This is a genomic window from Ralstonia sp. TCR112, assembly GCF_007997035.1.
In the GTDB taxonomy this organism is placed as follows: Bacteria; Pseudomonadota; Gammaproteobacteria; order Burkholderiales; family Burkholderiaceae; genus Ralstonia; species Ralstonia edaphi.
This window is the reverse complement of record NZ_VOSS01000006.1, coordinates 1-56867: the sequence shown is the minus strand read 5'-3', so window position 1 is coordinate 56867 and position 56867 is coordinate 1. Positions and strand designations below refer to the sequence as shown.

52 protein-coding genes and 4 pseudogenes (1 of these 56 running past the window's edge) are annotated in these 56867 nt (G+C 64.5%); 26 read left to right on the top strand and 30 right to left on the bottom strand.

All coding sequences use genetic code 11. The features are described from left to right. Positions 1 to 392: the end of a LysR substrate-binding domain-containing protein gene (locus FUT88_RS02920; protein WP_147213737.1), read on the top strand. Its footprint begins 529 nt before the window's first position; the window shows 392 of its 921 coding nt (coding positions 530–921); its start codon lies off the left edge, out of view; the stop codon is at positions 390 to 392. Between the two features lie 147 nt (positions 393 to 539). Here the strand turns inward: FUT88_RS02920 and FUT88_RS02915 are convergent, their stop codons facing one another. From FUT88_RS02915 to FUT88_RS02905, 3 genes are all read right to left on the bottom strand, one after another. Continuing rightward, complete coding sequence (locus FUT88_RS02915) at positions 540 to 3245, bottom strand: diguanylate cyclase domain-containing protein (protein ID WP_261796920.1); 2706 nt, start codon at positions 3243 to 3245, stop codon at positions 540 to 542. 481 nt (positions 3246 to 3726) lie between these two features. Beyond that, complete coding sequence (locus FUT88_RS02910) at positions 3727 to 4245, bottom strand: SRPBCC domain-containing protein (RefSeq protein WP_147213736.1); 519 nt, start codon at positions 4243 to 4245, stop codon at positions 3727 to 3729. Next, positions 4235 to 4579 carry an ArsR/SmtB family transcription factor gene (locus FUT88_RS02905; protein ID WP_147213735.1) on the bottom strand — a complete coding sequence of 115 codons (345 nt, stop codon included), beginning with the start codon at positions 4577 to 4579 and terminating at the stop codon, positions 4235 to 4237. The genes FUT88_RS02910 and FUT88_RS02905 overlap by 11 nt, the downstream gene beginning before the upstream one ends. A 321-nt stretch (positions 4580 to 4900) precedes the next feature. Here FUT88_RS02905 and FUT88_RS02900 point away from each other — a divergent pair, with 321 nt between their 5' ends. Continuing rightward, entirely contained in the window at positions 4901 to 6460 is a 1560-nt protein-coding gene (locus FUT88_RS02900; protein ID WP_147213734.1) for a methyl-accepting chemotaxis protein, read from the top strand. Between the two features lie 141 nt (positions 6461 to 6601). On the opposite strand, the gene FUT88_RS02895 is transcribed toward FUT88_RS02900, so the two are convergent. After that, complete coding sequence (locus tag FUT88_RS02895; protein WP_147213733.1) at positions 6602 to 7240, bottom strand: LysE family translocator; 639 nt, start codon at positions 7238 to 7240, stop codon at positions 6602 to 6604. A 332-nt stretch (positions 7241 to 7572) separates the two neighbouring features. Here FUT88_RS02895 and FUT88_RS02890 point away from each other — a divergent pair, with 332 nt between their 5' ends. Beyond that, complete coding sequence (locus tag FUT88_RS02890) at positions 7573 to 8109, top strand: PadR family transcriptional regulator (protein WP_147213732.1); 537 nt, start codon at positions 7573 to 7575, stop codon at positions 8107 to 8109. Between the two features lie 3 nt (positions 8110 to 8112). On the opposite strand, the gene FUT88_RS02885 is transcribed toward FUT88_RS02890, so the two are convergent. From FUT88_RS02885 to FUT88_RS02855, 7 genes are all read right to left on the bottom strand, one after another. Continuing rightward, on the bottom strand, positions 8113 to 9117 hold the full coding sequence (locus tag FUT88_RS02885) for an NAD(P)H-dependent flavin oxidoreductase (RefSeq protein WP_147213731.1): 1005 nt from the start codon (positions 9115 to 9117) through the stop codon (positions 8113 to 8115). A 51-nt stretch (positions 9118 to 9168) separates the two neighbouring features. Continuing rightward, positions 9169 to 9612 (bottom strand): nuclear transport factor 2 family protein, encoded by a 444-nt coding sequence (locus FUT88_RS02880; RefSeq protein WP_147213730.1) that lies wholly within the window; start codon positions 9610 to 9612, stop codon positions 9169 to 9171. A gap of 115 nt (positions 9613 to 9727) precedes the next feature. Next, on the bottom strand, positions 9728 to 10195 hold the full coding sequence (locus FUT88_RS02875; protein ID WP_147213729.1) for a universal stress protein: 468 nt from the start codon (positions 10193 to 10195) through the stop codon (positions 9728 to 9730). Positions 10196 to 10285: 90 nt separating this feature from the next. Then, positions 10286 to 11185, bottom strand: coding sequence for a LysR family transcriptional regulator (locus tag FUT88_RS02870; protein ID WP_147213728.1), 900 nt, complete (start codon positions 11183 to 11185; stop codon positions 10286 to 10288). Positions 11186 to 11211: 26 nt separating this feature from the next. Further along, positions 11212 to 11532, bottom strand: coding sequence for a hypothetical protein (locus tag FUT88_RS02865; RefSeq protein WP_147213727.1), 321 nt, complete (start codon positions 11530 to 11532; stop codon positions 11212 to 11214). A 1-nt stretch (position 11533) separates the two neighbouring features. After that, a complete protein-coding gene (locus FUT88_RS02860; protein WP_147213726.1) occupies positions 11534 to 12889 on the bottom strand; it encodes an acyclic terpene utilization AtuA family protein in 1356 nt (451 codons plus the stop codon). A gap of 4 nt (positions 12890 to 12893) precedes the next feature. Next, entirely contained in the window at positions 12894 to 14192 is a 1299-nt protein-coding gene (locus tag FUT88_RS02855) for a CitMHS family transporter (RefSeq protein WP_147213725.1), read from the bottom strand. Positions 14193 to 14388: 196 nt separating this feature from the next. Between FUT88_RS02855 and FUT88_RS02850 the strand changes: the two genes are divergently transcribed. Both FUT88_RS02850 and FUT88_RS02845 read left to right on the top strand, forming a co-directional pair. Further along, positions 14389 to 14937 carry an RBBP9/YdeN family alpha/beta hydrolase gene (locus tag FUT88_RS02850; protein ID WP_147213724.1) on the top strand — a complete coding sequence of 183 codons (549 nt, stop codon included), beginning with the start codon at positions 14389 to 14391 and terminating at the stop codon, positions 14935 to 14937. A gap of 55 nt (positions 14938 to 14992) precedes the next feature. Then, a pseudogene (locus FUT88_RS02845) lies at positions 14993 to 17249 on the top strand (heavy metal translocating P-type ATPase). 30 nt (positions 17250 to 17279) lie between these two features. Here FUT88_RS02845 and FUT88_RS02840 read toward each other — a convergent pair. The 4 genes from FUT88_RS02840 to leuA form a co-directional block, all read right to left on the bottom strand. Then, a complete protein-coding gene (locus FUT88_RS02840) occupies positions 17280 to 18911 on the bottom strand; it encodes a DUF4139 domain-containing protein (RefSeq protein WP_261796917.1) in 1632 nt (543 codons plus the stop codon). Positions 18912 to 18998: 87 nt separating this feature from the next. Further along, complete coding sequence (gene cadR, locus FUT88_RS02835; protein ID WP_147213723.1) at positions 18999 to 19475, bottom strand: Cd(II)/Pb(II)-responsive transcriptional regulator; 477 nt, start codon at positions 19473 to 19475, stop codon at positions 18999 to 19001. A gap of 16 nt (positions 19476 to 19491) precedes the next feature. Continuing rightward, positions 19492 to 19878, bottom strand: coding sequence for a four-helix bundle copper-binding protein (locus tag FUT88_RS02830; protein ID WP_092971030.1), 387 nt, complete (start codon positions 19876 to 19878; stop codon positions 19492 to 19494). A 127-nt stretch (positions 19879 to 20005) separates the two neighbouring features. Further along, a complete protein-coding gene (gene leuA, locus FUT88_RS02825) occupies positions 20006 to 21718 on the bottom strand; it encodes a 2-isopropylmalate synthase (protein ID WP_147213722.1) in 1713 nt (570 codons plus the stop codon). Between the two features lie 628 nt (positions 21719 to 22346). On the opposite strand from leuA, the gene FUT88_RS02820 reads away from it, so the two are divergent. The 5 genes and pseudogenes from FUT88_RS02820 to FUT88_RS02800 all read left to right on the top strand — a co-directional run bounded on the left by FUT88_RS02820 (position 22347) and on the right by FUT88_RS02800 (position 27449). Beyond that, on the top strand, positions 22347 to 22805 hold the full coding sequence (locus FUT88_RS02820) for a (2Fe-2S)-binding protein (RefSeq protein ID WP_147213721.1): 459 nt from the start codon (positions 22347 to 22349) through the stop codon (positions 22803 to 22805). Between the two features lie 20 nt (positions 22806 to 22825). Then, positions 22826 to 25068 (top strand): annotated as a pseudogene (locus tag FUT88_RS02815) (molybdopterin cofactor-binding domain-containing protein). 144 nt (positions 25069 to 25212) lie between these two features. Beyond that, the gene (locus FUT88_RS02810; protein WP_027679850.1) at positions 25213 to 25647 is read left to right on the top strand and encodes an organic hydroperoxide resistance protein; all 435 of its coding nucleotides are present in this window, start codon (positions 25213 to 25215) and stop codon (positions 25645 to 25647) included. Then, positions 25647 to 26243, top strand: coding sequence for an NTP transferase domain-containing protein (locus FUT88_RS02805; RefSeq protein ID WP_147213720.1), 597 nt, complete (start codon positions 25647 to 25649; stop codon positions 26241 to 26243). The genes FUT88_RS02810 and FUT88_RS02805 overlap by 1 nt, the downstream gene beginning before the upstream one ends. Before the next feature lie 1002 nt (positions 26244 to 27245). After that, entirely contained in the window at positions 27246 to 27449 is a 204-nt protein-coding gene (locus FUT88_RS02800; protein ID WP_009277078.1) for a hypothetical protein, read from the top strand. Positions 27450 to 27517: 68 nt separating this feature from the next. On the opposite strand, the pseudogene FUT88_RS27060 reads toward FUT88_RS02800, so the two are convergent. Next, a pseudogene (locus FUT88_RS27060) lies at positions 27518 to 30185 on the bottom strand (EAL domain-containing protein). A 138-nt stretch (positions 30186 to 30323) separates the two neighbouring features. Further along, the gene (locus FUT88_RS02790; RefSeq protein WP_147213719.1) at positions 30324 to 30755 is read right to left on the bottom strand and encodes a hypothetical protein; all 432 of its coding nucleotides are present in this window, start codon (positions 30753 to 30755) and stop codon (positions 30324 to 30326) included. Between the two features lie 389 nt (positions 30756 to 31144). Here FUT88_RS02790 and FUT88_RS02785 point away from each other — a divergent pair, with 389 nt between their 5' ends. The 3 genes from FUT88_RS02785 (at position 31145) to FUT88_RS02775 (ending at position 33597) form a co-directional block, all read left to right on the top strand. Beyond that, on the top strand, positions 31145 to 31435 hold the full coding sequence (locus FUT88_RS02785) for an H-NS family nucleoid-associated regulatory protein (RefSeq protein WP_009240021.1): 291 nt from the start codon (positions 31145 to 31147) through the stop codon (positions 31433 to 31435). A gap of 111 nt (positions 31436 to 31546) precedes the next feature. Continuing rightward, positions 31547 to 32275: a GntR family transcriptional regulator gene (locus FUT88_RS02780; protein WP_147213718.1), complete on the top strand. Its 729-nt coding sequence runs from the start codon at positions 31547 to 31549 to the stop codon at positions 32273 to 32275. A gap of 260 nt (positions 32276 to 32535) precedes the next feature. Further along, positions 32536 to 33597 (top strand): porin, encoded by a 1062-nt coding sequence (locus FUT88_RS02775; RefSeq protein WP_147213717.1) that lies wholly within the window; start codon positions 32536 to 32538, stop codon positions 33595 to 33597. 121 nt (positions 33598 to 33718) lie between these two features. On the opposite strand, the gene FUT88_RS02770 is transcribed toward FUT88_RS02775, so the two are convergent. The 4 genes from FUT88_RS02770 to flgA form a co-directional block, all read right to left on the bottom strand. Beyond that, positions 33719 to 34435 (bottom strand): LuxR C-terminal-related transcriptional regulator, encoded by a 717-nt coding sequence (locus tag FUT88_RS02770; protein WP_147213716.1) that lies wholly within the window; start codon positions 34433 to 34435, stop codon positions 33719 to 33721. A 457-nt stretch (positions 34436 to 34892) separates the two neighbouring features. Then, positions 34893 to 35354, bottom strand: coding sequence for a flagella synthesis protein FlgN (locus tag FUT88_RS02765; protein ID WP_147213715.1), 462 nt, complete (start codon positions 35352 to 35354; stop codon positions 34893 to 34895). 139 nt (positions 35355 to 35493) lie between these two features. After that, a complete protein-coding gene (flgM, locus tag FUT88_RS02760) occupies positions 35494 to 35814 on the bottom strand; it encodes a flagellar biosynthesis anti-sigma factor FlgM (protein ID WP_092971051.1) in 321 nt (106 codons plus the stop codon). A 122-nt stretch (positions 35815 to 35936) separates the two neighbouring features. Then, positions 35937 to 36794, bottom strand: coding sequence for a flagellar basal body P-ring formation chaperone FlgA (gene flgA, locus FUT88_RS02755; RefSeq protein WP_147213714.1), 858 nt, complete (start codon positions 36792 to 36794; stop codon positions 35937 to 35939). A gap of 421 nt (positions 36795 to 37215) precedes the next feature. On the opposite strand from flgA, the gene flgB reads away from it, so the two are divergent. The 12 genes from flgB to FUT88_RS02695 all read left to right on the top strand — a co-directional run bounded on the left by flgB (position 37216) and on the right by FUT88_RS02695 (position 48726). Then, on the top strand, positions 37216 to 37671 hold the full coding sequence (gene flgB, locus FUT88_RS02750) for a flagellar basal body rod protein FlgB (RefSeq protein ID WP_147213713.1): 456 nt from the start codon (positions 37216 to 37218) through the stop codon (positions 37669 to 37671). 210 nt (positions 37672 to 37881) lie between these two features. Further along, complete coding sequence (gene flgC, locus FUT88_RS02745; RefSeq protein ID WP_004631403.1) at positions 37882 to 38289, top strand: flagellar basal body rod protein FlgC; 408 nt, start codon at positions 37882 to 37884, stop codon at positions 38287 to 38289. 27 nt (positions 38290 to 38316) lie between these two features. Continuing rightward, on the top strand, positions 38317 to 38973 hold the full coding sequence (locus FUT88_RS02740; RefSeq protein WP_147213712.1) for a flagellar hook assembly protein FlgD: 657 nt from the start codon (positions 38317 to 38319) through the stop codon (positions 38971 to 38973). Positions 38974 to 39027: 54 nt separating this feature from the next. Then, a complete protein-coding gene (gene flgE / locus FUT88_RS02735; protein ID WP_147213711.1) occupies positions 39028 to 40236 on the top strand; it encodes a flagellar hook protein FlgE in 1209 nt (402 codons plus the stop codon). A gap of 45 nt (positions 40237 to 40281) precedes the next feature. Beyond that, positions 40282 to 41019, top strand: coding sequence for a flagellar basal-body rod protein FlgF (gene flgF, locus FUT88_RS02730; protein ID WP_147213710.1), 738 nt, complete (start codon positions 40282 to 40284; stop codon positions 41017 to 41019). 40 nt (positions 41020 to 41059) lie between these two features. Then, entirely contained in the window at positions 41060 to 41842 is a 783-nt protein-coding gene (gene flgG / locus FUT88_RS02725) for a flagellar basal-body rod protein FlgG (RefSeq protein ID WP_009240010.1), read from the top strand. Between the two features lie 33 nt (positions 41843 to 41875). Beyond that, complete coding sequence (locus FUT88_RS02720) at positions 41876 to 42610, top strand: flagellar basal body L-ring protein FlgH (RefSeq protein WP_147213709.1); 735 nt, start codon at positions 41876 to 41878, stop codon at positions 42608 to 42610. A gap of 10 nt (positions 42611 to 42620) precedes the next feature. Then, complete coding sequence (locus FUT88_RS02715; protein WP_147213708.1) at positions 42621 to 43739, top strand: flagellar basal body P-ring protein FlgI; 1119 nt, start codon at positions 42621 to 42623, stop codon at positions 43737 to 43739. Between the two features lie 16 nt (positions 43740 to 43755). Continuing rightward, on the top strand, positions 43756 to 44841 hold the full coding sequence (flgJ, locus tag FUT88_RS02710; RefSeq protein WP_147213707.1) for a flagellar assembly peptidoglycan hydrolase FlgJ: 1086 nt from the start codon (positions 43756 to 43758) through the stop codon (positions 44839 to 44841). Positions 44842 to 44955: 114 nt separating this feature from the next. Beyond that, on the top strand, positions 44956 to 46890 hold the full coding sequence (gene flgK, locus FUT88_RS02705; RefSeq protein ID WP_147213706.1) for a flagellar hook-associated protein FlgK: 1935 nt from the start codon (positions 44956 to 44958) through the stop codon (positions 46888 to 46890). Between the two features lie 65 nt (positions 46891 to 46955). Beyond that, positions 46956 to 47915, top strand: a complete 960-nt coding sequence (gene flgL, locus FUT88_RS02700; RefSeq protein WP_147213705.1) for a flagellar hook-associated protein FlgL — start codon at positions 46956 to 46958, stop codon at positions 47913 to 47915. 67 nt (positions 47916 to 47982) lie between these two features. Then, positions 47983 to 48726: a YoaK family protein gene (locus FUT88_RS02695; protein WP_147213704.1), complete on the top strand. Its 744-nt coding sequence runs from the start codon at positions 47983 to 47985 to the stop codon at positions 48724 to 48726. A 14-nt stretch (positions 48727 to 48740) separates the two neighbouring features. Here FUT88_RS02695 and FUT88_RS02690 read toward each other — a convergent pair whose 3' ends face one another. The 9 genes and pseudogenes from FUT88_RS02690 to fliL form a co-directional block, all read right to left on the bottom strand. Continuing rightward, positions 48741 to 49403: a hypothetical protein gene (locus FUT88_RS02690; protein WP_147213703.1), complete on the bottom strand. Its 663-nt coding sequence runs from the start codon at positions 49401 to 49403 to the stop codon at positions 48741 to 48743. Next, positions 49403 to 50130, bottom strand: a pseudogene (locus tag FUT88_RS02685) (3-ketoacyl-ACP reductase FabG2). The gene FUT88_RS02690 and the pseudogene FUT88_RS02685 overlap by 1 nt, the downstream one beginning before the upstream one ends. Before the next feature lie 85 nt (positions 50131 to 50215). After that, complete coding sequence (gene fliR, locus FUT88_RS02680; RefSeq protein ID WP_065855877.1) at positions 50216 to 51010, bottom strand: flagellar biosynthetic protein FliR; 795 nt, start codon at positions 51008 to 51010, stop codon at positions 50216 to 50218. Positions 51011 to 51043: 33 nt separating this feature from the next. Next, a complete protein-coding gene (gene fliQ / locus FUT88_RS02675) occupies positions 51044 to 51313 on the bottom strand; it encodes a flagellar biosynthesis protein FliQ (RefSeq protein WP_004631435.1) in 270 nt (89 codons plus the stop codon). Positions 51314 to 51332: 19 nt separating this feature from the next. Continuing rightward, positions 51333 to 52082, bottom strand: a complete 750-nt coding sequence (fliP, locus tag FUT88_RS02670) for a flagellar type III secretion system pore protein FliP (RefSeq protein WP_147213702.1) — start codon at positions 52080 to 52082, stop codon at positions 51333 to 51335. Beyond that, positions 52079 to 52480, bottom strand: a complete 402-nt coding sequence (gene fliO, locus FUT88_RS02665) for a flagellar biosynthetic protein FliO (protein ID WP_147213701.1) — start codon at positions 52478 to 52480, stop codon at positions 52079 to 52081. Before fliO ends, fliP begins: the two co-directional genes overlap by 4 nt. Before the next feature lie 68 nt (positions 52481 to 52548). Further along, positions 52549 to 53004 (bottom strand): flagellar motor switch protein FliN, encoded by a 456-nt coding sequence (gene fliN, locus FUT88_RS02660; RefSeq protein ID WP_147213700.1) that lies wholly within the window; start codon positions 53002 to 53004, stop codon positions 52549 to 52551. Continuing rightward, positions 52994 to 54004, bottom strand: a complete 1011-nt coding sequence (fliM, locus tag FUT88_RS02655; protein ID WP_147213699.1) for a flagellar motor switch protein FliM — start codon at positions 54002 to 54004, stop codon at positions 52994 to 52996. Before fliM ends, fliN begins: the two co-directional genes overlap by 11 nt. 1 nt (position 54005) lies before the next feature. Next, on the bottom strand, positions 54006 to 54503 hold the full coding sequence (gene fliL / locus FUT88_RS02650) for a flagellar basal body-associated protein FliL (protein WP_147213698.1): 498 nt from the start codon (positions 54501 to 54503) through the stop codon (positions 54006 to 54008). A 511-nt stretch (positions 54504 to 55014) separates the two neighbouring features. On the opposite strand from fliL, the gene FUT88_RS02645 reads away from it, so the two are divergent. After that, on the top strand, positions 55015 to 56751 hold the full coding sequence (locus tag FUT88_RS02645) for an EAL domain-containing protein (RefSeq protein ID WP_147213753.1): 1737 nt from the start codon (positions 55015 to 55017) through the stop codon (positions 56749 to 56751). Positions 56752 to 56867: the final 116 nt, after the last annotated feature.

The following is a 56867-nucleotide window of genomic DNA, read 5'->3' as shown; positions in this document are numbered from 1 at the left end:
TCGCCCGCTACGGCTTTGCGCAGCCGCGCGATCTGCTGCATGCGCCGCTGTTGCATCTGGCCTCACGCCCCGATGCCTGGCCGCGTTGGCTGGCGAGCCATCAGGTGGCGGGTGCGGAACCCCAAGGCATGCTGTTCGACCAATTTGCCACCGCCGCGCAAGCTGCAGTGGCGGGACTGGGCGTGGCGTTGCTGCCGCGTTTCCTGATCGCCCACGAGCTGCAGCAGGGCGACCTGGTGCGAGCGTTGCCGCATGTGCCCGAGATGGAAAGTACCGAGCGCTATTACCTCGCCTGGCCCACGAGCCGCGCAGGCTATCCGCCGCTGCAGGCCCTGCGGACTTGGCTCGTGAAGGTGGCCCAAGACTTCATGCAAACGCCGGCTGCCGGGTAAGGCGCAGCGTTGCCGGAAAGCGCTGAAGTGCACGCGTTCGGCACTACACCAACCGTGGCCGGACAGTCAGCTCGACACGAAATGAAAAACCCGCCGAGTTTGGCGGGTTGGCAACGGTTGGGCTGGCCACGCGGCGGTCTGCGGCGGCTATACGCGTGTCGTGGCGTCGGGGTCGAAGTCGATCTCTTCGTCGGCAACGTCGTCAGCAAATTCGTAACGCCCTTTGCCCCGGTTTTTCGCGCGGTATAAGGCGTCGTCTGCAGCGGCGACCAACGCAGCGCGGTCGACGTCGTGACGCAGGCGGGCCACGCCGATGCTGCAACCGAGCCCGATGGTGACCTCGCCGAATTTGTACGGCCTCGCGCCGACCGAGATCAGACGTGCGGCAAGGCGATGCAGCGTGTCGTCATTCACCGGCCCGACGATGACGGCAAACTCGTCGCCGCCAAAGCGGGCGACAAAGTCTGTCGGTCGCATGACGGTGCGTAGCCGATCGGCAAAGCTGCGCAGCACTTCGTCGCCCGTTGCGTGGCCATAGGTGTCGTTGACGCGTTTGAACCCATCCAGGTCGATCAGCAGCAGCGCGCCCAACGCACGGCGGTTGTCAGAGGAAACAGCCTTTGCCAGCTGCTCTTCGAAGCCCGCCCGATTGAGCAAGCCCGTCAGATGGTCGGTTTCTGACAAGGACTTCAGTCGGACTTCCTTCTCTTTGCGCGCCGTAATGTCCGTGATCAGGACGTGCACACCAATGACAGAGCCGTCCGGTCGGAACTGCGGAACGTACTGCACTTCCTTGCAGGCGAGCGACGTGCCATTGGGTTCTTCCCGCTCGAACCGTTGAGCGCTGCCTGCCAGGGCCTTCTCGAATGGCTCGCGTATCCGCTCATATGCGGCAATGCCGAACACTTCCTGGACGGTCTTGCCGATGAGTTTGCCGTGCGGCATGTCGACCTTTTTGGCATAGGCCGCGTTGGCAAATTCATATCGGCCGTCGGCGCCGACAAAACACACTTCGGCTGGCATGGCATCCGTCACCGTTCGCAAGGTTTCGGCGTTGCGTTCCATGACCTCCTTGGCGGCTTTCTCCTGACTGATGTCCCGCATGATCGAGGAGTAATGGTCGAGCCGGCCTGCAGCGTCGCGGTGGACGATGACGGTGTGGGCCACCGGCACCGCTTCATGCTTGGCGTTGTACGCGAGCGATTCCCCGACCCAGACACCAGACCTCAGCGCAGTCGGTACCGCGACCTCTCTTATGGCCTGGACCGTTTCAGGCGGGTGATAGTCCGCAAGTGTTGTCTCGTTGATTGCCTTGTCGGCCGGAAGTCCGGCGAACGCGCGTCCGGCCGGATTGATGTAGGTGAGCTTGCCATAGCGATCCGTCTGGGCAATGAAATCGGGCGTGGCTTCCAGAACCGACATCAGTGCCGCCACCGATTGTTCCGCCCGGACACGTTGCGTGATGTCTTCGACAACGCCGACATATCCGCGCGCCTTCCCGTCAACAACGACGGGTGCCGCGGTGACGGAGATCTGGCGTACCGGCTCCCCCGGAACGCAGATGCGCTGATTGTCTCGGAAGACAACGCGGCGTTCTCTGGCCGAATCCCACGCGTCCTCCGCACGTGCCCGATCGTCCGGGTCGAGTCTTTCGCGCCACTGGTTTGCGAGCGCTGCTTCTTTGGACAGGCCGAGAATCCGGCAATACGACTCGTTGATGTAGGTGGTTTGCCCGTCGTTACGCGTTCTGAAGAAGCCGAGCGGCGATGCGTCGTTCACCGCTTCCAGTTCTGCCCGCTGCCGTACGACCTCTCCCATGAGCGCGCGCAGGTTGCGGACGATGGCTTCGATTTCCGGTGATGCCGGGCCGACATCGAGCTTGGTCAAGCGGCCCCATTCACCGCGATCCGGATTACGCAGCGCCGCATGCAGGCGGCCCAGCGGGCGCAGCAGAAGATGCATTGCGCCCCACACAGAGCACGCCACCAGCACGATGAGAAAGCCCCCGGCCCAACCGAACCGGTTCCGCATGGTCGCAAACGGAGCATCGACTTCGTCTCTCGGAATGACCGAGCCCACGGTCCACCCGACGGCAATGACGTTTTCCATGCTGACCATGGGCTCGGTTTCACCATTGAGGGGCTGTCCGGCCACGGCGCGTGCAATGGCGGGGTCCGTGCTGGTGTTGGCCAGCAGCTTGGCGTCATCGGGGTGGATGACGAACACCGGGTCGTTGCCGCGTTGCACCACGAACAGGTAGCCATGTGTGCCGATGCGGGCGTTGCGCATGTCGCCCAGGAAGTTCGGCCGCAGCAGCCCCAGGGAGGCACAGAAGACGCCGACCATGTGGCCCGTCTCATCAAAGACAGGCGCGGCCAGTACGATATTCGGCGCACCACCGATGCGGTTCCGTAGCGGGGCCGAGATGGTGGGCTGGCCAACGACAACGACTTGCTTGAAATAGTCCCGGTCGCGGACGTCCAGGCCGATGACGCGCTGCGCATGCGGAGAAATGGCGCTGACCTTGCCGTCCATCCCGACGAGAAAGATGCTATCGAAAAGGCCGGCTACCGGAGCGATGGATTCGAAGTAACTGCGAGCGTCTTCAGAAGACCGAAATTGAACGGAGTGCGTTTGCCTGGCAGTGCGCTGGACAATATCGAGATACTCGTCCAGCCGCTGGCGCAGGTCTGCGGCGACGTCCTTCACGAGTGCTTGCTGATGCTCCTGGACCAGTGCCTGGACTTCCTGGCGAAACTTGTTCTTTTGGCTGACGAAAAAGCCGGCCAGCAGCACGGCCACAATGATGGTGGCAAAGAAAGCCGCCTGGAATTTGAGGGTTGGCCGGATCATGCGTCGTTCTTTTCGCTTATGCGGTTTCACCCGTGGCGGGTTTTACCGTGTCCCCGTTTGCGCATCTGGTGCCGGCGGGCTAGGCCGTTGATGCGAGCTGGTGATGATGTGTAGGTCCGGCTTACACACGCTCGCACTGCAAACGCCTTCGTTCTGCAGAAGGGGAATTCAGCGCGTAGACCTGGTGGCCGGGAGGTTGCTCGTTGCCAGGTGGTGCCTAGCACGGCAACTCGTATCTTTTCTGCACCGTTCGTCTAATCGGCACGTCCGGGGAAAACCTGAGAAGGCAACGCGCCGGCTTACTTCATCTGCACCGGCACGCTGAGCGGGATGCAGGGGAATTGAGCTGTTTGCCGGGAGGGGAGCGCGCGCTTGAGGCGGCTGGGGGATTGGGTTCGCCCGTGAAGTCAGGGGGCCAATGTCGGCCGAGTGCAAAGGCTCATGCGCTTCTTCACTCGGCCCTGGAAGGCGCTCCTTCCGTTCAAGCCTGTTCTTGCGGTACAGCGAGGTCGAGGAGAAGCTCGTCGAGACGTTCGAGCGTGGACGTCATGCCCGCCTTCAATCCCATGTCGATCACCTTCTGCACATCCTCCGCGGAGTTGTACGAGACAACGGTCGTCACGAGTGTCTGGCCGGTTGCATCAGCAAAGCCGACGTTCCAGCGTGAGCGCGGCATATCCGGATTGACGACACCTGCTTCGTCAGCGAAGCCATCCAGGGCGGTATAGCCGTCGATCGGGTTGATCTCCTGATAGTCAACGCGGCTCCAGAAGGCGTCACCATCGGGGGTGATCATGGCGTAGTGCCAGTAGCCGCCCGCCTGGAAGTCCATGTGTTTCGTCTTGGTGGTCAGCGGTTTTGGCGCGAACCATCGATCCAGCAGTTCTGCCTTCGTGTGGCAGTCCCACACCAGCTGGCGCTTTGCCGCGAATTCTCGCCGGACGGTGATGGTGTTCTTTTGCATGTCGACGACGAAATCGAATCGAAGGTCAGGCTTCATTGTCTTCTCCTTGGAGCTTCTCTAAGAGGTTGTCCAGATTGCTGTATCGGCTTGCCCAAATGGCGTGCTGCTGCTCAAACCAACGCTCCGCTGCGGCCAGGGTCTTGCGCTCGAGCGTGCATGTACGGATTCGCCCGGTCTTCTCCGAGCGAACCAACCCGACACCTTCCAGCACCCGCATGTGTTTCATGAACGAGGGCAGGGCCATGGCGAATGGCTCGGCCAACTCACTCACTGTCGCAGGGCCGCTGCCGAGCCGATGAATAACAGCCCTGCGCGTCGGGTCTGCAAGCGCGTGAAATACCGCGTCCAGCGCGTTCTGATTGTTATCCATATGGCTAACTATATACGTGAATCTTCGGTGCTGCAACGAGAGCTTGAGCATCGTGTTCGCGCTCATACCCCCCCGGAAGTGGGGTGTGCTTCCTTCGCTTTCGCTCGATAAACGAGAAGGACAAAAACCCGTACGGGACGATGGTTTTTGGGTGCCGATCGGGGTCGCGGGGCGTTTTGCCGTGCTCGCATTCTCAGTGGGCATCGTGTGGTTTGCGCCGCTGCGACAAATCGACCTTCTGCGCGTGAAATCGCCCGACGAAACATCGCCAAAACGAAAGCACACCCGCCGGTCCCGGTGTGGACACATGGAACGGAAGACATGCAATTCATCAGCAACATGAGAATCGGCAAGCGCCTCGCCTTGGGCTTTGCCGTCGTCCTCGCTTTTTCCATCGTCATCACCGCGATCGCCATCTGGCGCCTTGACAGCGCGTCGACGGCAACGCGAGAAATGATGAGCGAGCCGCTGCTCAAGGAGCGTCTGATGGGCGACTGGTATGCCAACCTCGTCGCTGGCATCCGTCGCACCATTGCCGTTGCGAAAAGTTCGGACCCCTCTTTGGGACCGTATTTCGCGGCGGAGGTCGCTGCTTCGTCAAAGAGCTCGGGCGAGTACCAGAAGAAGGTGGAAGCGCTGTTGTCCAGCGATGAAGAGAAAAAGCTGTTTGCCCGCATCGGCGAACTGCGAAAGGTCTACCTGAGCGCTCGCGACGCCATCAACAAAGCCAAAGCCGCAGGCGATACGGCAGAGGCGCAACGCATCCTCGATCAAGTCTTCGTGCCAGGTGCCAATGCGTATCAAGACACCATGCGCCAGCTTGTTGAAGTGCAGCGGCGCACGATCGACGACGCGGCGAAGGAGGTCGACGCAAACTCCGCAAAGAGCCGGACCCTGCTGCTGGTGCTGGAAGGATTGATCCTGATGATTGGCGTCGCCTTTGCGTACTTCCTGACCGTCAGCATCACACGGCCGTTGCATGCAGCGGTCGGTATCGCCAGCCGTGTTGCCGAAGGCGATCTCTCGACTGTGGTCGCCTCCAAATCGACGGATGAGACCGGTAGGCTGCTCCAGGCCCTGGCGGACATGACGTCGCAGCTTGTCGGCACGGTCGGCAGTATCCGTGTGGCGACCGAGTCGGTTGCAGGTGCTGCTGGCCAGATAGCAGCGGGCAATCTGGATCTGTCCAGCCGCACTGAGGAGCAGGCTGCTTCGATTGAAGAGACTGCTGCCAGCACGACGGAACTGACTGAGGCAGTCAAGCGGAATGCCGACAACGCGCGTGAAGCCACGTCGCTTGCTGCGAGCGCAAGAGGCATGACGGAATCCGGACGCGCCGAAGTGGCTGCGATGGTGAAAACCGTCGAAGAGGTCAGCGCCGCCTCAAAGAAGATTGCGGAGATCACCGGCTTGATCGAGGGCATTGCATTCCAGACGAATATCCTCGCACTCAACGCAGCCGTGGAGGCAGCGCGCGCCGGCGAACAGGGCCGGGGGTTCGCGGTGGTGGCGGGCGAGGTTCGCTCGCTCGCGCAGCGGTCGTCAGGCGCGGCGAAGGAGGTCAAGGAGTTGATCGAGGCATCGACGAGCAAAGTCGAACTCAGTGCAGAGCAAGCCGCCGGCGTGAATGCCGCGATGACCCGCGTCAGCACCGCGATCGAAGGCGTGTCGAGCATCATTGCCGAGATCGCCGTGGCGTCCGACGAGCAGAGCAGAAACCTTGAGCAGGTCAGTCAGGCCATCAGCCAGATCGATCAGGTGACTCAGCAGAATGCTGCGCTGGTGGAAGAGTCGGCGGCCGCCGCACAGGCGATGCAGGAACAGTCCGGCAACCTGCGGCGTGCGGTGAGCGTATTCAGGCTGGGCGCTGGTCAGGGCTGAGCGCGGCGAACGCGCCACTCGGCAGTGTTTCTGCTGGAAGCCGGCGTGCGTACCAACGGGGCGCCGCGGTTCGATAGAAATGCCGCGGTCGCCCGTCGTCTTCGATCGGGGGAATAGCGCATCCCCCCGCTCCCTTCCTTGCTACTTCGTCGAGCCGTTCGAAGCTGTGGCAGCCACGATGCCCAGGCCAATGTAGATGGCCCCGGTCACATACTTCCCAACGCTGCGCGTCCTGCGGGTGTTGGCCACCATCTTCCCGATCTTGCTGGCCGCAGCGGCATAAAGGATGTCGCTGATGCCGCCAATCACGATCAGGATGACGCCCAGCAAGAAGATCTGAAGTGGAATGTTCTGGGAGGCCGGGTCAACAAACTGGGGCAGGAAGGCCGCGATGAACAGGGCAGTCTTTGGGTTCAGCAAATTGACGAGGAAGCCCTTCTTGATGGATTCGCCCAGGCCCAGAGAGGCTTGACGCACGGTGTCGGTGTCGACCACCGTTTTGGTAATCGACTTGACCCCCAGATAGACAAGGTAGGAGGCGCCGAGCAATTTGGTCGCGCCTAAAAGAGCGGGCGATGCCATCAGCAGCGCAGTGATGCCCATGGCGGCAAAGGACACGTGAACAAGTGTTCCGAGCATGATGCCGAAGCACGACGCTAGACCAAACTTGAAGCCCTGGCTGGCGCTGGCCGTCGACACGTAGATGGTGTTCGGGCCCGGTATGGCGACAACGAGCGCCACCGTTAACAAGAAGTAGGGCAAGACGGCGAAGTTGATCATTGCAGGGCTCCTGTGGCACGGCTGGGCGTCTTCACGATGCCCGCGTGCCGTCTCTGAATTTCGGGAACGCGCGGGCAGCGTCGTGCATTGAAGCACAGAGATGTGCGGTTTGGCAGTCCGCCTCCGCGCCTGCGTTTTACACGTCTGCGGTGACACAATCACCCCGTGCCTGGACGACGCGTACCCGCGCAAAACCGCTCCATTGCAGTTCAAAACGACATGCCAGGCCCTTGAATCCCTTGCCAAGGAACACCTTGATCTCGTGGGAAAAAATCTTCCACGAGGCGGGTATTCTGCATTTAGAATCAACGGCTTACATAAAGAACGCCATCATGTCGATCCAACACGCACTGCTGACCTCCCTGCTGGAGAAGCCCTCGTCGGGCTATGAGCTTGCCCGACGCTTTGACAAGTCGATGGGCTATTTCTGGAGCGCCACGCATCAGCAGATCTACCGAGAGCTCGGCCGCATGGCCGAAGCGGGCTGGGTGAGCGTGGAAGAAGAGGACGACAGCCGCAAGAAGACGTACACCGTCCTGCCGCCGGGCCGGGACGAACTTGCACGCTGGGTGCTGGAGCCGACCGTGTCGTCGGACAATCGTGAGGAAGTGCTGGTGAAGCTGCGCGCCGAGGCCGTGATCGGCCCGCTCGGTTTTGCCGAGGAGATGCAGCGCCTGATCGAGCAGCACCGCGCGCGCCTGAACACCTTCCGCGAGATCGAGCAACGTGATTTTGCGCGGCCCGATCTTACACGTGCCCAGCAGTTGCAGCACGCGGTGCTTCAGCGCGGCATCGTTTACGAAGAAGGCTGGCTCGCGTGGGCAGACGATGTGCTGCCGTTGCTGGAGCCAGCCTCAGTTGCCGCTTAAGAATTAAGCCGTTGCCTTGCTGCCGGTCGGGGCGCGCAGCGCTTCGATGTTGTTCAGGCGACGGCGCGCTACTTCGAACTCCTCGGCAAAGCGTTTGACGAGTTCTGCCGCCGGCACCACGCGCTTGACCGCGCCCACGCCCTGGCCGGCGCCCCAGATGTCCTTCCACGCCTTGGCCTTCGCGCCGCCGCCCGAACCGAAGTTCATCTTGCTCGGGTCCGATTCCGGCAATGCGTTCGGGTCCAGCCCGGCGCTCTCGATGCTCTTGCGCAGGTAGTTGCCGTGCACGCCCGTGAAGAGGTTCGTGTAGACGATGTCGGTGGCGTTGGATTCCACGATGGCCTGCTTGTAGCCTTCCACCGCGTTGGCTTCTTCCGTGGCGATGAAGGCCGAGCCGACGTAGGCCAAATCTGCGCCGGCCGCCAGTGCCGCCAGGATGGCGTTGCCGTTGGCGATGGCGCCCGACAGCAGCAGCGGGCCATCGAACCACTCGCGAATTTCATGGATCAGCGCAAACGGCGAGGTCGTGCCCGCATGACCGCCCGCGCCCGCCGCCACCGCGATCAGGCCATCCGCGCCCTTGTCGATCGCCTTCTTCGCGAACGTGTTGTTGATCACGTCGTGCAGCACGATGCCGCCGTAGCTGTGCACCGCGCGGTTCACGTCTTCACGCGCGCCCAGCGACGTGATGACGATGGGCACCTTGTACTTCACGCACAGCTCCAGGTCGTGCTCCAGGCGGTCGTTCGACTTGTGCACGATCTGGTTGACGGCAAACGGCGCCGACGGCTTGTCGGGGTGCTGCGCGTCATATTCGGCCAGCTCCGTGGTGATGCGCTCAAGCCACGTGTCCAGCAGTTCGGCGGGCCGCGCGTTGAGCGCCGGGAACGAGCCAACCACGCCCGCCTTGCACTGCGCGATCACGAGGTCTGGGTTGGAAATGATGAACAGCGGCGAGCCCACCACGGGCACGGACAGACGGTTTTGCAGGATCGGCGGCAGCGACATGGCAGTCTCCGTTGGAATCGTTATGGAAGAGGGAAAAGGGGCGAGCGGGTCTCAGGCTTCGGCCTTGAGCAGTGCGAGCTTGTCGCCCAGCTTGGCGCCCATGGCCGCGCCAAGCGCCTGAAGGCCAGTGGCCGGGCGCACCATGACTTCAAACTCGACGATCTTGCCGTCGGCATTGAAGCGGACCATGTCGATGCCCTTGAGGGCCTTGCCGCTCACGTTCGCGCTGAATTCGAGCACCACGCTTAAGCCCTCGTCGGTGGCGAAGCTGCGGTGGTATTTGAAGTCTTCAAAGACGGTGTTGACAGTGCGCAGGACCAGTGTGGTGGCCGTGCGCCCCGGGTAAGGCGTGTGCGCCACGGGCGAGCGGAAAACCACTTCGTCGGCAAACAACCGGTCGAGATCGTCCATGTTGCCGCTCTCGATCATGGCGTGCCAAGCCTCGAGCGTGGCTTGTGCGGGGGCGTTCAGTGTCTGGGGAATCGGCTGCGGCATGCTGGCTCCTGGGCAGAAAGTGCAACGGATTGCATCAACGTGGCATGCAACATAGCACAGCCAACTTTCTCTATGCAACAAGTTGCATAGTGGAGCCCTTCGAGTTCAATCGATGTCAGCCGGCAGCGTTCTCGGGGTGCTGTGCACGTACCACGATGACGGTGCGATGCGACAGGCGCGCCGTGCGCTCGGCCACACTTCCGAGCAGAAGGCGCGCGAGCCCGTGCCTGCCGTGCGAGCCCACCACGATGGTGTCGGCCTGCCACCGCTCGGCTTCGTGCTCGAGTGCGTGGCCGATGTCGTCGTCGGTGGAGTCGAGCATCAGGATGCCCGTTTCAGCAGCGGTGCCGTCAACGTCGAACAGGCGCTGCAATTCGACCAGCGAAGCGCTCGCCGTCCGGTGCGCTTCTTCGCGCAACTTGTCGACGCTGTAGATTTCCCGCGACTCCGGCATGGCCGGCGAGCCGATCGCCCAGACGACGCGGACCCGGCCGTTGAATGCGCGGGCCAGGGCAGCCGCTTCCTCCACCGCGAGGTGGGACTCATGGGTGCCGTCGAAGGCGGCAAGAATGCGTTGATGCATGGGGCGCTCCGCAGAATCGGAATGGGAATGCCTCACTGTAGCAGCGCAGGTGGGCGATGCTGCACCCGGATGTGCCCGGGTTGCGCCGCGTCAAACGGGCACCGTCGTGCGCGCGGGATGTGCCAGCAGCAAGTCGAACAGCGCTTGCGCCGCCACCGACAGACTGCGCCCGTCGCGGCGGATCACATAAAGCGTACGCACCAGCCCCGGCAGGGCAAGCGGCCGCACCACCAGCTCGGGCAGGCGGAACTGGAACAGCGCCAACGCCGGAATGACGGTAATGCCCAGGCTGGCTGCCACCAGCGCGGCCGCCGTGGCCAGGTGCTCGACGTCCATGCCGCTGCGCAGCTTGGTCGGGTGCAGCGCCGCATCCAGGTATTGGCGGATGCTGGTGTTGCGGGCCAGGTGGATGAACGGCGTATCGACGAGATCGCCAGCGGCCAGCGCCGGCTTGCGCGCGAGCGGGTGATCCTGGTGGCAGACGAGGTGGAAGTCGTCGGTGCAGAACGGTTGCGCGGCCAGGCCCGCCATGTCGGCGCCCATGGCCGCGATGGCGAAGTCCGCTGCCCCGCGCCGGACCATGTCGATGCACGGATCGGACAATTGATCGTGCAGCGCCAGCTGAATGCCCGGATGCTGCGCGGAGAACGCGGCCAGCACACCCGGCAGAATGCCCGCGGCAATCGACGGCAGCGCGGCCACCGTCACGCGCCCGGTGCGGGCCGCGGCGCGATCGCGCAGCTCGGAGAACGTCGCCTCGAAATCGGCCAGCAGGCGCAGGGCCGATTCGGCAAAGGCTTCGCCCTCCGGGGTCAGTTCGACGTGGCGCGTATTGCGGTCGAACAGGCGTACGCCGGCATCGGCCTCCAGGTTCTGAATGAGCGCGCTGAAGGCCGATTGCGACAAGTGGCACGTCTGTGCCGCCTGCGTGAAGTTCTTGTGCTCGCGCAGTGCGGCAAAGGCGCGGAGCTGCTTGACGGAGAGGTTCATGGCGATGCCGGGCGTGGTGCGCCAGCTTAGCCTGGAATCTCCAGCGTGAGCAGCGCGCTCGATAGCGACTTGCCATGCGCGTCCAGCGCCAGCGAGCGCGTCACGCCGCCGGCCAGCGCACCGTGCAGCACGAAGTTCAGTGCGCCCAGCTGTGGCAGCACGTAGCGCTCGACCTCGCCGTGGACGAGTTCAGCGAAATGCGCGCGCACGCGCTCGGCCGTGACGTGTTGTTCGAGCAGGGCAAAGTCTTCGGCGCGGTCCGGACGAAGGGCGATCACGGAGATGCACGAGATGTCGCCCTTGTCGCCGGCGCGGGTGTGGGCGAGGTCGCGGAGGGTGCGGGGCATGTCAGCTCTCCAGGATGTGCACGGCGTGCGGGGCCAGTTCTGCGGGAATCAACGTCGATGCCACGGCGATGATTTCGCGCGCGCTCTTCGTTGCGCCGCCGCCGCCGGACGGGCCGCAGGTCAGCAGTGTTTCGACTTCGTTCCCGATGCGGACGGCTTCGGCCATCGATTCAGTGCGCGCGGCCACGCGCACGCGCACTTCGTACGGTTCGGCATCGATGCGGGAGAGGGCTGCGCCATGCAGCGCATCCACGCCAATCAGCTCGAAGCGCGTTTCCGTCATCTGCACGCCGGTGAGTGCCAATCGCTCGCGCACGATGTCGAGCGCCAGCTTGCCGCGCGCCACCGCGTTCGGGCCGGCATAGCTGATCTGGCCTTCGCCGATATAGCTGTCGAGATAGCCGATGGAGACCTTCAACTGCTCCGTGCGCGGTGTGCCGGTGGCGCCTTCGATGACGACGCTGTCTTTGCCGTCGGCGTGCATGCGCACGTTGGAGAAGTCCGCCACCACATCGGGCGTGAGGTAGCGCGCCGGGTCATGGATTTCGTACAGCAACTGCTCCTTGCACGTGGCTTCGGTGACGAGTCCGCCGGCCGTGGCGACTTTGGTGATGCGCACCGAGCCGTCTTCACCGACTTCGCCAATGGGGAAGCCCAGACGAGCGAGGTCGGGTACGTCCTTGATGCCGGGGTCGGCAAAGTAGCCGCCCGTGATTTGCCCGGCGCATTCAAGCAGATGGCCGGCCAGCGTGCCGCAGCCCAGGCGGTGCCAGTCGTCCATGCGCCATCCGAAGGCATGGACCAGCGGCCCAAGCGCCAGCGCCGGATCGGCCACGCGCCCCGTGATGACGACATCCGCGCCCTGCGCCAGCGCATCGACAATGCCTTGCGCGCCGAGGTACGCATTGGCTGACACCATGCGCGCGTGCAATGACGCGACCGGTGCGCCGCCACCCATCAGCGTGAAGTCTTGGCCGCGGGTTTGCAGCAGGTCGAGCACGTCGTCGCCCGTCACAGCCGCCACGCGCAGCTTGAGGCCCAGCTCGCGGGCGATGTCACGCGTGCGCTCCGCCGCTGCCTGCGGGTTGGCCGCGCCCATGTTGGTGACGATGCGGATGCCGCGTGCCGCGCACGCCGGCAGCACGGCACGCATGCGCGCTTCGAGCAGCGGGTCGTAGCCGTGCGAGGGGTCTTTGCGACGCACCTGCTGCGCGAGCGCGATGGTGCGCTCGGCCAGGCATTCGAACATCAGCACGTCGATGTCGCCGTGCTCTGCAAGTTCCAGCGCCGGTTCGATGCGGTCGCCTGAATAACCCGCGCCGCCGCCGATGCGGAGTCTTTTCAACTCGGTGTTCATGCCATCACCACGGAAGCACGCCCAGCACCACGGCAACTGCGGTCATCAGCAGCGAGGCACCGAACAGGAAAGGGATCGAGAATTTCTGATGGTCGGCCAGCTCGATGCCGCACAGGCCCACCACGAGGAAGGTCGCCGGTGTGAGCGGGCTGACCGGGAAGCCGGTAGTCATTTGGCCAAGCACGGCGGCCTGCGCGACATGCACCGGCGCCACCCCCAGCATCTTCGACGCTTCGGCCACGACGGGCAGCACACCGAAGTAGAAAGAATCCGGATCGAACAGCAGCGACAGCGGCATCGACAGCACGCCCAGCACCACCGGAATGTGGTGCGCCATGGCGGGCGGAATGAAATCGACCGCCGTCTTCGCCATCGCCGTGAGCATGCCGGACTTGCTCATGATGCCGGTGAACACGCCGGCGGCCAGCAGAATGCTCGCCATCATCAACGCGGCCTTGGCGTGGGCGTCCACGCGCTGGCGTTGCTGATCGACGTTCGGGTAGTTGATCAGCAGCGCGGCCACCACGCCCAGCATGAACATCACCACCGGGTCGACCTTGCCGCTCACCATCACGCCCATCACGACGACGGTGAGGATGAGGTTGATCCAGAAATTGCGCGGGCGGCGCAGCGCCTGTTCCGCATCTGAGAGCGGACGCGCGACGACCTGCGCGCCACCGGCGTGGTGGGCGAGGCCCAGGCGTTTTTCTTCCCGCTTGCCCAGCAGCCATGCGCATGCAAACACGAAAGCGAGCCCCGCAATCTGCACCGGGATCAGGGGGTTGAAGATGTCTGTCACGGGCATGTGCAGCGAGGCGGATGCGCGGATCATCGGCCCCGTCCACGGCAGGAAGTTCACGCCGCACGCCATCGACGTCACGCACGCCAGGATGCGGCGGTCCATGCCCAGCCGGTCGTACAGCGGCAGCATGGCCGGAATGGTGATCAGGAACGCCACCGCCCCCGAGCCGTCCAGGTGAATCAGCAGCGCCAGCAGCGCCGACCCGACCACGATGCGCGGCGGCCGGCTGCCCACGGTGCGCAGGATGCGGTCGATGATCGGGTCGAGCATGCCGGCGTCGGTGACGATGCCGAAGTACAGGATGGCGAAGATGAACATCCCCGCCACGGGCGCGACGTCCTTGATGCCGCCGATGATGAACTTGCTGGTGTTCAGCCCGAAGCCGCCCACGAGCGCGGCGATGACGGGAATGGCGATGAGCGCGACCAGCGGCGACATGCGTTTCGTCAGGATGACGACAAACAGCGCGACGATGGTCAGCAGCCCGAGCAGTGCGAGCATGGTCTCCTCCGAGCTTTTTGGATTCGGAACCCCTGTTGGCGGGATTTAAAGCGACTCTAGAAGCTGGCGATCTGCCTGTGAAACGGAATATTTGGATCGATTGAACTGTCTTGTCGATGAGTGACGCCAACGCCGCCCGCCAAATCGCGGCAGAATGTTCTGCATTCCCATCCAACCTTCCATTGACGGAGCCAACGTGAGCGCTACCCCCACCGTCCTCATCCTGCCGGGCTGGCAGAACTCCGGCCCGGCGCATTGGCAATCGCGCTGGGAGCGCGCACACGGGGACCGCCGTGTCGAACAGCGCGACTGGTTTGCCCCGAAGCGTGCTGACTGGGTGGCTGCGCTGGAAGCCGAAGTGAGCGCTGCGCCGGGCGATGTCGTCTTGGTGGCGCACAGCCTCGGCTGCGTGCTGACGGCACATTGGGCGGCCACTTCCGCCCGTGCGGTACGTGTGCGCGGCGCCTTGCTGGTCGCGCCGCCGCAGCTCGACCGTGGCGACATGCCGCCGGAGCTGGCGGATTTTCGGCCCATTCCGCAGCAGCGTCTGCCATTTCCCGCCGTGCTCGTTTTCAGCACCGACGATCCGTTCAGCGACGCTGCCTGGAGCCACGGCCAAGCCGAAGCGTGGGGAGCGGAACCGGTCGACATGGGTGCACGCGGCCATATCAATGCCGAATCGGGCCTGGGCGACTGGCCGGAAGCTCGCGCCATCGTCGCCAAGTGGATGAAAGACCTCATTTGAGTGGCCGGAATGCGGGGCTTGACCCTGAAGCTTCTTCAGGGTTTTGAATGGAGGCATGAAACCCGATCTCGCCTCCACCCTGCCTGTCCACGACCACGCCAAGCCGGAAACTTCCGGTTGCGGCGGTTGCTGCGGTCATGCGCAACCGGTCGCCAGTGACGTCGCTGAACACGCCCATGACCACCACGATCATGGTCACGGCCACGCGCCGGTAGCGGCTGCCCCCGTTGACGCCGCCGCACGCGCAGCCGCCACCGGCCGCACCGTCGTGCGCATCGAACAGATGGATTGCCCGACTGAAGAGCGCATGATCCGCGCCAAGCTGGGCAGTGCGGATGGCGTCGTCGCGCTGGATTTCAATTTGCTCGAGCGTCATCTCACCATCCACCACACCGTTGACGATGTGGCGCCCTTCCTGGAAGCGTTGCGCGCCATCGGCATGGACGGCGAGGTGCTCGAGCAGCGCGATCGCCTGGCCGCCACACCCGCTGAGCCGACCCGCATCTCGCGCCGCACGTGGCTGCTCGGCATCGGTGGCGTGACCGCATTCGGTGCCGAGGCCATCGCCTGGTCGCTTGGCGATCATGCGTGGCCGGTGCTGGCGCTGGCGTTAGCTTCCATTGCATTGGCCGGCGGCCCGACGCTGCGCAAGGGCTGGATTGCCGTGCGCGCGCTCACGTTCAACATCAACTTCCTGATGGCGGTGGCCGTCATCGGCGCGCTGCTGATCGGCAAGTGGGCCGAAGCGGCCATGGTGATCTTCCTGTTTGCAGTGGCAGAAGCCATCGAGGCCCGCGCGCTGGTGCGGGCCCGCGATGCTGTGCGCGCGCTGACGGCCATCGCGCCGGACACCGCAGAGTTGGCCGATGGCGCAGGCGGTTGGCGCGATGTGGCGGTCGACAGCGTTGCCGTCGGCGCGCGCGGTGGAAAAAACCGCTGGCGACTCTATCCTCGCCGGCACGATCGTCACCGACGGCATGGTCGAGGCGCAAGCCACGGCGCTGGCTGCGGACAGCACGCTCGCGCGTATCGCCGGGGCCATCCAGCAAGCGCAGTCGCAGCGCGCGCCCACGCAGCGCTTTGTCGACAAGTTCTCTTCCATCTACACGCCCGCGATGATGCTGCTGGCGTTGGCGGTGGCCGTCATCGGCCCGCTCGTCACGGCCGACGGCTGGCTCGCGTGGACCTATCGCGCGCTCGTGCTGCTGGTGATCGCGTGCCCGTGCGCGCTGGTCATTTCCACGCCGGTTACGGTCGTCAGCGGCCTGGCCGCCGCCGCACGCCGCGGCATCGTCGTCAAGGGCGGCGTGTATCTGGAAAGCGGCCGGCGCCTGCGCGCGCTGGCGCTGGACAAGACCGGCACGCTCACCGCCGGCCGCCCGGTGCTGGATGCGGTGATGTTGCCCGGCGGCACACGCCGCGCCGTCGCGGATCTGACCGCCGCGACCGACGCGACGCCGTTGCATGCGCTGGCAGTTGCCGCAGCGCTCGATGCCAACACCACGCACCCGATTGCCGTGGCCATCGTGAAGGCCGCTGCGGCGCATGGGGCAGTCGATGCGAATTCGGTGGAAGACCTGTCGGTGCTGCCGGGCCGTGGCGTGGCCGGCACGCTGGGCGGCGTGCGTTGGCATCTGGGCAACGCCGCGCTCGTCGCCGAGCGTGGCTTCGATACCGCCGCCTGGCGTGCCGCTGCCGAGTCGCTGCAAGCCGAAGGCATGTCTGCCGTCACGCTGAGCGATGCGAACGGTGCCGTGGCGCTGTTTGGCGTGCGCGACCGCGAGCGCGCCGAAAGCGCCGAGGCCATCGCCGCATTGCGCGCGCTCGACGTAACGCCCGTCATGCTCACCGGCGACGACCGCCGCGCCGCACAGGCCATCGCCAAGACGGTCGGCATCGACACCGTGCATGCGGAGCAGTTGCCTGCCGACAAGCAACGGGTGGTCGGTGAGCTGGCCGCGCAACACGGCTTCGTCGGCATGGTCGGCGACGGCATCAACGACGCCCCGGCGCTGGCCCGCGCCGATATCGGTTTCGCCATGGGCGCCGCCGGTACGGCCACCGCGCTGGAAGCTGCCGACGTGGCCATCATGGACGACGACCCGCGCAAGCTCGCCAGCTTCATCCGCATCAGCCGTCGCACGGTGGCCGTGCTGCGTCAGAACATCGTGCTGGCGCTGGGCATCAAGGCGGTATTCCTGGCCTTGGCCGTGATGGGCGACGCAACGCTGTGGATGGCCATCTTTGCCGATGTGGGCGCGAGCCTGCTGGTGGTGTTCAACGGGCTGCGGGTGATGCGCACGCGCGCCTGATCTGTCGGCGCGCGTGCGGGAACGACGCGATCAGCGCAGGCCGGTGATGCGCGCGTCTTTCGGATAGGTGATGAGGTAGTCAGCCGAGAAGCGCGCGCTCTCGCCAGCCGGGATCGTCTGCTCCCACGCGATCACGCCGGCGCGGCGTTCCCAGTTGCGCTTGGCGGGTTCCGGCGTGAAGGTCGAGCGCACCTTGATATCGTCGGACTGGCTGACCGGCGTGGCCTCCAAAATCTGCACGTCGATGGCGTCGCGGTGGCGGTTGCGCACCGTGTAGAGCGCCGCCAACTGGCGCTCGTTGCGGTTGTCCAGCAGGCCCACGCTGCGCTGGAAGGTCTTCGGCGTTTCCACCACCACGGTCACGAGGTCGTCGCGGCCAAAGGGCAGCGTGACCTTCTGGTCTTCGCCGGCCGGATTCCACTGTGTGCTGCCAACCACCGCGCCATCGCGGCGCAACTGCATGTTGCCGGCGGGCCAGATGCCTTGCGGGCGGTCTACCGTAGCGACCAGGTAGGCGGTGGCGTCCATACGCGGCGTGCTCCGCGCGGCAAGCTTTGCGGGCAGCGTTTCGCTCGCCAACGTGAGGGTGACCTTCTGCGCTTCGGAGGGCAGTTCGGTCGCGCCTTGCACGTCGAACTCCGTGGCAAACGCGGTCTGGACGGCGTTCACTTCAAAAAGCGGTTCGCCATCGGCCTCACGTTGCTCATTGTTCCGGCCGAATCTAGCCTTGGGCGCTGGCGCCATCGCCGCTGCGGGTGCGGCGGGGTAGGGCATGGCCTGCGGCGGCGGTTGAATATCCAGTTGCCACGCATATGGTTCCGGCCCGCGTGGCGTGTTGCGCGGCTGGCCGGTCGACAGGTGCAGATGCACGCCGCGCCAGTCCTCGCCGGTGGATTGCGCAAGCGTGGCTTGCCGTTCGAGCACGACGTTCGAACGCACCGAATCCACGCTCGCCTGATACGCCGGCCGCCAGCCCGCACGCGATGTCTGATAGCTGACGCGCAATTCACCGCCGCGCGGTGCCGCCACGGCAATGCGCACGGTGCGCAGCGTGCTGGACGCCGAGCCGTGCGTGCGTTGCAGCGCGTCGAGCTGCGCCTTCAATTCAGCGTCGCGCTTCTTCAGTTGTTCCTGGCGGGTAAAGACGTCTTGTGCGTTGCGGGCCAGCGCATCGGTGGCGCGGCCCAGCGTTGAAAAATCGGTGGCTGGCGCGCGGCCATCGCCGCCCGTGCGTTCACTCACGGCCTTCAGGTAGCTGGCCGACAGCGCATTCGCCTGGATCTGCACGCCAAGCGCGGCGCGCTGGTCTTCCAGTGCGCGGATTTGTGTGTCCAGTGCCGTTCTGGCGCAGCCGCTGCCCTCGCTGGGAACGCTTTCCACGCGCACATCGCCCACGCGGATGCTGCTGTCGCCTTCCACGCGGAGGCTGTCTGCATCGAACGTCATTGGGAGGCAGGCCAGCTCTACGCTGCGGGCGCCCGGCGCGACCGTGGCCGTGCGCACGACGGTGGCGCTATCCGGATACAACGTGACATCGGTGATGCGCGAAGGCGTCGCTGCCTGCGCCATGACAGCCGCGGCAGACGCGATGGCGCCAAGCGCTGCGCATGCCATGCGTTGTCGATGCTGGAATCGTGCTGCTGCAGCCGGTTTCGTCTTCATCCGCCCCACCCACGTGTCGTGAAATGCGGCGAGTATCGCACGTCAAAGCGCACGTCAAAGTGACGTGCCCCGCAGGGAAAAGACCGTTCAGCGATGCACGCCGCGAATATGCCGGTGCGCGTGTTCGCCTTCGCCATGATCGTGGCTGTGGCCCTGATGCGTGGCGGCGACGGGTTCCTCGTGCAGCGATTGCAGCACGCCGCATTCGGCCACGGACGCGGCCGTCGTGCAGCGTTGCCCGATCGCCTCGATCTGGCCTTTGAGATCGGTCAGCTCGGCGATGCGCGCTTCAACGTGGCGCAGGTGCTCGTCCAGCAGGTTGTTGATTTCTTCGCAGGAGGCCTGCGGATTGGCCTGCAGTTCAAGCAGCCGGCGGATTTCAGTGTGCGCCATGTCGAGCGACCGGCACTTCGCAATGAAGGCCAACTGCTCGACATGCTCAGGCGTGTAGACGCGGTAGTTGTTGGCGGCGCGCGCAGCTGGGGGCAGCAGGCCCTGCGCTTCATAGAAGCGGATGGTCTCGATGCTGATGCCCGTGCGCTGGGCGAGTTCGCCAATTTTCATACGCGTTGAAAAAGAGTCAGAAGACAGTCGGCTCGGCGGTGACGGCTTCGACGCCGGCGACTTTCAGGCAGGCGTCCAAGCAGGCGCGGCAGGCCGTTGCACAGGCGCTGCAATGGCCTTGGCCGTGATGATCGCATTCTTCGGCACACTGGGAGCAGATCTCGGCGCAGTCTTCCAGGAGCAGTTCTGCAAATTCGCTGTTGCGCTCGAGGAATTTGCGCGTCAGGGCGCAGTATTCCGCGCAGTCCGTGCACACGCCGATGCAGCGCGCCATGGCTTCGGCGTGGCCGTTCTTGCCGGATTCCGTCGCGCAGTGAGTGCAAGCGGCCTCGCATGCCTGCAGCGCCTGGATCACACTGGCAAAACGCTTGGCATTCTCTTTCGCGGTCGGACGAGTGGTCATGTCGGTTCTCCTGTGGCAGTGGATGTGCACGCGCGCGCGCTTGGGAAGGGATGCGCCCGGGCGTGGCCCGAGCGTCATCTCTCCAATTTAGCAACTCGCGCTCCACTGCGTGAGCCCGACTTGTGCTTTACACCGCTTGTGCCTCGCTCTTGCCGCTGCGCAGCATGCCGTTGCCGGCGCGTGCGATGAGGCGATTGACGCCGCCCACCACGGCGCGGATCGACGCCGTTGTCAGGTTGGCATCCACGCCCACGCCGAACACGCTGCCCGCCACGCCGGGCGCGGCCATTTCGGCAAACGCGATGGCATCGGCATTGGCGCCCTGGCCCAACGCACGCTCTTCGTAGTGATGGATCGACACGGGCGCTGCCAGCACGTGCGACAGCGCATGCACCAGCGCATCGAGCGGCCCGTTGCCGGTGCCTTCGCAGATGTGCTCGCGGTCTGCAATGTTGACCACCAGGCGGATGTGCTGGCTGCCATCATCGCGCTCGGTCAGGCGGTGCGATACGTAGCCGATCGCGCCATCGCCGCGCAGATAGGTCTGCTGGAAGAGCGCCCAGATGTCGGCGCCCGTCGCTTCGCGGCCGCTCTCGTCGGTCAGTTGCTGCACGGTGCTGCTGAACTCCACCTGCAGGCGGCGCGGCATGGCCACGCCATAGCCGGATTCCAGCAGATAGGCGATGCCGCCTTTGCCCGACTGGCTGTTCACGCGAATGATCGAGTCATACGTGCGGCCCACGTCGGCGGGGTCGATCGGCAGGTAGGGCATTTCCCACAGCGCATCGGGCTTCTGCACGGCAAAGCCCTTCTTGATCGCATCCTGGTGCGAGCCCGAGAACGCCGTGAACACCAGGTCGCCCACGTACGGATGGCGCGGATGCACGGGCAGTTGCGTGCAGTCTTCACAGGTCCGTGCCACGTCATTGATGTGCGAGAAATCGAGCTCTGGATCCACGCCCTGCGAATACAGGTTCAACGCAAGCGTGACGAGATCCACGTTGCCGGTGCGCTCGCCATTGCCGAACAGGCAGCCTTCCACGCGATCGGCGCCGGCCATCACGGCCAGTTCAGCCGCTGCCACGGCAGTGCCGCGGTCATTGTGCGGATGCACGGAGAGGATGATCGAATCGCGGCGCGCCAGGTTGCGATGCATCCATTCGATCTGGTCGGCGTAGATGTTTGGCGTGGCCATCTCCACCGTGGCAGGCAGGTTGAAGATGATCTTGTGCTCGGGCGTGGGCTCCCAGACTTCGGTCACGGCGTTGCAGACCTCCAGCGCAAAGTCCAACTCAGTGCCGCTGAAGACTTCGGGGCTGTACTGATACGTCCACTGCGTCTCGGGCATCGTCTGCGCAATCTCGCGGATCAGCTTGGCGCTCTGCACGGCAATGCGCTTGACGCCTTCGCGGTCGGTGTTGAACACAGTGCGGCGGAACACCGGCGCGGTCGCGTTGTAGACGTGGATGATGGCGCGTTTGGCGCCGCGCAGCGATTCCATCGTGCGGCGGATCAGGTCTTCGCGCGCCTGCGTGAGCACTTCGATGGCCACGCCGTCGGGGATGTGTCCGCCCTCGATCAGCTCGCGCACAAAATCAAAATCGGTCTGGGAGGCAGCGGGGAAAGCGGCTTCGATTTCCTTGAAGCCGATCTGCACGAGCATCTTGAACATGCGCATCTTGCGCTCGGCGTTCATGGGCTCGAACAGCGCCTGGTTGCCGTCGCGCAGGTCCGTGCTCATCCAGATCGGGGCACGGGTGATCGTCTTGTTGGGCCAGGTGCGATCGGCGAGGGCGATGGCGGGGAAGGGGCGGTACTTGGTGGCGGGGTTCTTCAACATGGTGAGTGCGTCCTGTGAGATCGAGATCGGTTTCGTACAGCGGGGACGGCCGCGCGGGCGGCGTCCGGGGTGGCCGGAATCGGGGTCGGGAGGTGGCGGCCAGACAGCCACGGGCGCGTGGTCTGGCAACCGGTCGGTAGTCGTAGCGAAAGCGGGATCGAGGCGGGCATGAGAAAGCTCCAACGATTCGGCGCACGGACTGCGCCACACACAAGGCCCGTCGCCGCTCAGGGCACGGACCGGTCAAACACCGGAACGAGGGGGAAAGAGAGGTCTACGCGCTTACACGCGTAGTAGAGAAGCGGATAGCAGACCGCGCACGCACGAGAGGGTGCGGGCAGGAGCGGTACGGAGGGTGGTCTGCTGAGAATGCATTTGGCGATAGTGATGGTGACGGCGGGGTGTTGTCAAGCTGACTGGCTGATTCCGGGCGGTTTTTTTGGGGCAGATGAAACACGAGATTCAGAGCCCACGAAAACGTGTGCTGCCCGCAGGAAACCGTGTGACGTGGGCGCCAGCAGAACCCATCCGAACCTGCTTTAATACACCCCGTCCATGCCGCCAGGCCGCTATATCAAAGGGTCTATAACGGCAAGACTCCCTCACGCCCCACAAGGAGAATCCCCCAATGGTCACGTTGAACATCAACGGCAAACCGGTGGAAGTCGATGCTGATCCGGCCACGCCGCTGCTCTGGGCGCTGCGCGACAACCTCGGTCTGACCGGCACGAAATTCGGTTGCGGCGTCGCATCGTGCGGCGCCTGCACGGTGCACCTGAACGGCCAGCCCACGCGCAGCTGTGTGCTGCCGATCTCTGCGGTGGCCGGCCAGCAGATCACCACGTCCGAACACATCGCCGATGACAAGGTCGGCAAGGCCGTGCTCGACGCCTGGGTCAAGCACGACGTGGCGCAATGCGGCTACTGCCAGAGCGGCCAGATGATGAGCGCGGTGGGTTTGCTGCGCACCAAGAAGAAGCCGACCGACGCCGATATCGACAGCGCGATGGCCGGCAACCTGTGCCGTTGCGCGACGTACCAACGCATTCGCGCGGCCATTCACGACGCAGCGAAATCGCTGGCCTGAGCCCCACCGGAGAATTCACGATGCGTATTCGAAATCTTGAAGCGCTGGCCGGTGGCGGCGCGCAACATCAACCGGTGTCTGCGGAGGCTGGGCCGGCCACGTTTGATCGACGTAGCTTTCTGAAGCTGACGACGCTGGCCGGCGGCGGGCTGGCGCTTGGCGTGGCCCCGGTGTTGGCGGGCGCGCAGGACGCGAAGGCCAAGCCGCCATCGCCGCCGCAGGCATTCATCATCATTGCGCCGGACAACACCGTCACCGTGGCGGTGAACCGGCTCGAGTTCGGTCAGGGCGTACACACGGCATTGCCGATGGCGCTGGCTGAAGAACTCGACGTGGATTGGCGCAACGTGCGCGGCATGTTGGCGCCGCGGGCGATCCGTACAAGGACCCGGGCTTCGGCATCCAGATGACGGGCGGCTCGACGGCGCTGAACCACTCGTTCCAACAATACCGCGAGCTGGGCGGCCGGGCGCGTGCCATGCTGATCTCGGCCGCGGCCGAGCGCTGGAAGGTCGATCCGTCGACATGCCGCACAGCCAATGGCGTGGTTACGTCGGGCAGCCACCGTGCTACGTATGGCGAGCTTGCTCAGGCCGCGATGGCGCTGCCGGTGCCGGCGCAGGTCACGCTGAAGAACCCGTCGCAGTTCCGCATTGTCGGCAAGCCGACGCCGCGCCTCGATGCGCGCGCAAAGCTCGACAGCTCGCTCAAGTTTGGCCTGGACACGCGCCTGCCTAACATGAAGGTGGCCGTGCTGGCCCGCCCGCCGCGCTTTGGCGGCAAGGTGGCCAAGTACGACGCAGCAGCGGCCAAGGCGGTGAAGGGCGTGGTCGATGTGCTGCAGATCCCGACCGACCGGGGCGGCACGGGTGTCGCCGTCATCGCCGACGGATACTGGCCGGCCAAGCAGGGCCGCGACGCGTTGCAGGTCACGTGGGAAGACGCCGGCTCGACGGTGTCCACGCCGGCGTTGATGGCGGAGTACAAGAAGCTCGCCGGCCAGCCCGGCACCGTGGCCAAGGCTGCGGACATGAGCGCCATCCAATCCGCCGCAACGCGCATCCAGGCGGACTACGAATTTCCGTATCTCGCGCACGCGCCAATGGAGCCGCTGAACTGCACGATCGATCTGCAGAAAGACGGCGGCAAGACCACGGGCGCGAAGGTGTGGGTGGGCTCGCAGTTCCAGACCATCGATCAGGGCGCGATTGCCAAGGTGCTCGGCGTATCGCCCGAGAAGATCGAGCTGAACACGATGATGGCGGGCGGTGGCTTTGGCCGGCGCGCGATCACCACGTCGGACTACGTGGTGGAAGCCGCCAACGTGGCGAAGGCCTATGCGGCCGCCGGACACAACGGCCCCGTCAAGGTGATCTGGAGCCGCGAAGACGACATCCGCGGCGGCTATTACCGCCCGATGCATCTGCACCGCGTCAATGTGGGCGTGGACAACAGCGGCAAGGTCGTCGGCTGGGACCACGTGATCGTCGGTCAGTCGATTCTCAAGGGCACGCCGTTCGAAGCCTTCATGGTCAAGAACGGGGTGGACGAGACCATGGTCGAGGGCGTGATCGAAAACGACTACGGCTTCCCGATGCAGCTGACGGTGCACCATCCGGACGTGAACGTGCCGGTGCTGTGGTGGCGTTCCGTGGGCCACACGCATACGGCCTACGTGATGGAAACGATGGTCGACGAGGTGGCGCATGCGGCCAAGCAAGACCCGGTCGCTTTCCGTCTCGCGCGCTTTACCGGCAAGGAGCATGAACGCCATCGCGCGGCGCTGCAGCTGGCTGTCGACAAGTCCGGCTACGGCAAGCGCAAGCTGCCCAAGGGCCAGGCCTGGGGCGTGGCGGTGCATGCGTCGTTCGAGTCGGTGGTGGCGTATGTGGTGGAGGTGTCGGTCGACCAGGGCAAGCCGCGCGTGCATCGTGTCACCGCAGGCGTGCATGCCAACCGCGTGGTCAACCCGATGGGCGCGGAAGCGCAGATCCAGGGTGCCTGCGTGTTTGGCCTGGCGATGATCCAGCCGGGCTTTGCCATCGACATCGAAAACGGCGCCACCAAGAACAGCAACTTCACCGACTTCCCGCCCGTGCGCATGCCGGACGCGCCGCCGGTCAACGTGTTCTTCGTGCCGTCGGAAGACAACCCGACCGGCCTGGGCGAACCCGGCACGCCGCCGATTGCACCGGCGGTGGCCAACGCGTTGTTCGCCCTGACCGGCAAGCGTCAGCGCAAGCTGCCGTTCGACACGGTGTAGTTGTCATCATCGCGTGATGAAATTGAAGCCGGCATGCAGTGATGTGTGCCGGCTTTCTTGTTCGTGGAGCGTCGTCACCGTCCCGTTTTGCGGACCGATTCTTGCGTCCGCGAGTGCGTTGTTTACCCCCCGGAGGAGCATGTCATGGCATTGAATATCCTGTACACCGCCCACGCCAAGGCCACAGGCGGCCGCAACGGCCACACCCAGACCGAAGACGGCCAGGTCTCGCACGACTTGTCAGTGCCGAAGGCCATGGGCGGGCCCGGCAAGCCCAACACCACCACGCCCGAAGACCTGTTCGCCGCCGGCTATGCCGCGTGCTTCGGCTCGGCGTGCGACTTTGTCGCCAAGAGCATGCTCAAGCTCAATCCCAGCAACATCGAGATCCACTGCGATGTGGGGATCGGCACGCGCGATGAAGGCGGTTTCGGCCTGAAGGTGGGGCTGACGGCGCGGATCAGCGGGCTGTCGCAAGCCGATGCGGAGAAGCTGGTGGCGCAGGCGCATCAGGTGTGCCCGTATTCGAACGCCACGCGCAACAACGTGGAAGTCACCCTCAAGACCGAGGTGGTCTGATGCGGCAGCGGCCTGTTGTTGGCGTGTTGCTGGCCGCGGGCCGTGGCAGCCGGTTTGATGCGGCGGGCGTGGCCAACAAGCTGCTCGCCCCGCTGCCCGATGGAACGCCCGTGGCGGTGCAGGCCGCGCGGCACCTGAAGCAGGCACTGGGCGACGTGGTGGCAGTGGTGCCCGCCGCTGCCACGCATGGTGCGCAGGTCGATCAACTGGCCGCGCTGTTGGCCGAGGCCGGTTGCGAAGTCTTGCGCTGCCCCGACGCCGCACGCGGCATGGGCGCCAGCCTGGCTGGCGGCGTGGCCGCGCGCCCGCAAGCCGGCGGGTGGATCATCGCCCTGGCCGACATGCCGTGGATTGCCTCTGACACCATCAGCCAAATCGCCAACGCAGTGGACCCGCACCGTTGCGTTGCGCCCTTTCATGCCGGGCAGCGGGGCCATCCCATCGGCTTCGGCGCCGATTTTTTCGCGGGGCTGACTTCGCTCGACGGCGACGAGGGCGCGCGGCGGCTGATCGATCCCGCCAAGCTCACCCGCATCGACACCGAAGACGCCGGCATCCTGCGCGATGTCGACACGCCGGCCGATCTGGCCTGGTGATCTCACTGGGTTGTTTCCAAACGAAGCGCCGTGCTGGTCCGCCAGACATGCTCGAAAGCGTGAGCACGCACGGCGCATGTCGGCCCGACGCATGCGGCGATCGACGCTCAGGCACGCAGATTTGGTGCTGCGCGTCTCGCAGGTTGCCTGCAGTTTGCTGAGCGCCGCAGTGTTGGGTCGGTGCCCCGACCTCAAACATTCGATTTCGACCGTCCGACACCCGCACGTCACCGTCAAACAGTGGCGTACGGCCCTCAGAGGCCCGAGCTCGCCCAAAAACATCCGACCCATCGGAGCTTTAAGGGCCGAGCGTCGCCGTCAAAGACTCAACGTTCACCCGTTGAGGCTGAAGCGCGACCGTCCGAGGCTCGAAGCCGGTTGTCGGAGGTCGAAAATTTCGAGGTCTGATAGCCGAAGGCGACTGTTTGAGGCTCGTATTCCGCCCGCTGAGGGTGGACGCCGACCATCGGCAGCGCATGGTCGAGCGTCAAACGTCCATGTGCGGGCGTTTTAGGCCCGATGCTCGCCTGTGGGCGTCGGCTTCGGCGATGGTTGGCCAACAATCCCCGCGCTTCCCCGGCACAACTTGTCCACAGCAGCGCGCACACCGCTTGCAGAATCCCCCGCAAGCGGTTGACGGAAAAGGGTTTGTTGCACGATGTAACAGCCTTCATCGATGTGGATAACTCGGGCCGCGCGCACACGTTTTACGTGATCTGCACGTTTGTCGAAACCCGTCAAGCCCTTTTGTGACTTGGGTCTGCGCCGATGACGCAGGTTATGCACAGAACATGTGGATAAGTCTGTGGGAAACACCATCCGAGCCGCGTGGCGACGGCTTTTGATCGGCGTTGCTCGGGAATGTGGCAAGGGCTCGCGGGTGAGGGGCCCCTGCACATTGCAACGATTGATTACAACTTGAAACAGCAAGTCGCGGGCCCCTTCGCCAGACTTTCGATACGCGATGGCTTGATCGCGACCGACGCATTCAAGGAGAAGAACATGGTTCGGGTACTGACGATTCTGCTGGCCGGTGCCACGCTGCTGACGGCAACCGGCTGTGCCGACATGACGGCACGTCAACGCAATACCGCCATTGGGGCGGGTGTGGGAGGGTTGGCCGGCGCTGCTTTGATTGGCGGCCCGGGCGCCACGCTGGGCGGTGCCGCATTGGGCGGCCTGGTCGGCAACGTATCGACGCGTTGATATTCGGTCGGCCTGCGGGTCGACCCCGAGAACAACGGACCCGAGGTCAAATCTTCGGGTCCGTTTTTTTATGCCTGTGCGCGGCTTCGGGTGCGCAGCAAGTCTTCCAGTGCCGACACTTCCAGCGGTCGCCCAAACAGGAAGCCTTGCACTTCGTCGCAAGCATGCGCAGACAAAAAGGCCGATTGCTCGGGGGTCTCGACACCTTCGGCTGTGACGGTCATGTTCAACGCGCGGGCCATTGCGATGATCGTCTTGGTGAGCGCCACGCAGTCGGGCACCCCAGGCACGCCGCTGATGAACGAACGATCGATCTTGATGTTGTGGATCGGCAAGCTGCGCAGATACGACAGCGATGAAAAGCCGATGCCGAAATCATCGAGCGAGATGCGCACGCCCCGCGCGGCCAGGCTCATCAGCAGACGCTGTGTCGATTGCCGGTCGGCCAGCAGCACGCTTTCCGTCAACTCCAGCTCCAGCCGGCTCGGCGTCATGCCGGACGCCTTGAGCGCCTCGTCGACGTCGCGCTCGATCACGCCCGCATCGCATTGCCGCGCCGACACGTTCACCGCCATGCGGCCGGTGAAGCCGAACTTGCGCGCCCATGCCTCGCCCTGCGTGCAGGCCTGCATAAGCGCCCAGCGGCCGAGTTCAAGGATGTAGCCCGACTCCTCCGCCACGTCGATGAACTCGGTGGGCGACACCGCGCCAAGCTCGGGGTCGGACCACCGCATCAGGGCTTCAACGGCCACCAGTTCGCCTGAGTCCAGTGCGTACTTCGGCTGATACACCAGCCGCACCTGGCCGCGCCCGAGCGCGCGCCGCATGCGCTCGTTGAGTGTGAAGCGGCGCAGCATCTGCGTTTCGAGCGCGCGGGAATACCGGGTGATGCGGTTCCGGCCGTTTTCCTTGGCGCGGTACATGGCGGCTTCTGCATGACTGACGAGCGTGGCCGCATCGCCCCCGTCTTCCGGGTAGGCTGCCACGCCGATGCTGGCTGACAGATGTACCTCGCGTTCGCCGCCCGTAAAGGGGCGGGCCAGCGCGTCGAGCACCTGTTGCGCGAGTCCGTCGGCGGTGTTCGGGTCGTCGATGGCCACGCAGAACTGGTCGCCGCCCAGGCGCCAGCAGCGCGCGCTGGCCCGCCTGGGCGCGGATGCGTTGCGCCGCCATGTTCAGCACCTGGTTCCCCATGTGGTGCCCCATCGCCTCGTTCACGGTCTTGAAGTGGTCCAGCCCGATATACAAGAGGGCCGATTCCCCCGTTGAAGGCAGCGAAAGCCGCGCATCGAGCCGCTCGATGAACGCCGCGCGATTGGGCAGGCCGGTGAGCGAATCCTTGGTCTCTAGCAGGCGCAGTTGCTCGTAGGCGGAACGCTCTGCCGTGATGTCGGTAAAGATGACCAGCACCGCGTGCGGCGACGCGCTGTCCGGCGAAAACATCGGCAGCACCGATTCGCGCAGCCACACGATCTGCCCGTTGCCTGCCGGCACGCCTACGACGACGTTGCTGATGGCGCGGCCCGTGCGCGCCGCCAGCGTCGAGGGCCATGCCGCGCGCGGCAGGATGGCGCCGTCTTCGCCCAACATCATGTCGTTCAGCGCCACACGCGGGCGGCCTTTCCATGACGCGCCCGACATGCGCAGGATCTCGGCCGCGCTGCGGTTGTACGACAGCACACGGCCATCGGTGGACAGCGTCAGCACGCCCTCGCTCAGATGGTTGACGACCAGCCGATACTGATCGCGCAACTCGCGGGTCTGGCGATATTCGTTCTCCAGGCGCAGCAGCTTGACCAGCGCGGCGATGTAGCGGCCGCACTCCGCGCGCAACGCTGCGTCGTCAGGCGGGGTGGCAGTGGGGAAGAAGAGGCACAGCAGATCGTCGGCGACGGCCATGCCGCCATGCTGGGCCGGGATGCGGCACAGCCATGTCGGCTGCGCGGTATCCAGCACGCGGACGATTGCTTCGCGCAAAGGCGCTGGCGCATTGGCCTCGCGCACCAGTTCGATGGGTGCCAGCTCGTCGAGCAGCGGCGCGATGCGTGCGAGTTCGATATCGAACTCACCATGTGTTCCCGTAGGCAAGTGCGTCGCATGGTCGTCGCGCAATGCCAGCTTCGCCCTGGCGCGCTGCGTGCCATAGAGCCTCGCCCGCCCGGAGACAACCCGCACCACCACGCACAGCGTCGAAGGCAAGGCTGCTTCCAGCGCCCGCAGCGCAGCATGCAGCCGCTCGCCGAGCGAGGCGGCGGACGGCAGCGTGGAAAGCAGATGATCGAGATGCTCGTGCGGCAGCGCTGCGCCAATCGCTTCGGCGCTCAGCACGCGTTCGCCGGCCTTGCCGGGCAATTGCGCATCGAGCGGCAGCGGCAATCCGTGCACGACCACCTGCTGCGCCGGCAGCCCATCAAAGCGGGTCGGCGTGACTGTCAACCGGACGCTGACCACCTCGTTGGAATCGCCAGCGGAAAGGGCGGAGATGAGTTGTGCCGCCGGAACGGGCTGACCCTCGGATTGCGTTGCATCGGCGTCTTCCCCGGGACGGGTCTCCAGCCATGCGGGAACGTCCTGGAAGAAGCGCGAGAAGGGCTCGCCGAGCAGTTGGTCGGACGAAAGTGCCCGCACCATGCAAACGCCGGCCGCATTGGCAAAGACGATGCGGCCTTCGAGGACCACATAGAGCGGAACCGGAAGGCTTTGCGCCGACAGCGGGTAGGAAATTTCGTCTGGCATCCCACGCTCCAACCTGAGGTCTTGCCCGACATCTCACTCAGCATCGACTTCACGCCACGCTGGCCGCGAGAACGCCGGCTACCGGAGGTCGGGGGCAATGCTCTTCATGATGCGCAAAAGTCGTGCGCGGCGCAAAGCCTAGTTTGTGGCCGATACAACACATCGGGAATCGGTTTTGTCGGTTCCATTGTTGCCGGGATCGGTTGCGGATTTCACGGTTTGCGGAGGCTCGGACGCGCGCGCAGGTTCCATTTGAGCATCCGCACCATTCTCACTTTCCTGCACGGCGAAATGCTGATCGATCCAGCGATGCGTCAGTGCCAACCCGATTGCACACATCAAAACGCATGTTCCCATTGTCAGGATGAAATACGCACTGATCCGCTCGACCGAGCGTTCGGGAAAGAAAAAGGTCGCGGCGACAAACAAGATGCCAACCAGTACACCAAAGACCAAAAGCAGATAGTAAAAGCGACGCGGCAAGGGCGAATTCATCGTTGTCTCATCCAACTGCAACCAGGCGGGTGGCGCTTTGAATCGTTTTACCGCCGCACCAAATGGGCTGGCCATGGCAGATGCCATCGCGGTGCAGTGGCATGCCGGGCCGGCGGCTTATGTATGAATTGATGTTGCGTTGCTGTACTGCTGCGATGCTGCAGATTGCCGCTTGCGGCAAAAACCGGAATTGCGGGACCCGGCGGCGCTTGCTATGGTGGTGGCACTGAAATGCAGCGCGATACCAGTTTGCGGCCCTGCATGATCGCGTACGCTAATCCCATGCGTCAATCCGACTTTCCGGTTGAAACTGAGCATCGGGTGTGCCAAGAGTTGATTGCTGGCTTAGGGGCGGTTTGAAGGGGAATGATCAAAAACGTTGAAATTTGATTTCAGTTATGAATACAATTGATCTAATATCTGATCCACACCAGACTTCACACCAGAATTTATTGGGAGCGCATATGGCGACATACAAGGAATTGATTGCACAAAAGGCCAAACTGGAAGAACAGATCGAAACTGCGCGCGCCAAGGAACTGGAAGCGGTGATCCAGCAAGTGCGCCAGACGGTTGCCGAATATGGCCTGACGGCTGAAGACCTGGGCCTGGCTCAGCGTCGCGGTCGTCGTGCCGGTGCGAAAGCGCCGGTGCCGGCCAAGTACCGTGATCCGAAGACGGGTGCAACGTGGTCCGGCCGCGGCCGCGCTCCGGCCTGGATCGGCAAGAACCGCGATAAATTCCTGATCGCCTGATCTTTCAGGCCCTGCCTGACGCGCGCGCAAGCGTGCAACGCAAATGGCCCACCCGCCCCGGTGGGCCATTTGCGTTGCTGCGCGCGATGATCGTTCCTGTATAACGACGGCATGACGCCCCGCCTGCCCAAATACCTTGAACTGGCCGACCGCATTCGGCTCGACATCCTGCACGGAACCTTGCCGGCCGGCAGCATCGCGCCCAGCGAGAATGAAGTCGCCCAGCGCTACGGCGTCTCCCGTTTGACGGCGCGCCGCACGCTGAATGAGCTGGCGGCGCGCGGGCTGCTCAAGCGCTCGCGCGGGCAGCGCAGCGTCGTGCTCGATCGCGTGGGGCCGCATCGGCCGGTGCTGTACGCGCCGGGCCAGTCCGACGCCGCGCTGGAATACGTCCCGGGCGCCGTCTATACGGTCAGTGCATTTCAACTGGAGGTGGCCGACGAGACCGTGGCTGCCGCGCTTGACCTGGCGGTGGGCGCGCAGGTGGCGTTTGTCGAGCGCCGCGCCCAGGTGGATGGGCAGTCCATCATGCTGCTGCGTACGTGGCTCACGTCCCGGCTTGCGGCGATGCTCGAGGCGCGCGACTTTGAAGATCGCCTGTTCGTGCAAGTCTTTCAGCGCGCCAACCTGACCATTGCGCGCTCTCGCGAGGCCCCGCTGGCCTGCGTGGCCGATGCTCACCAGGCCGCGCAGCTCGGCGTGGAGGCCGGCGTGCCGCTGGTCCGTGTGCGTCGTATCGGCTACAGCGTGGCTGATGTGCCGATCTCCCTCACGTACTGCGATTTTTCCCCCGAGCGCTACACGCGCGAAGTCGACATCCGCGTGCTCCAAAACGACTGAAAGCGCACTGCGCCAGACCGGTGCAGAAACGGCGCCACACACCCCGCGACGGGGACTTGTCCGCCTGGGGTATTCAAGCTAGTCTGCGCCCCTTCCCGGGAAAACACATTCATTTGTGAAGCGACGCTTTGCCGACAACGTATTGGCACGGCAGTTGCATTCACGGCGCCATCTCAGCGGCGGCGGGTTGAGCCACCTGCCGCCTCAACGCTGATTCAGTCGATTCAACACACCGGAACCACAAGAGGGAGAAATCAATAATGCAATTCAAGCGACGTTTTTCGCTGGCCGTGCTGGCTGCCGCTGCGGGGCTGGCCGCAGGCGCGGCACAGGCCCAATCGTCCGTGACGCTGTACGGCCAGGTGGATGCTTGGGCGGGTGCCACCAAGAACCTCGGCCAGGATCGCGCCTGGGGTGTCAACTCGGGCGGCATGTCGACGTCGTACTGGGGCATGAAGGGCAGCGAAGATCTGGGCAACGGCCTGAAGGCGATCTTCACGCTGGAAGCGTTCTTCCGCCCAGATACGGGCAAGTCCGGCCGCTTTGATGGCGACCATTTCTTCGCACGTAATTCGTTTGTCGGTCTGCAGTCGAACAGCTGGGGCTCGATCAAGCTCGGTCGTAACACCCCGCCGTACTTCGTTTCGACGATCCTGTTTAACCCGTTCATCGATTCGTACACGTTCTCGCCGATGGTGTTCCACACCTACCTCGGCAACGGCCGTTCGGGCGCCGCAGGTATCTCGGGCCTGGTGGGGGATTCGGGCTGGGACAACTCGATCATGTATTCCACCCCGGACATGGGCGGCCTGACGGCTAACCTGATCTACGGCGCGGGTGAGCAAGCCGGCCACAACGGTCAGAACAAGTGGGGCGGCAGCCTGCTGTACTTCCGCGGCAATTTTGCGGCCACGGCGGCGTTCCAGCAGGTGCGCTACGACGGCGCGGCGGGCGACCTGAACAGCCTCGTGGCTGGCTTTGCGCGCCAGACGGCGGCCCAGCTGGGCGCGACGTATGACTTTGGCGTGGTCAAGCTGTACGGCCAGTACCAGTACATCAAGAACACGATCAGCACCGGCGACGCCAAGAGCAACGGCGGTCAGCTGGGTGTGTCGATTCCGGTGGGCCCGGGCAGCGTTCTGGCGTCGTACGCGTACACGAAGACTTCGGGTGCGGCCGACGTGAAGCGCAACACCTGGGCGGTCGGTTACGACTATTCGCTGTCCAAGCGCACCGATGTGTATGCGGCGTACTTCCGCGACAAGGTGTCGGACCTGTCGACGGCTGACACCTTCGGTGTAGGCATCCGCGCAAAGTTCTAAGCCTTTCGCGTTCTGCTTTCCTTATCACCGCCCGCGTCTCGACAGCGTGGGCGGACATTTGCAACGCGTCCGGATTCGGGCGCCGTTTTTTGTTATGCGCAGAAGCTGGAAGAGCGGAGCGTCAGCCGGTGCGCGCCAGGCGCAGCGGCGCTGAGACGGGCGACGAGGGCTCCGCTCCAATGTTCGGCTGATTCAGCAGCATGGCGCCGCGCTGCGTGGCCACGAAGACGGCCTCGGTACGGCTGCGCACTTCCAGCCGGCGATACAGCGCGTTGATATGCGCCTTCGTTGTCGCCTCGGAAATACTGAGCATGCGGCTGATCGTTTTGACCGGATGCCCGCGCGAGAGCAAGACGAGAATCTCATATTGACGCTGCGTCAGGCCGAGCAACGCACCATCGTCATTACCATTGGCCGAACCTGCCGCAATGGCTTCAGGCCGTGTCAGTACGATGGATGCCGGTACATAACGGCCGCCCGCGAGCACCAATTCCAATGCTGCTGCAATCAATTTGCCGGAATAGCTTTTCAGCAAATAGGCAGAGACATTCAATTGCATCAGCGTACGCACGTGCGCTGCGGAATCGGTTTCGCCCAGTACGGCGACATGTCGGGGATGCGGCTGTTGCAACAGCCGGGAGAGGGCCGGCAGATCGTCGATGCCCGGCAGGGGCAGGCCGATCAGGGCCAGTTCGGCGTCCGCATGCGCCGCGAGGTTTTCAAAGAGGGCTTCGTCCGGCTCGACGCTGACCACTTCGGTGATGGCCGGCAAGGATTGCAACACATGGGTCGCGCCGGCACGCACCAAAGGGTGTGCCTCCACTACGATTGATTTCACTGCGCCGCCTGTCTGGTTATGGTTTGTTTGCCCATTTCCGGAATCAGCGTGTTGCCCCGTCTATTTGGACCAGCCGGTCCAAAATCAATGTGGCCGTGCTTGTGGAAATGCTTCTGGCGTGCGGTCTCGGTATATTTCCCCGTTCAACCGGCGGTCACCACAATGCAGTGCCACCGGGCCGAAACCTTGCACGCCATTTCAGACGCAATTTCCTTCCGGTTTTTCTTGTTTATGTCGCCAGGCGCGGAGGATTAACCCCGCCAAAATCGCAGAATAAATCCCCAGCATGCATGTTGCACCCATCAATGGGATGTAAACCTTTTTGTTTACCCCGATCGGTGGTGTGCTAGACCCCCTATAGATAGCAGGATCGGGCAGCAGCAGCTAGCCCCACTTCACGCCCATTGACGTGAGCGTAAAGCGGGGCTTTTGTACCCAAAAGACGTGTTGTGGTGGCTTATTGCGCGACGACCGAGAAGCGCGGCATCGACAGCGGCTGTTTGCCGTCGCGGCCGTACGGTGTGCCGCCGCCGTTGTTGGCGGCGTGCAGGACCGACAGCGCGTTCTGCGTGGCGCGCAGGCGCAGGTCGATCAGGGTGCCGTTGTCGATGTTGCGTTGGCGCAGCAGGCGGGCCAGGGCCAGGTTCTCGTCGAACAGGCGGCTGGCGGTTTCGTCGGTGCGCAGGTATTTGACCAGCCCGTACGGATCGGCGCCGCCGTGCTGGGCCCACCAAAGGCGGCGTTCCCGGTCGGCCTCGCCCAAGGCGGTAAGCTGTTTCTGCTTGGTCTGGGTGATGCGCTCGAGCTCGGCCATGTCGCCATCGCGCAACGCCTGCGCTTCGGCATCCAGGGTGTGGGTGGCTGCGCGCAGCAGTTCCTGCTCGTCGGCAAGGGTGCGGATCAGCAGTGTGTTGTCCATGGTGGCTACCTCAGGCTCAGGCTTGGAAGCTTGGGCAGCCGCCGGCCGGCACGCCGCCCCGCCGCGATCAGTCGAGGGTCGGAAACCCTCGGACCGGCGGCGTCAGAAAATACAGGGGACGGACGACGGCAACCCCGCGTCAGACCTTCTTGGAGCGCGTGGAGAGCAGCGATTGCGCGTCGGAAAGCGCCGCATCGGCGATCTTGCCGGCGTCCATCTTGAGCGTGCCGTTCTGGATGGCACTGCGGATCTGCTCGACGCGTGCGGCGTCGAAGTCGCCGCTGCCCACTTGGCGCGAGACTTGTTGGACCGACAGCGACGGTGCATCGCCGGTGTGGCGCGTGGTGCCCGAAGCCGTCGTAGCGGCCGGGGACGAGCCGGTCGCGCGCGTCGACCCGGACGCAGCGTCCTTGGTCGGCGCAACGGCCGGCGTGTTGTTCACGATATGGTTGATTTTCACGGGTGTCTCCGAAGAGCGCGTTCATCCTAACACCCATATCGGCCAACCCCGGCCCAAACTTTAGCGGCAGGTATCGATCACGCATCACAGTAGCAAAGTGATCTGCCGTTATCAATTTGGTCTTAAAACTGGATTGCCACGACGCCGGCGGACTGCGCAATGCCGGAGACGACATTGCCGTTGGCGGTGCGTACCTGCGCGACTTGGCCCACGGCCGCCTGGTTCATGGCCCGGCCGTCGCTGCTGACCTGGAAGCCGCCGCCCTCGGCGATGAGCTTGACGGTCTGGCCGGCTTGCACGGCGATCGGCAGGCGCAGGCTCTCGGCGCGCAGCGGCTGGTTGGCGGCCACGCTCGTGAGCAGTACACGCCCCACCACATCGGCCGGTTGCTGCACGACCGAGGCCGGCAGCATCGACAGATCCCCCGTGCGGGCTTCCAGATCGCCCATGTCGAGCGTCTTGCCCGGCGGCAGCGGGTGTGAGGCGACGTAATACGTCCCCGTGATTTGGATCGTGGCCGGCACCCAGGCCGCCCAGGCATGCGGCGAGCGGCAGCGCACGCCTACTTGTATACGGCCGCGCAGGCGGTTGGCCGCCGGCAGCATCAGGTCGATCTGGTCGCAGGGCTGGTTGGCCACGCGTGCATCAACGGGGCCAACTTCCACCGACGCGCGTGGCGCGCCCGTCTCATTCGTGCCGCCCAGGATGTCCAGTTGCGACTGCAGCTGTTGCTGGATCTGCATCTGGATGGCGTTGGGCCCCTGGATGGTGGTGGGCTGCGCGGGCTGTTGTACGGCTTGGGCCGGCGGATAGCCCACCCGCACCATGCCTTGTGCATGCGCCAGGATCGGGTGCACCAGGCTGGCCAGCAGGCCCAACGCCAGCATCAGCAACAGCTTGCGCTGGCGCCCGGCCAGCGGCAGTGCCGTCGCGGCGGGTCGGATCGGGTGGTGCGCGCTGCGTGCAAACCGCGTGGACATGGAAAGCCCCTTCATCAAAAGTCCGGTGAAGTGTAGCCACGCGTGCGCGAACGCCAAATGCGGAAATGTCGGCCAATCCCCCCCTTATTCCAACGAATGGTCTTGCACACCGGCCCCTAGACTTTGCAACGTGGTGAAGTCCCTGGCGTTGTGCGGTTCCTGGCCGTACAGCCTGCCCCGGTAAATGGTTTCCCGGCCGGATATCGGTTCGCAGACAGGCCTTTTCCACTGAGGTTGCATGACGGCAACTCAGCAAGACAAGCGGTTCAGCGGTTTTGGAGACGGCATCGGCGGTTTTGAAGGGGCCGCTGATGCCGAGTTCTCCAGCCGAGGGGAACGCGCAATACGCAAACGCAAGACAGAACGCAACCCCGGCGGGTGGCAGCAATCACCAGGACGCCACACGCAAGGAATGACAGACATGGTCGACAAGCTGGATCAGTTGTTCGGTTTTCAGGAGCAGGCGCTGCACTTGCGCTCGCAGCGCCACCAGATCCTGGCCTCGAACATCGCCAACGCCGATACGCCCAACTACAAGGCGCGCGACTTCGATTTTCAGTCGGCGCTGCAGAAGGCGGTCGGCCAGCAGAGCGGCAACAGCCTGCCGATGACGGCAACGGCTTCAGGCCACCTGACGGTCGATGGCGCGCCGGCCGGCGATGTATCGCTGATGCAGGCATCGCTGTCGCAGCAGACCAAGGCGCTGCAGGGCGAGATGCAGTACCGCACGTCGCAGCAGCCGTCCATCGACGGCAACACGGTGGACATGGACGGCGAGCGCATGCGCTTTGCCGATAACACCGTGCGTTACGAGGCCGATCTGAGCATCGTGACGCAGAAGATCAAGTCGATGCTGGCGGCCATTCAGAACAGCTAGCGCGCGATGTAGCACCAGCAGCACAACAGCAGCAAGAGCAGCAGACAGGCATTAAGACGACCGCGCAGCAATCACGCGCGGCGAAAGAGGGGCGGGAACTGTGTGGCGCTCCGGGCCGGGAAAGATCGGTCCGGAGCAAGCCGCCATACAGAACACCGGATCGGTCCGGCAGCAGTGCCGGCAACAGTGTTTGAAGACATCGGAATCAACATGTCGCTATTCAAGGTGATGGATGTAGCTGGCAGCGCGCTCACCGCGCAGTCCAAGCGCATGAACGTGGTCGCCTCCAACCTGGCCAACGCCGAAAGCGTGACGGGCCCGGACGGCAAGGCGTATCGCGCCAAGCAGGTGGTGTTCTCGCCCGCGCAGGAGTCTGACGACTACGCCACCGGCGTGTCGGTCGACCGCGTGGTGGAAGACACCGTCACCCCCATGAAGCGCATGCACCAGCCGGGCAACCCGCTGGCCGATGCCGACGGCTACGTGACCATGCCGAACGTCGATGTGGTGGACGAAATGGTCAACATGATTTCTGCGTCGCGCTCGTACCAGGCCAACGTGGAAGTCGCCAACACCACCAAGACGATGGCCTCCAAGGCTCTGACCCTGGGCCAGTAAGCGGCACATTCCTAGCGAGACACGAACATGACCGTCAGCTCAACAACCAATACGACCAGCACCGCGGGCACGACCTCGGGCAACCAGCTGGCTATCACCACCGGCAACGACCTGCAGAACACGTTCATGCAACTGCTCGTGGCGCAGTTGAAGAACCAGGATCCGCTCAACCCGATGGACAACTCGCAGATGACCTCGCAGCTTGCGCAGATCAACACTGTGAACGGTATCCAGCAGCTGAACACCACGATGTCGAGCATGCTGACGCAGAACGCGACCACGCAGGCGTCGTCGATGATCGGCCGCACGGTGCAGGTGCCGACCAACAACCTGACGCTGGCTTCGGGCGCCGCCAACTTTGGTGTCTCGGTGCCCAACGGCGCCGACGACGTTGTCGTCACGATCACGAACGCCGCCGGCGTTGCCGTGCGCACCGTCGACCTCGGCCAGATGACGGCCGGCAGCGGCAACTACACCTGGAACGGCAAGGACGACAAGGGCAACCAGCTTGCCGACGGTGCCTACTCCATCAAGGTGACGGCCACGCAGGGCGGAAAGGTCGTTACGGGTAACGCGCTGGGCATCGACAAGGTGGCCGGCGTCACGATCAACAACGGCACGATGCAGCTGGTGTTGGCGTCTGGCGGAACCGCCAAGCTGTCCGACGTTGCATCGATTCAGTAATCACCGGTCAACTGCGGGCAGACCCCGCGCTTTTATCTTCTACGGGAGAACTTTATGGGATTCCAGCAAGGCCTGAGCGGTCTCGACGCCGCCGCTGCCAACCTCGACGTGATCGGCAGCAACGTGGCAAACGCCAACACTGTCGGCTACAAGAAATCGACCGCCGAATTTGGCGACGTGTACGCACGTTCGCTGGTCGGTGCATCCGACAACCAGATCGGCCAGGGCGTGAGCGTGACCAAGGTGTCGCAGTCGTTCACGCAGGGCAATGTGACCAACACCGGCAACCCGCTGGACATCGCCATCAACGGCACGGGCTTCTACCGTATGGTGGATGCGTCCAGCGGCCAGGTGTCGTACACGCGTAACGGTCAGTTCCAGACCGACAAGAACGGTTTCATCATCTCGGCCACGGGCCAGAACCTGACCGGCTACGGCGTGGATTCCACCGGCAAGGTCAACACCGCCGTGCTGACCAACCTGAAGATTCCCGTCAACGACCTGGCGCCGCTGGCCACCACCAACACCGCGTTCGGTGTGAACCTGGATGCCGCGGCTACGGTGCCGACCACCACGCCGTTCTCGGCCACCAACTCGGCCACGTTCAACCACTCCGTTTCGGAGCAGGTGTACGACGGCACGGGCACGGCCCACATGCTGACCAACTACTACGTGCGCACCGCCGCTGGCTGGGACGTGTATTCGCAGGTGGACGGCAACAACCCGACGGGCGGCAACCCCGTGACGTCGCTCACGTTCAACAGCAGCGGCCAGCTCACCTCGTCGCCCAGCAAGGTCAACGTGGCCTTTGGCGGCATGAGCATCGCCACCATGGATTTCACGGGCACCACGCAGTACGGCGGCGGCTACAACGACACCGCCCCGGGCGTGACGCAAGACGGTTACGCCACCGGCCGCCTGGCCAGCTACGCGGTCGGTACCGATGGCACCGTCACCGCGCGCTACTCCAACGGCCGCACGGCAACGCTGGGCCAGATCGCCATGGCCAACTTCAAGGCGCCGGAAGGTCTGCAGAACATCGGCGGCAACCAGTGGGTGGAAACGTCCAACTCGGGCGCCCCGAACCTGGGCACGCCGGGCATGGGGTCGTTCGGCCTGCTGCAGTCGTCGGCGGTGGAGCAATCCAACGTGGACCTGTCTGCCGAGCTGGTCAACATGATCATTGCCCAGCGCTCGTATCAAGCCAACGCGCAGACCATCAAGACGCAGGACACCATCCTGCAGACCCTGGTGACGATGTAATCGTCGTTGCCTGAAGCTGACTGACCGCACACCAAGGACACTCGCATGGACCGCTCGATCTACGTGTCGATGACTGGCGTAAAGCACCTGTTCGACCAACAGGCTGCCAGCGCCAACAACCTCGCCAACGCCAGCACCACCGGCTTCAAGGCGCAGATCGACGCGTTCCATACGGTGGGTGTGCAAGGCGATGGCTCGCCCACGCGCAGCTACGTGATGGCCTCGGCCATCGGGACGGACCTCGCGCCCGGCCCGATCGAGACCACCGGCCGCAGCCTGGACGTGGCCATCGACGGACAAGGCTTCTTTGCCGTGCAGACGCCGGAGGGCGGTGAGGCTTACACCCGCGCCGGCGCCTTCCAGCTCGGCCCGGACGGCACGATCCAGACGCTCTCCGGCCAGCCCGTTCTGGGCGACGGTGGCCCGATCACGCTGCCGCCCGACACCACGGTGCAGTTCGCCAAGGACGGTACGGTCAACGCGATCAGCGCCGACAGCCGTACGCCGCCTGTGTCGCTCGGCCGCCTGAAACTGGTGAGCATCGACCCGTCGAACATCGATCGCGGCGCCGACGGCCTGTTCCGCCAGCGCGACGGTCAGGACGCCGACGTGGATGAGAAAGTCCGCATCACCGGCGGGGCGCTGGAGGGCAGCAACGTCAACCTGACCGACTCGTTGGTCAACATGATCGAAATCTCGCGCCAACTGGAAATGCAGATGAAGTCGCTGCACACGAGCGACACGAACGCCCAGTCGGCCAATGAACTGCTGCGCCACGCCTGAACGGCCGGCGCATTGAATTGAATCAACCAAGGACTCGAACATGATTCGCTCCCTGTGGATTTCCAAAACCGGGATGGACGCCCAGCAATCGCAGCTGGATGTCATCTCGAACAACCTGGCGAACGTCAACACGACGGGCTTCAAGCGCTCGCGCGCCGTGTTCGAAGACTTGCTGTACCAGAACGTGCGCGAGCCGGGTGCGCAGTCGTCGCAACAGACCACGCTGCCTTCGGGCATGCAGATCGGTACCGGTACGCGCATCGTCGCCACCGAGCGTCTGCACACGCAAGGCAACCTGCAGCAGACCGGCAATTCGACCGACGTGGCCATCAACGGCAACGGCTTCTTCCAGGTGCAGATGCCCGACGGCACGCTGGCCTACACGCGTGACGGCAGCTTCCAGATCAACGCGCAGGGTCAGCTGGTGACTTCCAGCGGCTACCCGGTGCAGCCGGCCGTGACGGTGCCGCAGAACGCCACCAGCCTGACCATCGGCAAGGACGGCGTTGTGACGGTCACCACGCCCGGCACGGTCAACAACACGCAGGTGGGCACGTTCCAGCTGGCCAACTTCATCAACCCGGCCGGCCTGCGCAGCATGGGCGAAAACCTGTACGCCGAAACCGAAGCGTCGGGCACGGCCAACCTGGCCAACCCGGGCTCGAACGGCGTGGGCGCGCTCAACCAGAACTACGTTGAAACGTCGAACGTGAACGTGGTGGAAGAAATGGTCAACATGATCCAGACGCAGCGCGCGTACGAGATCAACAGCAAGTCGGTCCAGACCTCGGACCAGATGCTGGAGAAGCTGTCGCAGCTCTAAGCTGGGCGGCGTTGTTTTTAAGGAAGTTTTGCGATGCATACCCCCCCGGTTTACTCGCTCACGCACAGCGGCCGCGCCGTGCGTATCGTTCGATTGGCCGTGCTCGGCACGGCCGCCTTGCTCGCTACGGCGTGCGGCATGCTGCCGCCGCCGGCCCCGATCGTGCAGGGTCCGACAACCGCGCGCCCGCCGATGCCGGTGATGGCGCCGCGTCAGAACGGGGCGATTTACCAGGAAGTGGCATCGGGCAGCGGTGGTTTTCGCGGCATGTTCGAAGACCGCCGCGCGCACATGGTGGGCGACACGATCACCATCGTGATCACCGAAAACACGGCCGCCAGCAAGCAGACGTCCGGCAGCGTCAACCGCACGGGCAGCATGAGCGCTTCCGTGCCGACGTTCGCCGGCATGAACCCGGGCGTGCTGTCGCTGCTGGGTGTGTCGGCCAGCGACGCCAACAAGTTCGACAGCAAGGGCGCCAACGGTGCGCAGAACAACTTCACGGCCACGATTACGGTGACGGTGGTGGAGGTGCTGGGCAACGGCAACCTCGTCGTCAGTGGCGAGAAGCAGATGGCCGTGGGCCAGGGCACCGAGTCGATCAAGTTCTCTGGCGTGGTCAACCCCACGACCGTCAACAATCAAAACACCGTGCTGTCCACCCAGGTGGCGGACGCACGCATGGAATACCGCGGCACGGGCTATGTGGCCGAAGCGCAGCAGATGGGCTGGCTGTCGCGGTTCTTCCTGACCGTGTCACCGTTCTGAGGGATCTGCCATGACTTTGCATCGAATCATCGGCGCGGCCCTGGTGGCACTGAGCGCAATTTCAGCGGTTGTTCCGACCACGGCACACGCTGATCGCATCAAGGATCTGACCACCGTTGCCGGCGTGCGCGACAACGCGCTGATCGGCTACGGCCTTGTCGTCGGCCTGGATGGCAGCGGCGACCAGACCACGCAAACGCCGTTCACGGTCCAGAGCTTCAACAACATGCTCACGCAGTTCGGCATCAATGTGCCGGCCGGCGCCAGCATCCAGCTCAAGAACACCGCCGCCGTGGTGGTGACGGCCACGCTGCCTGCCTTTGTGCGGCCGGGCCAGACCATCGACGTGACGGTGTCGTCCATCGGTAATGCCAAGAGCCTGCGCGGCGGCACGCTGCTGCTCACGCCGCTCAAGGGCGTGGACGGCCAGCTCTACGCATTGGCGCAGGGCAACGTGGTGATTGGCGGTGCAGGCGCATCGGCCAATGGCAGCAAGGTGCAGATCAACCAGCTCGGCGCCGGCCGTATCGCCAACGGCGCCACGGTGGAGCGCGCCGTGCAGGCCACGGTGGGCGAGGCCGGCAGCATCCAGCTCGATACCGGCACGACCGATTTCGGCACCGTGCAGAACATCGTCACCGCCATCAACAAGCAGTTCGGCACGGATACCGCGCAAGCCGCCGACGGCCGCACGATCAACGTGCGCGCGCCGGCCCTGGCGTCGGATCGCGTCGGCTTCCTGGCCAAGCTGCAGAACATCGACGTGACCCCGGCGCTTGCCGCGGCACGCGTGGTGGTCAACGCCCGCACGGGCTCGGTGGTGATGAACCAGCTCGTCAAGCTCGAGCCGTGCGCGGTGGCACACGGCAGCCTGTCGGTCACCATCAGCACAGACCCGGTCGTGAGCCAGCCGGCGCCGTTCTCGCAAGGGCAGACGGTCGCCGCAGCGCGCTCGAATATCGAGGTCAAGCAGCAAGGCGGCAGCCTCATCAACGTGAAGGGCGGCACCAACCTGGCGGACGTGGTCAAGGCCATCAACGCGATTGGCGCCAACCCGCAAGACCTGATCTCGATCCTGCAGGCGATGAAGGCGGCCAACGCGCTGCGCGCCGACCTGGAAATCATCTGACGCTGCGGAGGCCACGATGAACCAAACCGACCTCACCAGCCGCCTGGCGCTCGATTCCCGAGGGTTCGAGTCGCTCAAGCAAACGGCGCGTACGGACCCGACCGGCGCCGCCAAGACCGTCGCCAAGCAGTTCGACGCGATCTTCGTGAACATGATGCTCAAGCAGATGCGCGATGCATCGCCGCAGAACGGGCCGCTCGATTCGTCGTCGAGCAAGATGTACACGTCGATGCTCGACCAGCAGCTTTCGCAGACCATGGCCTCGCGCGGCGTGGGCGTGGCAGACCAGCTTCTGAAGCAGATGCTGCGTCAGGCCAACCATGTGAACCCGGATGCGGGTGGCAAGGTGAATACCGCGCTGTCCAACACGACGGCCACGAATACCGCGCTGCCGGGCGCTGCCGGTGCCACGAACGATGCCGCCAAGGCCATCGCCCGTTCGTCGCTCAACAGCATGGCCGCAGCCGTTGCGCCGGGCACGGAAGACGACGGCTCGGGCATCAGCACCGTGCCACGCCCGGGCCTGGAGGAGCGCGTGCAACGTGCACTGGCCGCCCTGCGCAAGCAGGCGGATGCCCAGGCGCAGACCCCGAGCGCGCCGCCCGAGGTCGACTTGTCGACGGTGGCATCGGAGCCGCGCGGCGAGCGCATGAGCAGCTTCTACAACAAGCTGATCGGCCACGCATCGCAGGCCGCGCAGGAAACCGGCATTCCGGCCAACTTCATGATCGGCCATGCCGCGCTGGAGTCCGGCTGGGGCCGCCGCGAGATCAAGGCAAAAGATGGCTCGAACACGCACAACCTGTTCGGCATCAAGGCCGGCAGCTCGTGGTCCGGCAAGACCGCCACGGTGACGACCACCGAATACATCGGCGGCGTCGCCCACAAGGTGCAGGAGAAATTCCGCGCCTACAGCTCGTACGCCGAGGCGTTCAAGGACTACGCCAACCTGCTGGCCAACAACCCGCGCTACAGCAATGTCGTGGCAGCCGGCAACGGCAACGACGCGGCATCGTTCGCCAAGGGTTTGCAGCGCGCGGGCTACGCCACCGATCCGAACTACGCCCACAAGATCATGGCGGTGCTCAAGCAGATCGTTTGAGTGATTTAAAAAGCATATTTTGACGACGACGGCCGGCTCAAGTTTGTTCTGAGTCGGCGATGTTGTTTCTAGAGCTTATTTCGGCGGCTTCGTGCTGCCCGCACCGAGACAACTATGAGCAGCTCCCTTCTGAATATTGGCGCGTCCGGCCTGCGGGTTGCCGATATCAACCTGCAAGTGACCGGCAACAACATTGCCAACGCCAGCACGCCCGGCTATTCGCGCCAGGAAGCCGTACAGACGGAGAACATTCCGCTGTACGCCGGCGTGGGCTATCTCGGCCAGGGCGCCAACGTCACGACCGTCAAGCGCATCTACGACCAGTTCCTGACGGCGCAGGTGCAGAGCGGCCAGGCGTCGACCAGCGCGGCAGACCAGCTCAACAGCCTGGTGTCGGGCCTGAGCAAGTATCTGTCGGACAGCAACAGCGGTCTGAGCTCGTCGCTCACCAGCTTCTTCAACGCCGCCGATGGCCTGGCCTCCAAGCCGTCGGACACCACCGCGCGCCAGGTTTTCCTGAACGCTGCGGCGGGCCTGCAAAGCCGCTTCAATTCGATTGCCGGCCAGCTGAGTTCGCTCAACAACCAGGTTAATACGCAGGTGCAGACGCAGATCAGCTCGGTCAACGGCACCGCGCAGCAGATCGCCTCGTTGAACGACCAGATTTCCAAGGCGGAAGCGTCGACCGGCCAGCCGGCGAATGACCTGCGTGACCAGCGCGACCAGCTCGTCCAGACGCTCAATCAGTCGATCAAGGCGAGCGTGGTGCAGACCGGCGACGGCCAGTTCAACATCTATGTAGGCAACGGCCAGGCGCTGGTGCAAGGCAACCAGAGCTACCAGCTGACGGCAGTGCCGTCGCAGTACGACCCGACGCAACTGTCGGTCGGCTACAAGAGCCCGGGCGGCACGGTCAATATTGACGACAGCCAGCTCGGCGGCGGTGCGCTGGGCGGCCTGATGGACTTCCGCAACAACACGCTCATCCCGGCCCAGAACAGCCTGGGCCGCCTGGCCACGGCCGTGGCGGCCGACGTGAATGCGCAGAACAAGCTCGGCATGGATGCCAACGGCAAGATGGGCACGGATCTCTTCTCCGTGGCCAGCCCGAGCGTCGCGCCCAGCACGAACAACACCGGCACCGGCTCGCTGACAGCCAGCATCACCAACGCCAATGCGGGGCAGGGCTACGACTACCAGGTCAAGTACCAGGGCGGCGCCTACACCGTTTCGCACTATCCGGACGGCTCCGCCTCCGTGACGGTGACGAGCTGGCCGACCACGATCGACGGCGTCACGCTCAACCTGTCGGGCACGATGAACAGCGGTGACTCCTTCCTGGTGCGCCCGACCGCCAACGCGGCCGCCACCATGCAGACGCTCACCACCGACTATCACAACGTGGCCGCGGCCTCGCCCGTGGTGCTCAACCAGGGCAGCAACAACACGGGCAGCGCCACGGTGTCGTCGCTGGGCGTGGACAGCACGTATGCCGGCTCGCCGCTCACCTCGCCGATCAACCTGACGTACAGCTCGGCCGTCGGCGGCTCGCTGTCGGGGTTCCCGGGCAGCGTCACCGTGACGGTGGGCGGCACGTCGACCACGTACACGGGCGGCACGGCGCCGTACACGCAGGGCGCGACGTACGCCTTCAACGGCGTGCAGATGACGCTCTCGGGTTCGCCCGGCAACGGTGACACGTTCACCATTTCGGCCAACACCGCCAACAGCACCGACAACGGCAACGCCAGCGCGCTGGCCAAGCTGCGCAACAGCAATCTGCTGGACGGCGGCACGACCTCGATCGGCTCGGCGTGGAACAACCTCGTCACCCAGGTGGGTGTGCAGGCCAACCGCGCCAGCACCAACCTGACCTCGCAGAAGGCGCTGCTGGCCAGTTCCACGCAACAGCAGCAGTCGGTGTCGGGCGTGAACCTCGATGACGAGGCGATGAACCTGATGAAGTACCAGCAGGCCTACCAGGCCTCCGCCAAGGTGATGCAGACGGCCAATTCGCTGTTCGACAGCCTGCTGTCGATTGCCGGCTGATCGGGCGACTGAAGAAAACGTCCCGCCTGCCGATAACGTCCTAAAGCCCTTCGTCCGGACCGATCATGCGAGTCAGTAGCGCCCAATTCTTTGCCGCGTCTTCCGCTTCGATGCAGAACACGCAATCGAACCTGCTCACATTGCAGCAGCAGATTGCGAGCGGCATCGCGCTCAACAGCGCGGGCGACAACCCCAGCGCGTTTGGCCAGATGGCGCAACTGCAACAGACGCAGGACGCCAACGACCAATACCAAGCCAACCGCGACACCACAGACGCGCGCCTGACCAGCGTGTCTTCGGCGCTGACCAACCTCGTGACCACGCTGCAGCAGGGCAAGCAGACGTTGGTGGGCGCCAACACCTCGCTGATGACGGATTCGCAGCGCATTGGCGTGCTGGCGCAGGTCAAGCAGCAGTATCAGCAGCTGCTGTCGACCGCCAACCAGCGCGATGCTTCGGGCGTGGCCCTGTTTGGCGGCGCCAACGGCACGACCGATCCGTTCACCAGCACCAGCGGTTCGGTGCAGTACGTCGGCAGCGGCCAGCCGCCGGTGGTGCAGGTTTCGCAGAACATTTCGATGCCGAATTCGGTGTCGGGCGATTCGGTGTTCGTACGCATCCCCAACAAGGATCCGTCCAACCCGAACGCCAACCAGAGCATCTTCAAGACGTACGAGAACCTGATCACCGCGCTGTCGACCCCGATCAATGCGGCCACGCAGGCCACCGACGTCGCGAACCTGCAAAAGGCCGTGCAGACGGCGCAGGGCAATCTGGACAACGCCTATCAGGTCGCCCTGCAAGCGCAGGTGACGGTGGGCACGCAGCAAGCGCAGATCACCACGCTCAACAGCAGCGGCTCGAACTACGGCGAGCAGTTGAAGGAGCAGATCTCGAAGCTGCAATCGGTGGATTACACCAGCGCCATCTCGCAGTTCTCGCAGCAGCAGGTGTCGCTGCAGGCCGCGCAGAAGACGTTCACGGCCATGCAGGGCATGTCGCTGTTCCAGTACATCAATCCTTGATGCGGCGCGGGCCGGCGGTCGGAGGGCGCGGCGTATCATGTCGGCTCACCTACCGTCAGGACTGGTCATGCCCATCCAGTATCTTCGCCGCCTGACCAGCCCGGAACGCTCGGAAGACGCCAACCGGCGCCTCGGTCAGTCACTGGCCTTTGTGGCGGGCGCCGCCAACGCGGGCGGATTCCTCGCCGTCAAGCAATACACCTCGCACATGTCCGGCATCGTCTCGGCGATCGCCGACGACCTCGTGCTGGGCGACGTAGTCCTTGTGTTGGCGGGTTTTGCTTCGCTGCTGGCGTTTCTGTGCGGCGCGGCGTGTACCGCGGTGCTCGTCAACTGGGGGCGCCGCCGCAGCACGCAGAGCGAATTCGCGCTGCCGCTCATGCTGGAGGCCGCGCTGCTGCTGCTCTTCGGCCTGATGGGCACAACGCTCGGGCAATACCGCGTCGTGTTCGTGCCGGCCACCGTCGCGCTGCTGTGCTTCCTGATGGGGCTGCAGAACGCCATCATCACCAAGATCTCGAAGGCGGAAATCCGCACCACACACGTGACCGGTCTGGCCACCGACATCGGCATCGAAATCGGCAAGGCGCTGTATTGGAACCATGGGCATCACAATCTGCCCGCCGTGGTGGCCAACCGGCCCAAGCTGCGTCTGCTGGCGTCCTTGCTCGGGATGTTCTTCGTGGGCGGCGTGGTCGGTGCGTTGGGCTTCCGGCACCTCGGCTACACGGCCACGATTCCGCTGGCGTCGATTCTGATGCTGCTGGCGCTGGTGCCGGTGGTGGATGATCTGCTGGCGCGACGTCGGTAGCGAACAGGCGCCCGTCAGCGCAGCAGCAGGCCGATCGCAATCGCGCAGCCCAGCACGATCAGCCACGGCACTGCCGTTCGGACGACCACGGTGCGCAGCCAGTCTGCGTCATTCGCGCGGCGCGCGGAGCGGATGAGCCCGCCCGCCAGCAAGACTTCGAACGCTGCTTCCGACAACAGCATGGGCCCTTGCGTGTAGAAGTACGTGAGCACGCCAAGCGATGCGGCCACCACCGCCACAACCACCGCAATCACGATCGCCAGCGGCAGGAACTCGTCGGCCGATGCCAGGCCTTCGGCCACGGTGTCCGCGCCGCCCCCGCCACCGCTCGGCAGCGGAAAATCGAACGCCAGGTCCACCGCCGCATCGGCGGTGTCGGCGGCCCACTCGCTGTGCTCGCGCGGTACCTGGCGCTGTTGCGTAAAGCCGGCATAGGCGAGCCAAAGCTTGAAGGCGGCGAGCATGGCCAGCCAGGCGGCCACCGTTGCCACGCCGTACCGCACCGGCGGCGCATCGAGCCCCGCCATGCGCAGCAGCTTGTTGCACGCCACACCCCACGCCAGCGACCACAGCACGATCAGGGCGACATGCATGCGCAACGCGAAGCGGCTCGCCAGTCGGCGCGTGAAGTGATGCTTGAGCGTGGGCGCGGCGCCCAGTGGGGCAGCCTTGCGCATCACACCATCCCGCCATTCACGCCGATCACCTGCCGCGTGACGTACGACGCCGCATCCGACATCAAAAAGCCCACCACCGCAGCCACCTCCGCAGGCTGTCCGACGCGCTGCATCGGGACGGCCTGCAGGGCCTGGTCCACGTGTTCAATGTGGGCGAGCATGTCCGTTTCGACCAGCCCGGGCGCCACACAGTTGACGGTGATCTTGCGCGACGCGAGCTCGACGGCCAGCGCCTTGGTCGCACCGATCAGCCCGGCCTTGGCGGCGCTGTAGTTGACCTGCCCGCGATTGCCCATCACCCCGGAGACGGACGCGATGGTGACGATGCGCCCGCCCTTGCGCGCACGCACCATGGCATCGTGAGCGGGTGGACGACGTTGTAGAAGCCATCGAGGCCGGTCTCGAGAACGATGTCCCAGTCTTCGTCGGTCAGGGCAGGGAAGGCAGCGTCACGCGTGACGCCTGCACACAGGACGATGCCGTAGTAGGCGCCGTGGGCTTCAACGTCGGCGTCGAGCTGCGTGCGGCAGGCGGCGCGGTCGCGCACGTCGAACTGCAGAACGCGGGCGCTGCCCTTGTTTGCTTGGATGTCTGCGACGATGGCGTCGGCCTCGGCACGGCCGCTGCGGCAATGCACGGACACGTCAAACCCGTCGGAGGCCAATTGGTAGGCGATGGCGCGGCCAATGCCGCGGCTGGCACCCGTCACAAGAACGCGGCGGCTCATGTGGTGAGACTCCCTTGAAGATCGGTCGGCGGAATACCGCGATCATCGCACGCGCGGCAGGCGTTGCTGCGGCGGCGCGCGCTGCCTATCGGGGCAGGGTGCTGAACTGGCTGAACGCCCGCCCACCCAAGTCCAGCGCGTCCATCACGGACCGCTCCACCACGGGCGCTAGCGAGGTCATCATCACCATGACCAGCATCAGCCCCACCACCAGCGTGGCGGCGATGCCGACCGCAAACGGGTTGAGCGCCTGCGCCGTGCGCGAGAGCACTGCAAAGCCGAGGTTGACGATCATCATGATTGCGATGATGGGCAGGGCGATGCGCAGGGCCAAAGCAAAGACGATCGTGCCGCCGCCGGCCAGCGTCTGCCAGCCCGGATTGCCCAGCGGCGCCGCCGAGACGGGCAGGGCGGTAAAGCTGTCGAACAAGGCGTGCAGCAGCACGAGATGCCCGTCGCCGGCAATGAAGGCGGTGACGGCCGTGAGGCTGAGGAAGCGCCCGAGCAGCATGCTGCTCTCGGTCTGTGTCGGGTCGAGCAGCGAGGCGAAGCCCAGACCCATCTGCACCGACATCACCTCGCCCGCGCCGCTGACGGCGGAGAACACGAGCTGCACGCAAAAGCCCAGCGCCAGCCCGATCAACACCTGCACCAGCGTGATCCACAGCCCTTCGTATGAGCCTACTGACACGCCTGCGGGCACGGGCAGCATGGGCGCCAGCGCCACCGTGATGACCACGCCGAACGCCACCTTGATCGACGTCGGGATCTCGGTATTGGCAAACGGCGGTGCAATGGCGATGAATGCCAGCACGCGCACCAGCGGCCACCAATACATGGCGATCCAGCCGTTGAGCTGTGTGGCGGTGAATTGGATCATCGTGGATTGCGCGACTGCGTCAGCTGGGTGACGTCAATTCACGTAGTTGGGGATGTTGGTCAGCACCCCGCGCGTGTAGTCGACGATCACGGCGACGATCCACGGGCCGGCCAGCACCATCGTGGCAGCCACGGCCAGCAGCTTGGGGATGAACGACAACGTCTGCTCGTTGAGCTGCGTAGCGGCCTGGAACACCGCCACCAGCAGGCCGACCACGAGCGACACCAGCAACATCGGCGCGCCCACCATCATGGCGACCTGCATGGCCTGACGGGCCATATCGAGAACGTATTCGGGTGTCATGTCGGCTTCCTATCGACGCTCATTGCACAAAGCTCTGGGCCAGCGAGCCCAGCAGCAGGTGCCAGCCATCCACCAGCACGAACAGCATGATCTTGAACGGCAGCGAGAAGATCGACGGCGTGACCATCATCATCCCCATCGACATCAGCACGGCCGCCACCACGATGTCGATCACCAGGAACGGGATGAAGATGGCAAACCCGATCTGGAACGCGCTTTTCAGCTCGCTGGTGACGAACGCCGGGATGAGCGCGCGCATGGGCGTTTGCTCGGGCGAGGCGATGGCCGGCATGTTGCCCATCTTGACGAACAGGGCGAGATCGGGCTCGCGCGTCTGCTTGAGCATGAACTGGCGCAGCGGCGTGGCGGCCGTGTCCATGGCCTGCTCGACGGTGATCTTGTTGTCACGCAGCGGCACGTAGGCGTCGGTGTACACCTTGTCGAGCACCGGCGACATGACGAAGAACGTGAGAAACAGCGCCAGCCCGATCAGCACCTGGTTGGGCGGCGTGGTCTGCGTGCCGAGCGCATGGCGCAGCAGTGACAGCACGATGATGATGCGCGTGAAGCTGCTCATCATCAGGATGATGGCCGGCAGAAACCCGAGCGACGTCAGGAACACCAGCGTCTGGACGGGCAGCGAATAGCTCTGGCCACCGGCGGTGCCCGTGAGCAGCGGCAGGCCGGGTTGCGCCTGTGCGAACACGGCGGGCGCAGCGCCCAGCAGCGTCAGTGCAATCAGGCAGCGAAGGAAGGTGCGCGCGTTCATTCCGACTTCCCCGTCAGGTGACGCTTGAGCTGGATGGACAGCGCGTCGGCAAAGCGGGGCGGCTTGCCGGGGCCGGAAGTGCCGTCGCCGGATGGGTCGTCCGGCGAGGAGGCGGCTTCTGCGGGGCGCGGCAGCGTGTGCAGCGTCTGCACGTGCTGCTGCGTGACGCCCAGCACGAGCCATGTGCCTTCCACATCCACGACGACGACCTTCTCGCGGGCGCCCAGCATCTGCTGCGCGACCACGGTGATCACCTGACCGCGGCGCCGGCCCAAACCTGCGGGGCCCATGCCCGCGCGCTGCTGCAGGCGGCGCAGCAGCCAGCCGGCCGCCACGATCATCGCCAACACTACAAACAGCCCGCCTAGCGTGCGGGCCCAATCGACTGCATGGTTCATTTCAACACCTTGCCCGGGGGGAGCACTGGTTGCTGTCAGGGTGCCGATGGACGGCGGAATTGCGTGGTTTAACGGTTCAACTTACGGATACGTTCCGACGGCGTGATGATGTCGGTCAGGCGGATACCGAACTTCTCGTTGACGACCACCACTTCACCTTGGGCGATCAGGTAGCCGTTGACAAGTACATCCATCGGCTCACCGGCCAATGCGTCGAGTTCCACCACCGAACCTTGCGCCAGCTGCAGCAGATTCTTGATGGGCACCTTGGTGCGGCCCAGCTCCACCGTCAACTGCACGGGGATGTCCAGGATCATGTCGATGTCGTTGCGCTGCGCGCTACCCAGGCCGTCGGCCGTCAGGGGCTTGAACACCGGGCTGGATTCAGCAGCGGCGGGCGCGGCGGCCGGCGGGTTGGCCGCAGCACGTTGCGCGGCTTCCAGGGCCATGGCCTCTTCCATCGTCATCTCGACATCGATGTCGTCGGCGTTGGCTTCGGGGTTCATGGTCGGTTCAGTTGTCATCGTCAGACTCCGTGGCAGCCTCGCTGCCGCTCATATTCAGCATGCGGTTGACCCGCAGCGCGTATTGGCCGTTGAACGTGCCGTAGTTGCATTCCATGACGGGCACGCCGTCTACCTTGGCGGTCACGCTGTCATCCAGCTCCAGCGGAATGACATCGCCCACCTTCATGTTCAGGATGTCGGACACCTGCACCTTGGCCGTGGCGAGGTCGGCAATCAGCTCGACCTCGGCGGTCTGCACCTGTTGCGACAGCAGCCGCAGCCAGCGCTTGTCCACTTCCAGCGCTTCGCCCTGGATGGCCGATGTGAGCCGGTCGCGGATCGGCTCGATCATCGTGTAGGGCATGCAGATGTGCACGTCGCCGCCGTTGTTGCCGAGCTCGATGCTGAAGCTGGTGGTGACCACCACTTCATTGGGCGTGGCCACGTTGGCGAACTCGGTGTGCATTTCCATGCGCAGGAATTCGAAATCGATCGGGTAGACCGGCTGCCAAGCCTTGGCGTAATGCTCGAACACGAGCTGCAGCATGCGCTGGATGATGCGCTGTTCCACGTCGGTAAAGTCGCGGCCTTCCACGCGCATGTGGAAGCGGCCGTCGCCGCCGAACAGGTTGTCGACCACCAGGAAGATCAGGTTGGGGTCGAACACGAACAGCGCCGTGCCGCGCAGCGGCTTGACGTGCACGAGGTTGAGCGAGGTCGGCACCACGAGGTTGCGGATGAACTCGCTGTACTTCTGCACCTTCACCGGCCCGACGGAGATTTCCGCGTTGCGCCGCATGAAGTTGAACAGCCCGATACGCCAGTTGCGCGCGAACCGCTCGTTGATGATTTCCAGCGTGGGCATGCGCCCACGGACGATGCGCTCCTGCGAGCCCAGGTTGTACGAGCGTATGCCCGAGGGGTCGGCGGCTTCGACGGGGTCGTCGTCCGCGTCATCGGACACGCCCTTCAGGAGCGCGTCGATTTCCTCCTGGGAAAGAAACTCTTCCTTGAGCATGTCACTGGATCACAAAGTTGGTGAACAAGACGTCTGCCACCGGCGATTCCTTGCCGACAGCCTTGAAGACGTGTTCGCAGAGTTCAACGATTTCCTTGGCGAGCTTGACCTTGCCGTCCGCCGGGTACAGCTCCGTGGGCGTCTTGCTGGCCAGCAGCATCAGGACCTTGCTGCGCAGCTCGGGCGTATAGGTCTTGATCTCTTCTTCGGCATGTTTGTCGAAGCTCTTGAACGTGATGCCGATCTGCAGATAGCGGTCGTTGCCTTCTTCGGGCTGCAGATTGACGGTCAGGGTTTCCATGGCCACGAACACCGGCTGTTTCGGCTTGGGCGGTGCGGCGGGGCCGGATGCGGCGTGATTGCCGCCTCCGAGGAAGAACCAGGCGGCGGCGCCGCCCATGCCGACGAGCAGGAGCACGATCAGGATGATCAGCAGCAGCTTGGTGGAGCCGCCCTTTGCTGGGGCGGGGGCGGTAGTGGCGGCAGCGGCTTCGGCCATGGGGATCACTCGGGGACTAAGGGGGGGTGGGCTTTCCCGGCTCGGGTTGCGCAAGACACCGTAAAACAACGCAGTGCACAGAGTCGGGTTCTCGGATTGCATTCTTCCCCAGCTCTGTCCAGCTCATTCCAGCAAGAAACGCGGTCAATCCCGCTTATCTCGGGCGTTTGCGATGTGCGGCGCGGGGCGGCTCGGTTTCTATGGGTGATTAATAAGCCACTTATTGTGCTCATTGCGTTGCGCCAGGCGCTTGGCCGACCGCCCAGCCGACCGGCTCCCCGCAAAAGTGACGTTGGCCCGAAAGATTTGCCCGCGCCTGCCGTTGTAATGAAGGAACGCGCCGGCACGTCCCGGCCCTGCATACCTGCGTTGCCTTGCGGAAGCCGCCTTGAATTCCTTGCCCTTTTCCACCCGTATTGACCTTGCGCTTGTCGATGCCGATGGCTTGCCGGCCGACTGTCCTGCGCGCGGCGAGCCCCCGGGCTTCTGCCCGAAGCTGGATCTGCTGTCGATGGTCAACGCGTTGACCGAGGGGATCCTTGTGTGCGGGGCAGACCGCCGGGTGACCTATGCCAATCCGAGCGCCGCGCGGCTCCTCGGTTTGCCGGTGGAAGACCTTGTGGGACGGTTGCTGCCCACGGTGGTGAACGCTGCCGTTGATGAATTTGATGCGTCCATTCATGAAGCCGGCTGGCCGGACCAGGAAGTGATCGCGGAAGGCCAGCCGCAGTTGAACCAGATTTTCGGATTGCACTGCGTGGATGGCCGCACGGTGTGGGTTTCGAGCAACTGGACGCCGCTGTATGCCGATGGCGGTCATTCGATGACGGCCTCTCCGCGGGCTTCGGAGGCCGGTGCAACGCCATATTCGGTGCTGGTGTCGCTTGTCGACATCACGCAGATCCGCGAAGCGCAGCAGCGCATCCGGCATCTGGCCACGCACGACACGCTGACGGGGTTGCTGAACCGCTCCGCGCTGGAAGATCGCCTGGAGCATGCTTTGGCGATTGCCCGCCGCAACCGCTCGCGCGTCTCGGTCATGTTCCTCGACCTCGATCGTTTCAAGAACGTCAACGACACGCTGGGCCACCAGTTTGGCGACATGCTGTTGCGCGAAGTGGCGGCCCGCCTGCAGGCATGCGCGCGCGAAGCCGACACCGTGGCGCGCTTGGGCGGCGACGAATTTGTCGTCATGCTCGAAGCGCTTGATGGCCTGGGCACGCGGCGCGTGGCCGAGCGCATTCTCTCGGCCATCAGCGCGCCGTTCCATATCGAGGGGCAGGAGCTGTACCTGGGTGTGTCGATCGGGATTGCCGTGGCGCCGCACGACGGCGACGACCCAAACACGCTGCTGCGCAAGGCCGATGCCGCCATGTACCTGGCAAAGGAGCGCGGCCGCAACAACTTCCAAACCTTTACGAGCGACCTGGACGATCGCGTCTCGCGCCGCTTCCGCATTGAATCGGGCCTGCGGCGTGCGAGCGACCGCAACGAGTTCTACGCCGACTACCAGCCGCGCGTGGATGTGCGCAGCGGCCGCATCGTCGGCGTGGAAGCGCTCATCCGCTGGAACTCGGCCGATTTCGGCCGCATGATGCCCGGCCAGTTCATCCAGGACGCCGAAGAAACCGGCCTGATCGTCGAGATCGACCGCTGGATTCTGCGCGCCGCCTGCGACCAGCTTGCGCGCTGGCGCCGCATCGGGCTGCCAGACCTGCGCATGTCGATCAACCTTTCGGGCCAGGCGTTCAGCTCGGGGCAGTTGAGTGCGATGGTGCGTGGTGCGCTATCGACCAGCGGCTTGCCGGGTAACGCGGTGGAACTGGAGATGACCGAAGGCATCCTGATTCGCGACGATCCGTCATTGCATGCGCTGCTGACCGAGCTGCGCGCGATGGGCGTATCGCTGGCGCTGGACGATTTCGGTACCGGATATTCATCGCTGTCGTACCTGCACCGCTTCCCGATCGATACGTTGAAGATCGACCGTTCGTTCGTGCAAGACCTGCCGCACGTGGCCGAACGCGCGGCCATCACGCGGGCCATCATCATGATGGCGCAGGCCATGGGCATGAAGACCGTGGCCGAAGGCGTGGAGACCACCGGCCAGCTTGAATTCCTGCGCGAAGTCGGCTGCGACGAGTTTCAGGGCTATCTGCTCACGCGGCCGCTGGAGCCGGCAGCCGTGCAGGACCTCGTGCGCGAAAACGCCCGCCGCTACGGCGAGCGCGTCCCCCGGTTTCTATAAATATCGAGTCCATTTAGGGTGCCCCGGAAAGCGTAGCGAGCGCCCCGAGGTTGGCGTGAGAAGCGCAGCCGTACACGTGTACGGCGAGCATCGCAATGCCAAGATCGGGCCGCGCA

Coding starts and splice junctions, on each gene's coding strand:
- FUT88_RS02885 (WP_147213731.1), bottom strand. CDS start 9,117: ATGTCGCTGCCGCCGATCCTGCAAAACCGTCTGTCCGTGCCCGTGGTG.
- FUT88_RS02855 (WP_147213725.1), bottom strand. CDS start 14,192: ATGCTCGCACTGCTCGGGCTGCTGACCATCGTCGCGCTGTTTGTCGTC.
- FUT88_RS02900 (WP_147213734.1), top strand. CDS start 4,901: ATGCAATTCATCAGCAACATGAGAATCGGCAAGCGCCTCGCCTTGGGC.
- flgL (WP_147213705.1), top strand. CDS start 46,956: ATGCGAGTCAGTAGCGCCCAATTCTTTGCCGCGTCTTCCGCTTCGATG.
- FUT88_RS02860 (WP_147213726.1), bottom strand. CDS start 12,889: ATGAACACCGAGTTGAAAAGACTCCGCATCGGCGGCGGCGCGGGTTAT.
- FUT88_RS02775 (WP_147213717.1), top strand. CDS start 32,536: ATGCAATTCAAGCGACGTTTTTCGCTGGCCGTGCTGGCTGCCGCTGCG.
- leuA (WP_147213722.1), bottom strand. CDS start 21,718: ATGTTGAAGAACCCCGCCACCAAGTACCGCCCCTTCCCCGCCATCGCC.
- fliP (WP_147213702.1), bottom strand. CDS start 52,082: ATGAACGCGCGCACCTTCCTTCGCTGCCTGATTGCACTGACGCTGCTG.
- fliL (WP_147213698.1), bottom strand. CDS start 54,503: ATGGCCGAAGCCGCTGCCGCCACTACCGCCCCCGCCCCAGCAAAGGGC.
- flgC (WP_004631403.1), top strand. CDS start 37,882: ATGTCGCTATTCAAGGTGATGGATGTAGCTGGCAGCGCGCTCACCGCG.
- flgF (WP_147213710.1), top strand. CDS start 40,282: ATGGACCGCTCGATCTACGTGTCGATGACTGGCGTAAAGCACCTGTTC.
- FUT88_RS02740 (WP_147213712.1), top strand. CDS start 38,317: ATGACCGTCAGCTCAACAACCAATACGACCAGCACCGCGGGCACGACC.
- FUT88_RS02765 (WP_147213715.1), bottom strand. CDS start 35,354: ATGGACAACACACTGCTGATCCGCACCCTTGCCGACGAGCAGGAACTG.
- FUT88_RS02890 (WP_147213732.1), top strand. CDS start 7,573: ATGTCGATCCAACACGCACTGCTGACCTCCCTGCTGGAGAAGCCCTCG.
- FUT88_RS02805 (WP_147213720.1), top strand. CDS start 25,647: ATGCGGCAGCGGCCTGTTGTTGGCGTGTTGCTGGCCGCGGGCCGTGGC.
- FUT88_RS02720 (WP_147213709.1), top strand. CDS start 41,876: ATGCATACCCCCCCGGTTTACTCGCTCACGCACAGCGGCCGCGCCGTG.
- fliO (WP_147213701.1), bottom strand. CDS start 52,480: ATGAACCATGCAGTCGATTGGGCCCGCACGCTAGGCGGGCTGTTTGTA.
- cadR (WP_147213723.1), bottom strand. CDS start 19,475: ATGAAAATTGGCGAACTCGCCCAGCGCACGGGCATCAGCATCGAGACC.
- fliM (WP_147213699.1), bottom strand. CDS start 54,004: ATGCTCAAGGAAGAGTTTCTTTCCCAGGAGGAAATCGACGCGCTCCTG.
- FUT88_RS02810 (WP_027679850.1), top strand. CDS start 25,213: ATGGCATTGAATATCCTGTACACCGCCCACGCCAAGGCCACAGGCGGC.
- FUT88_RS02875 (WP_147213729.1), bottom strand. CDS start 10,195: ATGCATCAACGCATTCTTGCCGCCTTCGACGGCACCCATGAGTCCCAC.
- FUT88_RS02870 (WP_147213728.1), bottom strand. CDS start 11,185: ATGAACCTCTCCGTCAAGCAGCTCCGCGCCTTTGCCGCACTGCGCGAG.
- flgG (WP_009240010.1), top strand. CDS start 41,060: ATGATTCGCTCCCTGTGGATTTCCAAAACCGGGATGGACGCCCAGCAA.
- FUT88_RS02695 (WP_147213704.1), top strand. CDS start 47,983: ATGCCCATCCAGTATCTTCGCCGCCTGACCAGCCCGGAACGCTCGGAA.
- FUT88_RS02645 (WP_147213753.1), top strand. CDS start 55,015: ATGGTCAACGCGTTGACCGAGGGGATCCTTGTGTGCGGGGCAGACCGC.
- FUT88_RS02790 (WP_147213719.1), bottom strand. CDS start 30,755: ATGGCCAGCCCATTTGGTGCGGCGGTAAAACGATTCAAAGCGCCACCC.
- FUT88_RS02780 (WP_147213718.1), top strand. CDS start 31,547: ATGACGCCCCGCCTGCCCAAATACCTTGAACTGGCCGACCGCATTCGG.
- FUT88_RS02905 (WP_147213735.1), bottom strand. CDS start 4,579: ATGGATAACAATCAGAACGCGCTGGACGCGGTATTTCACGCGCTTGCA.
- FUT88_RS02880 (WP_147213730.1), bottom strand. CDS start 9,612: ATGCCGCAGCCGATTCCCCAGACACTGAACGCCCCCGCACAAGCCACG.
- fliQ (WP_004631435.1), bottom strand. CDS start 51,313: ATGACACCCGAATACGTTCTCGATATGGCCCGTCAGGCCATGCAGGTC.
- FUT88_RS02800 (WP_009277078.1), top strand. CDS start 27,246: ATGGTTCGGGTACTGACGATTCTGCTGGCCGGTGCCACGCTGCTGACG.
- FUT88_RS02690 (WP_147213703.1), bottom strand. CDS start 49,403: ATGCGCAAGGCTGCCCCACTGGGCGCCGCGCCCACGCTCAAGCATCAC.
- flgJ (WP_147213707.1), top strand. CDS start 43,756: ATGAACCAAACCGACCTCACCAGCCGCCTGGCGCTCGATTCCCGAGGG.
- FUT88_RS02830 (WP_092971030.1), bottom strand. CDS start 19,878: ATGACCACTCGTCCGACCGCGAAAGAGAATGCCAAGCGTTTTGCCAGT.
- flgA (WP_147213714.1), bottom strand. CDS start 36,794: ATGTCCACGCGGTTTGCACGCAGCGCGCACCACCCGATCCGACCCGCC.
- fliR (WP_065855877.1), bottom strand. CDS start 51,010: ATGATCCAATTCACCGCCACACAGCTCAACGGCTGGATCGCCATGTAT.
- FUT88_RS02915 (WP_261796920.1), bottom strand. CDS start 3,245: ATGATCCGGCCAACCCTCAAATTCCAGGCGGCTTTCTTTGCCACCATC.
- fliN (WP_147213700.1), bottom strand. CDS start 53,004: ATGACAACTGAACCGACCATGAACCCCGAAGCCAACGCCGACGACATC.
- FUT88_RS02840 (WP_261796917.1), bottom strand. CDS start 18,911: ATGAAGACGAAACCGGCTGCAGCAGCACGATTCCAGCATCGACAACGC.
- flgK (WP_147213706.1), top strand. CDS start 44,956: ATGAGCAGCTCCCTTCTGAATATTGGCGCGTCCGGCCTGCGGGTTGCC.
- flgB (WP_147213713.1), top strand. CDS start 37,216: ATGGTCGACAAGCTGGATCAGTTGTTCGGTTTTCAGGAGCAGGCGCTG.
- FUT88_RS02910 (WP_147213736.1), bottom strand. CDS start 4,245: ATGAAGCCTGACCTTCGATTCGATTTCGTCGTCGACATGCAAAAGAAC.
- FUT88_RS02895 (WP_147213733.1), bottom strand. CDS start 7,240: ATGATCAACTTCGCCGTCTTGCCCTACTTCTTGTTAACGGTGGCGCTC.
- flgE (WP_147213711.1), top strand. CDS start 39,028: ATGGGATTCCAGCAAGGCCTGAGCGGTCTCGACGCCGCCGCTGCCAAC.
- FUT88_RS02715 (WP_147213708.1), top strand. CDS start 42,621: ATGACTTTGCATCGAATCATCGGCGCGGCCCTGGTGGCACTGAGCGCA.
- FUT88_RS02785 (WP_009240021.1), top strand. CDS start 31,145: ATGGCGACATACAAGGAATTGATTGCACAAAAGGCCAAACTGGAAGAA.
- FUT88_RS02820 (WP_147213721.1), top strand. CDS start 22,347: ATGGTCACGTTGAACATCAACGGCAAACCGGTGGAAGTCGATGCTGAT.
- FUT88_RS02865 (WP_147213727.1), bottom strand. CDS start 11,532: ATGCCCCGCACCCTCCGCGACCTCGCCCACACCCGCGCCGGCGACAAG.